Source organism: Streptomyces sp. NPDC033131, assembly GCF_055578365.1.
Genome location: NZ_JBVIPA010000005.1, coordinates 171,393 through 226,176 on the forward strand (window position 1 = coordinate 171,393; position 54,784 = coordinate 226,176).

56 protein-coding genes, 2 pseudogenes and 1 riboswitch (1 of these 59 running past the window's edge) are annotated in these 54,784 nt (G+C 72.4%); of the genes and pseudogenes, 34 read left to right on the plus strand and 24 right to left on the minus strand.

Translation table 11 applies throughout. The features are described 5' to 3' along the window. The first annotated feature begins 176 nt into the window (after positions 1 to 176). The 4 genes from ACZ5XS_RS09515 to ACZ5XS_RS09530 all read left to right on the plus strand — a co-directional run bounded on the left by ACZ5XS_RS09515 (position 177) and on the right by ACZ5XS_RS09530 (position 6,020). Positions 177 to 2,666 (plus strand): SpoIIE family protein phosphatase, encoded by a 2,490-nt coding sequence (locus ACZ5XS_RS09515; RefSeq protein ID WP_468649415.1) that lies wholly within the window; start codon positions 177 to 179, stop codon positions 2,664 to 2,666. Between the two features lie 78 nt (positions 2,667 to 2,744). Beyond that, on the plus strand, positions 2,745 to 3,974 hold the full coding sequence (locus ACZ5XS_RS09520; protein ID WP_468649417.1) for a PP2C family protein-serine/threonine phosphatase: 1,230 nt from the start codon (positions 2,745 to 2,747) through the stop codon (positions 3,972 to 3,974). A gap of 227 nt (positions 3,975 to 4,201) precedes the next feature. After that, on the plus strand, positions 4,202 to 4,927 hold the full coding sequence (locus tag ACZ5XS_RS09525; RefSeq protein WP_468649419.1) for a lysophospholipid acyltransferase family protein: 726 nt from the start codon (positions 4,202 to 4,204) through the stop codon (positions 4,925 to 4,927). Positions 4,928 to 4,985: 58 nt separating this feature from the next. Further along, positions 4,986 to 6,020 carry an NAD-dependent epimerase/dehydratase family protein gene (locus ACZ5XS_RS09530; RefSeq protein WP_468649421.1) on the plus strand — a complete coding sequence of 345 codons (1,035 nt, stop codon included), beginning with the start codon at positions 4,986 to 4,988 and terminating at the stop codon, positions 6,018 to 6,020. A 55-nt stretch (positions 6,021 to 6,075) separates the two neighbouring features. On the opposite strand, the gene ACZ5XS_RS09535 is transcribed toward ACZ5XS_RS09530, so the two are convergent. From ACZ5XS_RS09535 to ACZ5XS_RS09570, 8 genes are all read right to left on the minus strand, one after another. After that, entirely contained in the window at positions 6,076 to 7,671 is a 1,596-nt protein-coding gene (locus ACZ5XS_RS09535) for an alpha/beta hydrolase (protein WP_468649423.1), read from the minus strand. A gap of 142 nt (positions 7,672 to 7,813) precedes the next feature. Then, a complete protein-coding gene (locus tag ACZ5XS_RS09540) occupies positions 7,814 to 8,578 on the minus strand; it encodes an urease accessory protein UreD (RefSeq protein ID WP_468649425.1) in 765 nt (254 codons plus the stop codon). Continuing rightward, complete coding sequence (gene ureG, locus ACZ5XS_RS09545; protein ID WP_468649427.1) at positions 8,575 to 9,252, minus strand: urease accessory protein UreG; 678 nt, start codon at positions 9,250 to 9,252, stop codon at positions 8,575 to 8,577. The genes ACZ5XS_RS09540 and ureG overlap by 4 nt, the downstream gene beginning before the upstream one ends. A gap of 194 nt (positions 9,253 to 9,446) precedes the next feature. Continuing rightward, positions 9,447 to 10,121 carry an urease accessory protein UreF gene (locus ACZ5XS_RS09550; RefSeq protein ID WP_468649429.1) on the minus strand — a complete coding sequence of 225 codons (675 nt, stop codon included), beginning with the start codon at positions 10,119 to 10,121 and terminating at the stop codon, positions 9,447 to 9,449. 13 nt (positions 10,122 to 10,134) lie between these two features. Then, positions 10,135 to 11,856: an urease subunit alpha gene (locus tag ACZ5XS_RS09555; RefSeq protein WP_468649431.1), complete on the minus strand. Its 1,722-nt coding sequence runs from the start codon at positions 11,854 to 11,856 to the stop codon at positions 10,135 to 10,137. Continuing rightward, complete coding sequence (locus tag ACZ5XS_RS09560; protein ID WP_217242036.1) at positions 11,849 to 12,160, minus strand: urease subunit beta; 312 nt, start codon at positions 12,158 to 12,160, stop codon at positions 11,849 to 11,851. Before ACZ5XS_RS09560 ends, ACZ5XS_RS09555 begins: the two co-directional genes overlap by 8 nt. Before the next feature lie 15 nt (positions 12,161 to 12,175). Further along, positions 12,176 to 12,478 (minus strand): urease subunit gamma, encoded by a 303-nt coding sequence (locus tag ACZ5XS_RS09565; protein ID WP_010988499.1) that lies wholly within the window; start codon positions 12,476 to 12,478, stop codon positions 12,176 to 12,178. Positions 12,479 to 12,611: 133 nt separating this feature from the next. Next, on the minus strand, positions 12,612 to 13,241 hold the full coding sequence (locus ACZ5XS_RS09570) for a TetR/AcrR family transcriptional regulator (protein WP_468649434.1): 630 nt from the start codon (positions 13,239 to 13,241) through the stop codon (positions 12,612 to 12,614). Between the two features lie 116 nt (positions 13,242 to 13,357). On the opposite strand from ACZ5XS_RS09570, the gene ACZ5XS_RS09575 reads away from it, so the two are divergent. Further along, entirely contained in the window at positions 13,358 to 14,371 is a 1,014-nt protein-coding gene (locus ACZ5XS_RS09575) for an ABC transporter permease (RefSeq protein ID WP_468649436.1), read from the plus strand. Positions 14,372 to 14,471: 100 nt separating this feature from the next. Here the strand turns inward: ACZ5XS_RS09575 and ACZ5XS_RS09580 are convergent, their stop codons facing one another. Next, positions 14,472 to 14,750, minus strand: coding sequence for a type II toxin-antitoxin system Phd/YefM family antitoxin (locus ACZ5XS_RS09580; RefSeq protein ID WP_468649438.1), 279 nt, complete (start codon positions 14,748 to 14,750; stop codon positions 14,472 to 14,474). Between the two features lie 63 nt (positions 14,751 to 14,813). On the opposite strand from ACZ5XS_RS09580, the gene ACZ5XS_RS09585 reads away from it, so the two are divergent. The 4 genes from ACZ5XS_RS09585 (at position 14,814) to ACZ5XS_RS09600 (ending at position 17,453) form a co-directional block, all read left to right on the plus strand. After that, entirely contained in the window at positions 14,814 to 15,449 is a 636-nt protein-coding gene (locus ACZ5XS_RS09585) for an ATP-dependent Clp protease proteolytic subunit (RefSeq protein WP_468649440.1), read from the plus strand. A 7-nt stretch (positions 15,450 to 15,456) separates the two neighbouring features. Then, positions 15,457 to 15,762: a hypothetical protein gene (locus ACZ5XS_RS09590; RefSeq protein ID WP_468649442.1), complete on the plus strand. Its 306-nt coding sequence runs from the start codon at positions 15,457 to 15,459 to the stop codon at positions 15,760 to 15,762. Between the two features lie 416 nt (positions 15,763 to 16,178). Next, positions 16,179 to 16,312, plus strand: a riboswitch (cyclic di-AMP (ydaO/yuaA leader). Between the two features lie 3 nt (positions 16,313 to 16,315). Continuing rightward, entirely contained in the window at positions 16,316 to 16,789 is a 474-nt protein-coding gene (locus ACZ5XS_RS09595) for a C40 family peptidase (RefSeq protein ID WP_383867068.1), read from the plus strand. Between the two features lie 100 nt (positions 16,790 to 16,889). Next, positions 16,890 to 17,453, plus strand: coding sequence for a DUF6328 family protein (locus tag ACZ5XS_RS09600; RefSeq protein WP_468649444.1), 564 nt, complete (start codon positions 16,890 to 16,892; stop codon positions 17,451 to 17,453). Positions 17,454 to 17,492: 39 nt separating this feature from the next. Here ACZ5XS_RS09600 and ACZ5XS_RS09605 read toward each other — a convergent pair whose 3' ends face one another. Beyond that, positions 17,493 to 17,951, minus strand: coding sequence for an ATP-binding protein (locus tag ACZ5XS_RS09605; RefSeq protein ID WP_468649446.1), 459 nt, complete (start codon positions 17,949 to 17,951; stop codon positions 17,493 to 17,495). A 213-nt stretch (positions 17,952 to 18,164) separates the two neighbouring features. Here ACZ5XS_RS09605 and ACZ5XS_RS09610 point away from each other — a divergent pair, with 213 nt between their 5' ends. Further along, entirely contained in the window at positions 18,165 to 19,025 is an 861-nt protein-coding gene (locus ACZ5XS_RS09610; RefSeq protein ID WP_468649448.1) for a helix-turn-helix domain-containing protein, read from the plus strand. 9 nt (positions 19,026 to 19,034) lie between these two features. Continuing rightward, the gene (locus ACZ5XS_RS09615) at positions 19,035 to 19,265 is read left to right on the plus strand and encodes a DUF397 domain-containing protein (RefSeq protein WP_468649450.1); all 231 of its coding nucleotides are present in this window, start codon (positions 19,035 to 19,037) and stop codon (positions 19,263 to 19,265) included. Positions 19,266 to 19,307: 42 nt separating this feature from the next. On the opposite strand, the gene ACZ5XS_RS09620 is transcribed toward ACZ5XS_RS09615, so the two are convergent. Next, positions 19,308 to 20,435: an 8-amino-7-oxononanoate synthase gene (locus tag ACZ5XS_RS09620; RefSeq protein WP_468649452.1), complete on the minus strand. Its 1,128-nt coding sequence runs from the start codon at positions 20,433 to 20,435 to the stop codon at positions 19,308 to 19,310. A 167-nt stretch (positions 20,436 to 20,602) separates the two neighbouring features. Between ACZ5XS_RS09620 and bioB the strand changes: the two genes are divergently transcribed. Genes bioB through bioD form a run of 3 tightly spaced genes read left to right on the plus strand, consistent with a single transcriptional unit; the run spans position 20,603 to position 23,784 of the window. Continuing rightward, positions 20,603 to 21,769 (plus strand): biotin synthase BioB, encoded by a 1,167-nt coding sequence (gene bioB / locus ACZ5XS_RS09625; RefSeq protein ID WP_468649454.1) that lies wholly within the window; start codon positions 20,603 to 20,605, stop codon positions 21,767 to 21,769. Continuing rightward, a complete protein-coding gene (locus tag ACZ5XS_RS09630) occupies positions 21,762 to 23,051 on the plus strand; it encodes an adenosylmethionine--8-amino-7-oxononanoate transaminase (protein WP_468649456.1) in 1,290 nt (429 codons plus the stop codon). The genes bioB and ACZ5XS_RS09630 overlap by 8 nt, the downstream gene beginning before the upstream one ends. Positions 23,052 to 23,064: 13 nt before the next feature. Continuing rightward, positions 23,065 to 23,784, plus strand: a complete 720-nt coding sequence (gene bioD / locus ACZ5XS_RS09635; RefSeq protein ID WP_468649458.1) for a dethiobiotin synthase — start codon at positions 23,065 to 23,067, stop codon at positions 23,782 to 23,784. Here bioD and ACZ5XS_RS09640 read toward each other — a convergent pair. Then, the gene (locus ACZ5XS_RS09640; RefSeq protein ID WP_468649460.1) at positions 23,781 to 23,933 is read right to left on the minus strand and encodes a helix-turn-helix domain-containing protein; all 153 of its coding nucleotides are present in this window, start codon (positions 23,931 to 23,933) and stop codon (positions 23,781 to 23,783) included. The genes bioD and ACZ5XS_RS09640 overlap by 4 nt on opposite strands. Positions 23,934 to 23,965: 32 nt before the next feature. Then, a pseudogene (locus tag ACZ5XS_RS09645) lies at positions 23,966 to 24,343 on the minus strand (LuxR family transcriptional regulator); the annotation flags it as partial. Between the two features lie 709 nt (positions 24,344 to 25,052). Here ACZ5XS_RS09645 and ACZ5XS_RS09650 point away from each other — a divergent pair. Then, a pseudogene (locus tag ACZ5XS_RS09650) lies at positions 25,053 to 25,199 on the plus strand (lipase); the annotation flags it as partial. Positions 25,200 to 25,282: 83 nt separating this feature from the next. Beyond that, positions 25,283 to 25,972: a class I SAM-dependent methyltransferase gene (locus ACZ5XS_RS09655; protein WP_468649462.1), complete on the plus strand. Its 690-nt coding sequence runs from the start codon at positions 25,283 to 25,285 to the stop codon at positions 25,970 to 25,972. On the opposite strand, the gene ACZ5XS_RS09660 is transcribed toward ACZ5XS_RS09655, so the two are convergent. Continuing rightward, positions 25,973 to 26,347 carry a fic family toxin-antitoxin system, toxin component gene (locus tag ACZ5XS_RS09660; RefSeq protein WP_468649464.1) on the minus strand — a complete coding sequence of 125 codons (375 nt, stop codon included), beginning with the start codon at positions 26,345 to 26,347 and terminating at the stop codon, positions 25,973 to 25,975. 4 nt (positions 26,348 to 26,351) lie between these two features. Beyond that, complete coding sequence (locus ACZ5XS_RS09665; RefSeq protein ID WP_468649466.1) at positions 26,352 to 26,627, minus strand: toxin-antitoxin system HicB family antitoxin; 276 nt, start codon at positions 26,625 to 26,627, stop codon at positions 26,352 to 26,354. A 216-nt stretch (positions 26,628 to 26,843) separates the two neighbouring features. Between ACZ5XS_RS09665 and ACZ5XS_RS09670 the strand changes: the two genes are divergently transcribed. From ACZ5XS_RS09670 to mug, 9 genes are all read left to right on the plus strand, one after another. Then, entirely contained in the window at positions 26,844 to 27,677 is an 834-nt protein-coding gene (locus ACZ5XS_RS09670; protein ID WP_468649468.1) for an ABC transporter ATP-binding protein, read from the plus strand. A gap of 4 nt (positions 27,678 to 27,681) precedes the next feature. Beyond that, positions 27,682 to 30,249 carry an ABC transporter permease gene (locus ACZ5XS_RS09675; protein WP_468649470.1) on the plus strand — a complete coding sequence of 856 codons (2,568 nt, stop codon included), beginning with the start codon at positions 27,682 to 27,684 and terminating at the stop codon, positions 30,247 to 30,249. Positions 30,250 to 30,295: 46 nt separating this feature from the next. Then, entirely contained in the window at positions 30,296 to 31,219 is a 924-nt protein-coding gene (locus ACZ5XS_RS09680) for an LLM class F420-dependent oxidoreductase (RefSeq protein WP_468649472.1), read from the plus strand. Between the two features lie 56 nt (positions 31,220 to 31,275). Further along, a complete protein-coding gene (locus ACZ5XS_RS09685) occupies positions 31,276 to 31,701 on the plus strand; it encodes a GNAT family N-acetyltransferase (protein ID WP_468649474.1) in 426 nt (141 codons plus the stop codon). A gap of 159 nt (positions 31,702 to 31,860) precedes the next feature. Beyond that, positions 31,861 to 33,195, plus strand: a complete 1,335-nt coding sequence (locus ACZ5XS_RS09690; RefSeq protein ID WP_468649476.1) for a hemolysin family protein — start codon at positions 31,861 to 31,863, stop codon at positions 33,193 to 33,195. Beyond that, on the plus strand, positions 33,192 to 34,205 hold the full coding sequence (locus ACZ5XS_RS09695; RefSeq protein ID WP_468649478.1) for a hemolysin family protein: 1,014 nt from the start codon (positions 33,192 to 33,194) through the stop codon (positions 34,203 to 34,205). The genes ACZ5XS_RS09690 and ACZ5XS_RS09695 overlap by 4 nt, the downstream gene beginning before the upstream one ends. Positions 34,206 to 34,320: 115 nt before the next feature. Next, positions 34,321 to 35,103, plus strand: coding sequence for an SGNH/GDSL hydrolase family protein (locus ACZ5XS_RS09700; RefSeq protein WP_468649480.1), 783 nt, complete (start codon positions 34,321 to 34,323; stop codon positions 35,101 to 35,103). A gap of 242 nt (positions 35,104 to 35,345) precedes the next feature. After that, positions 35,346 to 36,788, plus strand: a complete 1,443-nt coding sequence (gene purB / locus ACZ5XS_RS09705) for an adenylosuccinate lyase (protein WP_468649482.1) — start codon at positions 35,346 to 35,348, stop codon at positions 36,786 to 36,788. Then, positions 36,785 to 37,333 (plus strand): G/U mismatch-specific DNA glycosylase, encoded by a 549-nt coding sequence (gene mug / locus ACZ5XS_RS09710; protein WP_468649676.1) that lies wholly within the window; start codon positions 36,785 to 36,787, stop codon positions 37,331 to 37,333. The genes purB and mug overlap by 4 nt, the downstream gene beginning before the upstream one ends. Before the next feature lie 4 nt (positions 37,334 to 37,337). Here mug and ACZ5XS_RS09715 read toward each other — a convergent pair whose 3' ends face one another. Genes ACZ5XS_RS09715 through ACZ5XS_RS09725 form a run of 3 tightly spaced genes read right to left on the minus strand, consistent with a single transcriptional unit; the run spans position 37,338 to position 39,504 of the window. Next, positions 37,338 to 37,784 (minus strand): hypothetical protein, encoded by a 447-nt coding sequence (locus tag ACZ5XS_RS09715; protein WP_468649484.1) that lies wholly within the window; start codon positions 37,782 to 37,784, stop codon positions 37,338 to 37,340. A 57-nt stretch (positions 37,785 to 37,841) separates the two neighbouring features. Then, the gene (locus ACZ5XS_RS09720; protein ID WP_468649486.1) at positions 37,842 to 38,567 is read right to left on the minus strand and encodes an ABC-2 transporter permease; all 726 of its coding nucleotides are present in this window, start codon (positions 38,565 to 38,567) and stop codon (positions 37,842 to 37,844) included. A 1-nt stretch (position 38,568) separates the two neighbouring features. Next, entirely contained in the window at positions 38,569 to 39,504 is a 936-nt protein-coding gene (locus ACZ5XS_RS09725; RefSeq protein ID WP_468649488.1) for an ABC transporter ATP-binding protein, read from the minus strand. A 108-nt stretch (positions 39,505 to 39,612) separates the two neighbouring features. On the opposite strand from ACZ5XS_RS09725, the gene ACZ5XS_RS09730 reads away from it, so the two are divergent. The 3 genes from ACZ5XS_RS09730 to ACZ5XS_RS09740 all read left to right on the plus strand — a co-directional run bounded on the left by ACZ5XS_RS09730 (position 39,613) and on the right by ACZ5XS_RS09740 (position 42,831). Continuing rightward, the gene (locus ACZ5XS_RS09730; protein WP_468649490.1) at positions 39,613 to 40,782 is read left to right on the plus strand and encodes a sensor histidine kinase; all 1,170 of its coding nucleotides are present in this window, start codon (positions 39,613 to 39,615) and stop codon (positions 40,780 to 40,782) included. 14 nt (positions 40,783 to 40,796) lie between these two features. Beyond that, complete coding sequence (locus ACZ5XS_RS09735) at positions 40,797 to 41,459, plus strand: response regulator (protein WP_468649492.1); 663 nt, start codon at positions 40,797 to 40,799, stop codon at positions 41,457 to 41,459. 214 nt (positions 41,460 to 41,673) lie between these two features. After that, positions 41,674 to 42,831 carry an ROK family protein gene (locus tag ACZ5XS_RS09740; RefSeq protein ID WP_468649494.1) on the plus strand — a complete coding sequence of 386 codons (1,158 nt, stop codon included), beginning with the start codon at positions 41,674 to 41,676 and terminating at the stop codon, positions 42,829 to 42,831. Between the two features lie 269 nt (positions 42,832 to 43,100). Here the strand turns inward: ACZ5XS_RS09740 and ACZ5XS_RS09745 are convergent, their stop codons facing one another. Continuing rightward, entirely contained in the window at positions 43,101 to 43,862 is a 762-nt protein-coding gene (locus ACZ5XS_RS09745) for a GntR family transcriptional regulator (RefSeq protein ID WP_468649496.1), read from the minus strand. A gap of 129 nt (positions 43,863 to 43,991) precedes the next feature. Then, on the minus strand, positions 43,992 to 44,876 hold the full coding sequence (locus ACZ5XS_RS09750; RefSeq protein ID WP_468649498.1) for an RNA polymerase sigma-70 factor: 885 nt from the start codon (positions 44,874 to 44,876) through the stop codon (positions 43,992 to 43,994). A gap of 151 nt (positions 44,877 to 45,027) precedes the next feature. On the opposite strand from ACZ5XS_RS09750, the gene ACZ5XS_RS09755 reads away from it, so the two are divergent. The 3 genes from ACZ5XS_RS09755 to ACZ5XS_RS09765 all read left to right on the plus strand — a co-directional run bounded on the left by ACZ5XS_RS09755 (position 45,028) and on the right by ACZ5XS_RS09765 (position 49,372). Beyond that, positions 45,028 to 45,858: an alpha/beta fold hydrolase gene (locus ACZ5XS_RS09755; RefSeq protein ID WP_468649500.1), complete on the plus strand. Its 831-nt coding sequence runs from the start codon at positions 45,028 to 45,030 to the stop codon at positions 45,856 to 45,858. A 355-nt stretch (positions 45,859 to 46,213) separates the two neighbouring features. Then, positions 46,214 to 47,788 carry an alkaline phosphatase D family protein gene (locus ACZ5XS_RS09760; protein WP_468649502.1) on the plus strand — a complete coding sequence of 525 codons (1,575 nt, stop codon included), beginning with the start codon at positions 46,214 to 46,216 and terminating at the stop codon, positions 47,786 to 47,788. Between the two features lie 129 nt (positions 47,789 to 47,917). Beyond that, entirely contained in the window at positions 47,918 to 49,372 is a 1,455-nt protein-coding gene (locus ACZ5XS_RS09765; protein ID WP_468649504.1) for a GNAT family N-acetyltransferase, read from the plus strand. Here ACZ5XS_RS09765 and ACZ5XS_RS09770 read toward each other — a convergent pair. After that, positions 49,347 to 50,588 carry a trans-sulfuration enzyme family protein gene (locus ACZ5XS_RS09770; RefSeq protein WP_468649506.1) on the minus strand — a complete coding sequence of 414 codons (1,242 nt, stop codon included), beginning with the start codon at positions 50,586 to 50,588 and terminating at the stop codon, positions 49,347 to 49,349. The genes ACZ5XS_RS09765 and ACZ5XS_RS09770 overlap by 26 nt on opposite strands. Before the next feature lie 58 nt (positions 50,589 to 50,646). Here ACZ5XS_RS09770 and ACZ5XS_RS09775 point away from each other — a divergent pair, with 58 nt between their 5' ends. Then, a complete protein-coding gene (locus tag ACZ5XS_RS09775; protein WP_468649508.1) occupies positions 50,647 to 51,141 on the plus strand; it encodes an Lrp/AsnC family transcriptional regulator in 495 nt (164 codons plus the stop codon). 33 nt (positions 51,142 to 51,174) lie between these two features. Next, the gene (locus tag ACZ5XS_RS09780; protein WP_468649510.1) at positions 51,175 to 52,866 is read left to right on the plus strand and encodes a DUF885 domain-containing protein; all 1,692 of its coding nucleotides are present in this window, start codon (positions 51,175 to 51,177) and stop codon (positions 52,864 to 52,866) included. Positions 52,867 to 53,006: 140 nt separating this feature from the next. Here ACZ5XS_RS09780 and ACZ5XS_RS09785 read toward each other — a convergent pair whose 3' ends face one another. Both ACZ5XS_RS09785 and ACZ5XS_RS09790 read right to left on the minus strand, forming a co-directional pair. After that, positions 53,007 to 53,522 carry an immunity 21 family protein gene (locus ACZ5XS_RS09785; protein ID WP_468649512.1) on the minus strand — a complete coding sequence of 172 codons (516 nt, stop codon included), beginning with the start codon at positions 53,520 to 53,522 and terminating at the stop codon, positions 53,007 to 53,009. A 43-nt stretch (positions 53,523 to 53,565) separates the two neighbouring features. After that, entirely contained in the window at positions 53,566 to 54,054 is a 489-nt protein-coding gene (locus tag ACZ5XS_RS09790) for a rhodanese-like domain-containing protein (RefSeq protein ID WP_468649514.1), read from the minus strand. A 123-nt stretch (positions 54,055 to 54,177) separates the two neighbouring features. Here ACZ5XS_RS09790 and ACZ5XS_RS09795 point away from each other — a divergent pair, with 123 nt between their 5' ends. Continuing rightward, the gene (locus ACZ5XS_RS09795; RefSeq protein WP_468649516.1) at positions 54,178 to 54,624 is read left to right on the plus strand and encodes an Lrp/AsnC family transcriptional regulator; all 447 of its coding nucleotides are present in this window, start codon (positions 54,178 to 54,180) and stop codon (positions 54,622 to 54,624) included. 13 nt (positions 54,625 to 54,637) lie between these two features. Here the strand turns inward: ACZ5XS_RS09795 and ACZ5XS_RS09800 are convergent, their stop codons facing one another. Then, positions 54,638 to 54,784, minus strand: partial view of an SbcC/MukB-like Walker B domain-containing protein gene (locus ACZ5XS_RS09800; RefSeq protein ID WP_468649518.1) — the end only. Its footprint extends 2,691 nt past the window's final position; 147 of the gene's 2,838 nt are visible here — the last part of the coding sequence; its start codon lies off the right edge, out of view; its stop codon occupies positions 54,638 to 54,640.

Below are 54,784 nucleotides of genomic sequence, written 5' to 3' on the forward strand. Positions count from 1 at the left end.
GGACGGGCATAGAGATAAGGACCCCTGAGCCGGGCGGGTGGGTGTCGGCCGCCGCGCGGGCGAAGGGCCGCGGCACCCACCCAACTCCCCGGCCTCGGCGCGGTGCGGTCCCGTCGTCGCGGGGCAAGATTGAGTCAGGAGGTGGTAGACCACTCTCAGCGACGGAGGGGTCGGCAGTGGGCACATTTGACGAGCACGAGGTGTCCCGCCGGCGGTTCGACGTGGCAGACGCGGCGTCACTGCTGCTCGACGCGGCGGGGGTGGTGACGAGCTGGAGCGCCGACGCGCAGCGGCTGCTGGGGTACCCGGCCGCCGAGGCGGTCGGCACGAGCCTGGCGGACCTGCTGACCGCCGAGGACGCCGGGCGGGTGCCGCACCTGGTCGAGCAGTGGCGCACGAACGGCGGCTGGGCGGGGCTGCTGTCGGTGCGCCGCGGCGACGGGCGGCCGGTCAGGATGATGGTCCGGATCGCCTCCGCCGAGGAGTCCCTGGGGCCGTCCCGGTGGCTCATGCTGATGTCGGAGATGGCCGAGGCCCCCGGCTGGGACATGCAGCGCACCGTGCTGGAGCAGATGGCCGCCCGGTCGCCCATCGGCATCGCCGTCGTGGACACCGACCTGCGGTACGTGTGGTCGAACGCGGCCCTGGCGCAGTTCGGCGGCGGACCGCCCGAGCGGCGGCTCGGGCTGCGGCTGGCGGACATACAGCCGGGCCTGGACTCCGCCGCCATCGAGGCGCAGATGCGGCACGCGCTGACGACCGGGGAGCCGGTCATCGGATACGAGCATGTCGGCAGCGTGCGCTCCGCGCCGCACCGGGAGACCGCGCACGTGATGTCGTTCACCCGGCTCGACGACGAGCAAGGTCACCCGATGGGCGTGTACTACACCGTCGTCGACATCACCGGCCACCACCGCGCCCGGCAGCGGCTGGCCCTCCTCGACCGGGCCGGCGAGTACATCGGCCGCAGCCTGGACATCGTGCGGACGGCACAGGAGCTGGCCGACGTGGCCGTACCGGCGCTCGCCGACCTGGTCGTCGTGGACCTGCTGGAGTCGGTGCTGCGGGGAGCGGAGCCGGCGCCCGGGCCGCTGGACGGGACGGATCCGGTACGGCTGCGACGGGCGGGGCGGACGTCGGCCGAAGAGGGCCCGGACGGCCAGGACGGTGCCGAGCGTGCCGCCGCCCCCGCCGTCGGTGTCGGCGACCCCGCCGCCTATCCGCCGGGCTCTCCGCAGATCCGGTGCCTCGCCACCGGCCTGTCCCGGCGCGAGGAACGGAGGGATCCGCTCGCCCAGGAGCGGGGTGCGGACAGCTTTGGCGGCCCCGGGGGCACGTTCCCGGATCCCGGGATGCACAGCGTGATGGTCGTGCCGGTCCGGGCGCGGGGTGTCACGCTCGGCGTCACCACCTTCTTCCGGCGTCACCGGCAGGAGCCCTTCGAGGAGGAGGACCTGAGCCTGGCCGAGGACCTGGTCTCGCGGGCCGCGGTGTGCGTGGACAACGCGCGGCGCTACACCCGCGAGCGGGACGCGGCACTGGCCCTGCAGCGCAACCTGCTCCCCCACCGGCTGCCCGACCAGGACGCGGTGGAGGTGGCCGCCTACTACCGCCCGGCGAACGAACTGACCGGCCTCGGCGGCGACTGGTACGACGTGATCCCGCTCTCCGGCGCCCGGGTGGCCCTCGTCGTGGGCGAGGTGCCCGGTCACGGCATCGCCGCCGCCGCGGCCATGGGCCGGCTGCGGACCGCCGTACGGACCCTCGCGGCGCTGGATCTGCCCCCGGACGAGGTGCTGGCGCACCTCGACGACGTGGTGGCGCGCACCGCGCAGGAGGAGAGCGGAGGACCGGACACCGAGGCGGGCGCCGGCGCGCAGGAGGTGGGCTCCGGGTGTCTGTACGTCGTGCACGACCCGGTCGACGGGCGGTGTTCGATGGCCGCCGCCGGGCATCCCGCGCCCGCGGTGGTCCGGCCGGACGGGACGATCATGTTCGTCGACCTGCCGCAGGGGCCGCCGCTGGGCGCGGGCGGCCGGCCGTTCGAGTCGGTCGAGGTGATCCTGCCGGAGGGCAGCACGCTCGCGCTGTACACCGACGGTCTGCTGGCCGGCACCGGCGAGGAGTGGGCCCTGGACACGGACCGGGAGCGGCTGCGGCGGGCGCTGGAGCGGTCGGCGTCCTCCCTCGACCAGCGCTGCCGAGCCGTTGTGAACGACCTTGTCCCGGCCCGCCCGCACGACGACGTGGCGCTGCTGATGGCCCGTACCCGGCGTCTGGGCGCCGATCGGGTCGCGTCCTGGGAGCTTCCGGCCGATCCGGCCGTCGTCGCCGACGCCCGCAAGGCGGCCAGCCGCCGGCTGACGGACTGGGGGCTGGACGAGCTGGCCTTCACCACGGAACTCGTCGTCAGCGAACTGGTCACCAACGCCATCCGGCATGCCACCGGTCCCATCCGGCTCCGGCTGATCAAGGACCGGACGTTGATCTGCGAGGCCTTCGACGGCGGCGCCACGGCCCCCCACCTGCGCCATCCGCGCACCCTGGACGAGGGCGGGCGCGGACTGCTGCTGGTCTCCCAGTTCACCCAGCGGTGGGGCACCCGTTTCCTTCCCGAGGGAAAGGTCATCTGGGCGGAGCAGTCGCTCACGGATCCTCCCGCGTGACCACGGACCGGCCGACACGGAACGAGACTGCGCATATCGTGGGAAACTGGGACGATCCCGGTGGCGAGAGCGGATGCGATGAACGATGCGGCGATCGACTACGCGGCGCTGTTCCAGTCCCTGCCCGGAATGGTGGCCGCACTGACGCCGGAACTGGTGTACGCGGACGCCAACGAGGAGTTCCTGCGGGTCACCGGCCGCAAGCGCGAGCAGATCGTGGGACGCCATCTGTTCGAGGTCTTCCCGGACAACCCCAACGACCCCGACGCGAGTGGCATGCGCAACCTGGAGGCCTCGCTGCGGCGCGTGCTGGCCACCGGCGAACGCGACGCGATGGCGTTGCAGCGGTACGACGTCGAGGACCCCGAGCGGCCCGGGCACTGGCAGGAGCGGTACTGGAGCCCGTGCAACGCGCCGGTGTTCGGCCCGGACGGAGAGGTCGTGCTGGTGGTGCACCGGGTGGAGGAGGTCACCGAGCTGATCCGGGCCCGCGGCGGCCGGGGCACCGGCCGGACCAGGGTGCTGGAGGCCGAGCTGTACACGCGCGCCCGCGAACTGCAGGACGTCAACGAGCGGCTGCGGCGGGCCCACGCCCGCGAGCGCGAGGTGGCCCTCGCCCTTCAGGAGGCGATGCTGCCCGCCCGCAGGCAGGTGGGCGACCACCGGGCCGCCGTCCGCTACCGGCCCGCGGTCGGCGCGCTGAACGTGTGCGGCGACTGGTACGACCTGGTCGACCTGGTCGGCGGCCACCGTCTCGGCGTGTCCGTGGGCGACGTGGTCGGTCACGGACTGAAGGCGGCCGGTGTCATGGGCCAGCTGCGCAGCGCGCTGAGCGCCACCTCCCGGGTCGCCGAGGGGCCCGCCCAGGCGCTGGACGTCCTCGGCCGGTACGCCAACGTGGTCGACGGCGCCGAATCGGCCACCGTGGTCACCACGTTCATCGACTTCGACCGGCACACGATCAGCTACAGCAGCGCCGGCCACCCGCCGCCCGTCCTGGTCCATCCCGACGGCCGGACGGAGTTCCTCGACCAGGCCACCGACCCCCCGCTGGACGCCCGCCCCGACCCGGTCCGCAGGCCGCAGGCCTTCACCACCTTCACGGACGGCGCCATCCTCGCCCTGTACACCGACGGTCTGGTGGAGCGGCGCCGCGAGGACATCGACACCGGTCTGGCCCGTCTGGCCGACTCCCTGCGCCGCCACCGGGCGGTGGATCCCGAGGCCCTCGCCGACGCCGTTCTGCTGGAGTTGCTGCCTCCCGGTGGCGCCACGGACGACACGGCCCTGATCATTGTCAGACTGTGAGTACGGCCATGAGCGCGGCCGTGCGTACGGCTGTGAGGACGGCCGTGCAGGCGACGCCGGCCCGACCGCCGCCGGCCCGTCGCTGATCGGCCAAACCCTGGCCCGAGCCCGTCCGCTCCGGTTCCGGCGGCCGCGGCCTGGGCCTACACTGGCATCCCCACGACGTGCCGGTTGACCTGCTTTAACGCGGCGGTTGAGCCGACCGCCGGAGTGAGGAGCGACCCCCCTTGTTCTACTACCTGCTCAAATACGTGTTCTTGGGGCCGTTGCTGAGAGTGGTCTTCCGCCCTCGAATAGAAGGCCTTGAACACGTTCCGGCATCGGGTGCGGCCATCGTCGCGGGCAACCACCTTTCCTTCTCGGACCACTTCCTGATGCCCGCGGTCCTGAAGCGGCGCATCACCTTCCTGGCGAAGGCCGAGTACTTCACGGGCCCCGGTATCAGGGGCCGGCTGGTCGCGTTCTTCTTCCGCAGCGCCGGGCAGATCCCGGTGGACCGTTCCGGCAAGGAGGCGGGCCAGGCCGCGATCCGCGAAGGGCTCGGCGTCCTGAGCAAGGACGAACTGCTCGGCATCTACCCGGAGGGCACCCGCTCCCACGACGGCCGTCTCTACAAGGGCAAGGTCGGCGTCGCCGTGATGGCGCTCAAGGCCCAGGTACCGGTCATCCCCTGCGCGATGATCGGCACCTTCGAGGCCCAGCCCCCCGGCAAGCTCGTCCCCAACATCCACCCCGTGGTGATCCGCTTCGGCAAGCCCCTCGACTTCTCCCGGTACGCCGGCATGGAGAACGAGAAGGCGATCCTGCGCGCGATCACCGACGAGATCATGTACGCGATCCTGACGCTCTCCGAGCAGGAGTACGTCGACCAGTACGCGGCCGTCGCCAAGGCGGAGGAGGTCGCGGCGCGCTCCGAGAAGGAGCGCAGGTTCCCCCGGCTGCCGCTGAGTTGACCTCTGCTGTCGGCAGAGCGGCTGGCAGCCGCGGCGGGCCGGATCGTACGGTCGCCGCATGAGACGTGCTGTGGTGGTCGGAGCGACAGGACAGATCGGGCGGGTGGCCGTGGGCGTGCTGGCCCGGGACGGCTGGGAGGTGACGGCCGTCTCGCGCGGCGGCGGTCACGACGAGGGCTGGCCCGACGGCGTGCGTGCGGTGCGGGCGGACCGGGAGGACGACGCGGCCCTGGCCGCGGCGGTCGGCGCCGGATGTGACGTCCTGGTCGACATGGTGGCCTACGGGCCCGAGCACGCACGCCAGTTGATCTCGCTGGGCGATCGTGTGGGATCGGCCGTGGTGATCTCCAGCGTGTCGGTGTACGAGGACGACAAGGGCCGGGGCTTCGACACCCAGAAGGAACCGGACGGCTTCCCCCACTACCCGGTGCCGGTCACCGAGGACCAGCGGACCGTCCGGCCCGGCGACACCTCCTACAGCACCCGAAAGGCGGGCCTGGAGCACGAGCTCCTCGCCGCCGGGGCGCGGTTGCCGGCCACACTGCTGCGCGCCGGCGCGGTCCACGGGCCGCACTGCCGGACCCCGCGCGAGCTCTACTTCGTCAAGCGCAACCTGGACGGCCGGCCCAGGCGCATCCTGTCCTACGGCGGCGGGAGCCGGTTCCATCCGGCGAGCGTCCACACCATCGCGGAGCTGATCCGGCTGGCCGCCGTGCGGCCGGGCACCCGGGTCCTCAACGCCGTGGACCCGGACGCTTTGACGGTGGCGGAGATCGCCCGGGAGATCGACGCCGTGATGGGGACCGAGAGCGAGAGCGTCCTGGTGGACGGACCGCCGCCGGAGCCCACGGTGGGTGACACGCCGTGGTCGGTGCCGGCGCCCGTGGTGTGCGACATGTCCGCGGCGGAACGGGAGTTGGGCTACCGCCCGGTCGTCCGGTACGCGCAGACGCTGCCGGACACCGTCGCGTGGATCGAGGGCCGACTCGCCGGGCGGGACTGGCGGGAGGCGTACCCGAAGATGGCCCAGGCGTACGGCGACCTCTTCGACTACGCGGCGGAGGACGCGTTTCTCGACGCGCTCGGCGCGTGAAAGAAAGGGGGGGCGGCCGTCTGTGACGACCGCCCCCCTCTCCACGGCGTGCGGGTTACGGCTTCGGCGTCGCGTGCGGTCCGCACGTCACGTCGGAGCCGTCCAGCTTGCCGGTGAGCAGGTAGGTGTCCACCCGCTGGTTGATGCAGGGGTTGACCAGGCTGGTCACGCCGTGGGAGCCCGCGTCCTTCTCGGTGATCAGGCGGGAGCCCTTGAAGCGCTTGTGCAGTTCGACGGCGCCGCCGTACGGGGTGGCGGCGTCATGCTCGGCCTGCACGATCAGCACGCCCGGCAGCCCCTTGCCCGTCTTGACGTCGACCGGCGTCTGCTGCTTGACCGGCCAGGTCGCGCACGGCAGGTTCATCCACGCGTTGGACCAGGTCAGGAAGGGGTAGTTCCGGTGCAGCCGCGTGTTGTCCCGGTCCCACTTCTTCCAGCTGGTGGGCCACTTGGCGTCGGTGCACTCCACGGCCGTGTAGACGGCGTTGCCGTTCTCCGAGGCGATGTTGCCCGCGGTGTCGGTCATGTCCGGGGCGGCCGCGTCGACGAGCGCCTGGGTGTCTCCGGCGAAGTACTTGCTGAACACAGTGGCGACCGGAATCCACGAGGAGTCGTAGTACGGGGCGCCCGTGAAGAAGCCCAGCAGCTCGGCCGGGCCGACGACCCCGCCGATCGGGCTCTTCTTCGCCGCGGCACGCAACTCCAGCCACTTCGCCTGGACTTCGGACCGCGTGGTGCCGAGGTGGAAGACGGCGTCGTTGGCGGCGACCCAGTTCTGCCAATCCTTCCAGCGGCCCTCGAAGGCGACGTCCTGGTCGAGGTTGGCCTCGTACCAGATCTTCTCCCGCGACGGGTTGACGACGCTGTCGACGACCATGCGCCGGACATGGCCCGGGAACAGGGTGCCGTAGACCGCGCCGAGGTAGGTGCCGTAGGAGACGCCGAGGAAGTTGAGCTTCTTCTCGCCGAGCGCGGCGCGGATGACGTCGAGGTCGCGCGCGGTGTTCGGCGTGGTCATGTGCGGCAGCATCTCGCCGCTGCGTTCGTAGCAGCCCTCGGCGTACTCGCGGGCGAGCTTGCGCTGGGCCAGCTTGTCGGCCTCGGAGTCCGGCACCGGGTCCATCTTGGGCGCCTTCACGAACTCCTGCGGGTCGGCGCAGGAGATGGGCGCCGACTTGCCGACGCCGCGCGGGTCGAAGCCCACGAAGTCGTACGCCTTGGCCGTGTTGGCCCAGACGGGCGCCTTGGTGGTGACCCGGCGCGGGAAGCGCAGGCCGGAACCGCCCGGTCCGCCCGGGTTGTAGACGAGGGCGCCCAGGCGCTCCTCCTTCGTGCCCGTGTTGCCGATCCGGTCGACGGCGAGCTTGATCTGCTTGCCGTACGGCTTGGCGTAGTCGAGCGGCACGGTGACGTAACCGCACTTGATCGGCTTCTCCAGGCCCCAGTCGGCCGGGCAGTCCTGCCAGTCGATCCCGGCCTTCTCGGCCTTGGCGGCGGCGATCGCGGCGCCGCGGGCCTCGCGGTCCTGGCCGTGCCGGGTGTCCGCGCTCGCGGCGGGCGCCGTCACGGCCCCGGCTATCAGGGTCGCTGTGACGAGCACTCCGGCCGTACCGAGCGCCGTCGCCCGCCTCGTCGCTCTCTTGTCCCTCAAGTGGGGCCTCCCCGTGCGTCGTTGCGAGTGGTACGGGGATCCTCGCGGCTGTGAGCTCCCTGAGAACAGGGGTTGTTGACCTTCTTTGCCAATCCGATAACCGGACTGGGGCGTTCGCTAGACGGTCTCGGCTCCCTCGCCCTCAACCGAGGGACGTCAGCGCCTCGTCCAGGACCCGCCGAAGCTTCAGCGCGTCCGGCGCCACCACGGTCACCAGCGCGGCGGGACCCGCGAGCGGCACGATCACGGCCCCCTCCCCCAGCACCCGCGCCGTCACCGGTTCCTCCGCGAACTCCGGTCGGACGACGACGACTTGCCCGACCGCCCGATGTCCCGCGAGCACGGCGGGCCCGTCCCAGCCGCCCGGCGCTCCGGGTCCGCAGGACAGCTCCTGGTCCAGCACGGTACGCCCCGCGACCCGGACGACCAGACGGCTGCCGAGCCGCCCCGGCTCCTCACCGGACCGCCCGAGCACCTGCTCCTCGCGCAGGACGAGCCGGGCCCTCGCACCGAGTTCGACGCGCGTCGTGACGTACAGGTCGCTGCCGTGGGCCGAGATCAACTGCTCGGGCAGCCAGTGCAGTTCGCCGCCGTCGGCGACGGTGAGCCGGACGTCGTAGCGGGACCCGCCCTTGGCCTGGCCCGGCAGTGCGATGGTGGCGGCGGCCGACCCGACGCGCAGCCGGGCCCCGGCCTCCACCCCGGCCTCCACCGTGAAGTGGTCGCCGCCGAGCGGCCCGCTCATCGCGCCGACGATCATGACGTGCGCCTGGCTGCCGATCCCCCGGGTCCGACGCAGCGCCAGCGGTCCCTCACCCTCCAGGACGGGCAGGGACGTACCCCCGCGGCCGTCGTCCCGCGCGAGCATCCGCGCGCCGGCCCGTACCCCTGTCACGGCCGCGGTCATGCCGTCCACGCGGCGAGCTGCGCCCGCACCCAGGCGGCGACGTCCCGCACGCCGGCCTGGGTCCTCAGCGACTGGAAGACGACCGGCAGTTCGGCCCGCTGCGCCTTGGCGTCGGCCGCCATCCGGGCCAGATCGGAGCCGACGTACGGGGCGAGGTCGGTCTTGTTGACGACGAGGAGGTCGGCGGTGGTGACGCCCGGGCCGCCCTTGCGCGGAATGTCGTCCCCGCCGGCGACGTCGATCACGAAGATCTGCGCGTCGACGAGCCCGCGGGAGAAGGTGGCGGTGAGGTTGTCGCCGCCGGACTCGACGAGGATCAGGTCCAGTGGGCCGACCTCGTCCTCCAGGTCCTCGACCGCTTCGAGGTTGGCGGAGATGTCGTCCCGGATCGCGGTGTGCGGGCAGGCCCCCGTCTCCACTGCGGTGATCCGCTCGGGCGGCAGCACGGCCTCCCTGAGCAGGAACTCGGCGTCCTCACGCGTGTAGATGTCGTTGGTGACGACAGCGAGGGACAACTCGTCGCGCAACGCCCGGCAGAGCGCGGCGACGGTGGCGGTCTTCCCGGACCCGACAGGCCCGCCGAGCCCGATCCGCAGCGCGCGGTGCGAGCCGTCGGGGCGGTGGGCGTCGGCGCTGACGGCGGCGGGGCCGTCGTGGGAGTGGTCGAGGTGCATGGGGCGGCTCCAGAATTTCAGGTCGAGCGGTGCCTTTTCAGCTCAGTCCGGCACTGTTCAGCCCGTCCGGCGTTTGAGGACGAGGCCCTTTCGGGGCCGATGGGGGTCAAGGGGGCGAAGCCCCCTGGCGGGGTCGAAGGGGCGGAGCCCCTGGAGGATGGGACGGGTAGGGGCGGCGGGGGCGAGACAACCTCCTACGACGCGAAGAGCCGCACGGGCCAGGCGGCATGCACCTCGGCGGAGATCTCCAGCAGCGGAGCGGAAGCCGCGGGCAAGGCATCCACGCCCTCGTCGACAGCCCTCCGAGCCGCCTCCACCGCCTGATCCGCGACGCGGTCCAGCTCCGGCGCCAGCCGAGCCAGCGCCCGGGTCGCGTCGAAGGGGTCCAGACTCAGCAACCGCACCGTGGCCGACGCCGGCCCGCTGACGCTCTCGTACGCCGCGCAGTAGGCGGCGTCCAGAGCCCCCAGCCCCGCCGCCCGAGCGGCGAGCCCGAGCACCACCGGCTGGTGCGCCCCTTTGGGGAACTGCCGTGCCAGGTCGTCCAGTTCCTCCGACGGCCAGGTCGCCCGGGCGGCCCGCATCAGCTGGCGGCCCAGCTTCCGCGCGGCGACCCGCAGTGCGGGCGATGGCGTCCGCGCGTCGGCCGCCGTGTCCAACTCCGCGGGATCGGCACCGAGTACGGCCGCCGCGGCCAGCGACGCGGAGACCCGCCCGGCCGTGTGCAGCCGCCCCCGGCAGAAGTCCTCCAGGCTCGCGGCGCCGGTGACGCGCCCGGCCTGGACGGCCGCCTCGGCGCCGCCGGAGTGGGCGTGCCCTCCGGCGGGGAAGCGGCCGTCGGCCAGGACGAGTAGTGCTGCTCGTGACATGGGATCCGCGCCGTCAGAAGAGGAAGTAGCGCTGGGCCATGGGCAGTTCGGCGGCCGGAGTCGCCTCGACGAGCTCCCCGTCGATGTGCACGGCGAAGCTGTCGGGATCGACCTGGACGCGGGGCCGCGCGTCGTTCTCCCGCATGTCGGCCTTGGTCACTCCACGCGTCGACTCGATGGCGACGAAGCGCTTGCCCAACTGCAGCCGCTCCGGCAGCCCGTCCTCGATGGCGAGCGGCGCCACGAAGTTGAAGGAGTTCGACGCGGGCGCCCGCCCGATCGCACCGAACATCGGACGCGGCAGGATCGGCTGCGGGGTCGGGATGGAGGCGTTGGCGTCGCCCATCTGCGCGTACGCGATCTGCCCGCCCTTGACGACGAGGTGCGGCTTGACCCCGAAGAACGCGGGCTCCCACAGCACGAGGTCGGCGAGCTTGCCGGTCTCGACCGAGCCGACCTGGTGGGCGACGCCCTGCGCGACGGCCGGGTTGATCGTGTACTTGGCGACATAGCGACGTACCCGATGGTTGTCCGCGCGTCCGTCACCCGGCAGCGCGCCCCGCCGCCGCTTCATCACGTGGGCCGTCTGCCAGGTCCGCATGATGACCTCGCCGACCCGGCCCATGGCCTGCGCGTCGGAGGAGATGATCGAGATGGCGCCCAGGTCGTGGAGGATGTCCTCCGCGCCGATCGTGGAGGGCCGGATCCGGGACTCGGCGAAGGCGAGGTCCTCCGGGACGGCCGGGTTGAGGTGGTGGCACACCATCAGCATGTCGAGGTGTTCCTCGGCGGTGTTGACGGTGAAGGGGCGGGTCGGGTTCGTCGAGCTCGGCAGCACGTGCGGCTCGGACACCACGGTCATGATGTCCGGTGCGTGCCCGCCGCCCGCACCCTCGGTGTGGTAGGCGTGGATGCCGCGTCCGGCGATCGCGGCGAGGGTGTCGCCGACGAATCCGGCCTCGTTCAGCGTGTCGGTGTGGATGGCGACCTGGATGCCGGTGCGGTCGGCGACGGTCAGCGAGGCGTCGATGACGGCCGGGGTCGACCCCCAGTCCTCGTGCAGCTTCAGGCCCAGGGCGCCGCCGCGGATCTGGGACAGCATCGCCTCGTGGGAGACGGTGTTGCCCTTGCCGAGGAGGCCGAAGTTGACGGGGAACTCCTCCATCGCCTCCAGCATCCGGGCCAGGTGCCAGGGACCGGGCGTCACGGTCGTCGCCTTCGAGCCCTCGGCGGGGCCGGTGCCGCCGCCGATCAGTGTCGTGATGCCGGAGGACAGCGCCTCGTCGGCGATCTGCGGGCAGATGAAGTGGACGTGCGCGTCGATGGCGCCGGCGGTCAGGATCCGTCCGTTGCCGGCGATGATCTCGGTCTCGGGGCCGATGACCAGGTCGGGGTGGATGCCGTCCATGGTGTCGGGGTTGCCGGCCTTGCCGATGCCGGTGATCCGGCCGTCGCGGATGCCGACGTCGGCCTTGATGATCCCCCAGTGGTCGATGATCACGACACCGGTGATCACCGTGTCCGGGGTGCCCTCCGCGCGGGTGGCACGCGACTGGCCCATGGACTCGCGGATGACCTTGCCGCCGCCGAAGACGGCCTCGTCACCGGCGAGTCCCGGACCGCCGGAACGATCCTCCTCGATCTCGACGAGCAGGTCGGTGTCGGCGAGCCGGATGCGGTCGCCGGTGGTGGGGCCGAAGAGGTCGGCGTACGCGGCACGCGAGATCTCAGGCATCGAGGGCACCTCCGGTCTCCCCGCGCAGTCCGGGCACCACACGGGCGCCGGTGAGCGGGACGAGTTCGACGTCGACGGGGATCCCGGGCTCGAAGCGCACGGCGGTGCCGGCGGCGATGTTGAGCCGCTTGCCGTGTGCCGCGGCGCGGTCGAAGTCCAGACCGGGGTTGGCCTCGGCGAAGTGGTAGTGGGAACCGACCTGGACGGGCCGGTCGGCCGCGTTGAGGACCGTCAGCGAGGTGACCTCGCGGCCCTCGTTGTAGACGATCGGGCCTGAGGCGAACAGGATCTCTCCGGGAATCACGGCTGCTCCTTCCCGTCAGACGATCGGGTCGTGGACGGTGACGAGCTTGGTGCCGTCCGGGAAGGTCGCCTCGACCTGGACGTCGTGGATCATCTCGGGGATGCCCTCCATGACGTCGTCCCGGGTGAGCAGCTTGCGCCCGGAGGACATCAGCTCGGCGACCGTACGGCCGTCACGGGCGCCCTCGAGGATGTGCGACGTGATGAGCGCGACCGCCTCGGGGTGGTTGAGCTTCAGCCCGCGGGCCCTGCGCTTCTCGGCCACGTCGGCCGCCACGTGGATCAGCAGCCTCTCTTGCTCGTGCGGGGTCAGTTGCACGTCCCACCTCACAGTCCTCGCTCCGGACCGTGCGGGGTCCGGCTGCCGCGGCCCCGGGGCAAAGTCCCTGGTGGCGTCGATCGGCAGGCTAGTTGGACCGGGTTTCAGGCAAGTTAACCGAGCTGTGATCCATTCAGGCCTCGTCCCGTGGGGCCGACATGCTCATCAACGCGCGTAGGCCGTTCTGGAGGACCTCGACCGGGGCCGGCCCCAGCAGCGGCTGCTGGGCGACGAACCCCTGGACGGCCGCGATCATGGTGCGCGCGACATGCTCCGGGGGCAGGTCCGCCCGCATCATCCCGGCCGCCTGGTACGCCTCGACGACCCGCACCCAGGCCTCGGCCACCGCGGCGTACCCGTCCCGCAGGGTGATCGCCAGCTCCGGGCTGCGCAGAGTCTCCGCCCACACCTGCACGATCAGTCGCGGGAAGGCCGGCTCCCCGTCGACGGTCAACGACGCCCGCGCGGCCAGCGTCCGGCTCAGGACCGATCCGACCAGGAGGTCCGGCGGCTGCGGCGGGCTCTGCTGCGCGGCCTCCTCGAAGGCCTCACGGACCTCTCCGAGCACTTCACCGACGATCGCGGCGATCAGCTCCTCCTTGCCGGCGAAGTAGCGGTACACCGCCCCGGCCGAGAGGTCGGCCTCCTTGAGCACGTCCTGCATGGACGTGGCGTGGAAGCCGTTGCGGGCGAAGCAGAGCGCGGCGCCGTCGAGGATCTGTCGGCGGCGGGCGTCGAGGTGTGCCTGGGATACGCGAGCCATGGCCACAACGTAGAACGAACATTCCTTCTTGACAAGGCGCGGTCTCGGCGGGACCGTGGGAGCGCAGCCAAAACGAACGATCCTTCTTTTTACTGACGCGCCCGAAGGGGATTTCCATGTCCGCCACAGCCGCCGGCCCCGGCAGGGCCCCCGCGCACCGCGTGATCGCGGTCGTCGTCCTCGTCCCCCTGCTCGCGGCCCTCGCCCTGTGGGCCTTCGCCTGGCCCGCGGCCCGCACCGCACCCCGCGACCTGCCGCTCGGAGTCGCCGGGACGGCCGCCGCGACGGCCCAGACGCAGCAGCGACTCGCGCAGCGGGAAGGCGCGTTCGAGATCCACCGCTACGCCGACGAGGCCGCCGCCAGGGACGCCATCGAGGACCGGACCGTATACGGCGCGGTCGTGGTCACCGCCCAGGGGACCACACTGCTGACGGCGTCCGCGGCGAGCCCGTTCGTGGCCCAGATGCTCCAGCAGACGATGGCCGAGCAGGCCGCCGCCTCGGGCGCGCGGGTCGAGACGGTCGACGTGGTGGCCGCCCCGCAGACGGATCCGCGGGGCTCGGCGCTCAACGCGAGCGTGCTGCCGCTCGCCCTGGCCGGCATCGCGGCGGGGTCGGCGGTCACCCTGCTGGGACTGCGCGGCGTCCGTGCCGTCGGCACACTCGTCGGCGCCACGGCCCTGATCGGTGTGGTCGCGGCCGCCGTCGCGCACAGCTGGCTCCATGTCGTCACCGGCGACTGGTGGGCGGAGGCGGGGACCTTCGCCCTGGCGGCCCTGGCCGTGAGCGCCGCGGTGGCCGGTCTGGCCGCTCTCGCGGGTCCTGCCGGCATCGCGATCGCCGCGAGCGTCGTGATGCTGTTCGGCAACCCGTTCTCCGGGGCGGCCACCGCGCCGCAGCTGCTGCCCGAGCCGGCCGGCACGATCGGCCAGTGGCTGCCACCGGGCGCGGGGACGAGCCTGCTGCGCTCGGTGTCGTTCTTCGACGGGGCGGCAGCGACCGGTCCCGCCCTCACGCTGGCCTGGTGGGCCGCGCTGGGCCTGGGCGCCGTTCTCCTCGGCGGTGCGCTCAGGACGCGTGCGCAGCGGGCCGAGCCCGTATCCCGGCCAGAGCCGGTGGCCGTCGGCTGACCGGCCGGCCGCGCCGGTCCGGCCCGGCCGTGCACCCTCGTCATGGCGGGCGGGGGTGCACGGTCTTGTCGTGTGCCGTGCGGTGCGCCCCGGGGAGCGCTCAGGAGGCGCCGGGCCCCCGGTGGTGTGCCGCGATACCGAAGCGCTGCTGTTCGCGGGCGGCGGACGCCACCTCGCGGACCGAGGAGACCGCGCTGACCACCTGTTCCTCAGCGGGCTCCCGGAGTTCCTCCAGCCGTTCGAGGTCGGCGGCGGACACCAGGGCGACGAGGGGTTTGCCGTGCCGTGTCACGACCACCCGCTCACCGCCGTACACCACCCGATTGATCAGGTCGGCGAGTTCAGCTCTGGCTTGCGTCACCGGAATCTCGTAGGCCATACCCCCATCATAACGTCACGTACATCCTGTACATTTTTTACAGACGCCGAAGGAGGGGCTCTCATGACCCGACCGTCCGCCCGCCACGCCCTGCCCGAGTTCACCGAACGCACGAGTTCCGGCATGAGGACGATGGACCCGTACGCGAAGCTGCTGGAGGAACGGATCGTCTTCCTCGGGACTCCGATCGACGACATCTCGGCGAACGACGTGATGGCCCAGTTCATGCACCTGGAGTACCAGGACCCCGACCGCGACATCGTGCTGTACATCAACTCCCCCGGCGGTTCGTTCAGTTCGATGTCGGCGATCTACGACACGATGCAGTACGTCAGGTGTGACGTGGAGACGACGTGCCTGGGGGAGGCCGGTTCGTCGGCCGCCGTCCTGCTGGCCGCCGGGACGCCCGGGAAGCGGAGCCTGCTGCCGGGCGCCCACGTGGTGATCCACCAGCCCGCGGTCTCGGAGCCGATGCGTGGGCAGGCGAGCGACCTGGCCATCCACGCCGCCGAGTTGACGCGCGTGCGGTCCCGCCTGGAGGAGATGCTCGTACGGCACACCGGGCGCAGTGCGGAGCAGGTGAACGCCGACATCGAGCGGGACAAGATCTTCACCGCGCAGGAGGCGCTGGAGTACGGGCTGGCGGACCGGATCATCCCGAGCCGCAAGGGCTCGCACCCCGCTCCCGGCCAGGGGTGAGCCACCGATGCTGCCCGATCTGCCGCCACTGCCCGCCCTGACCCGCGCCGAGGGCGAGCTGATCGACCGTTACCTCGACGTGGTCGACCTGCTCGGCAGGATCAATCCGGCCCGCCCCGGAGACACGTACAGCGGGCTGCGGGCCGCGCAGGCGCTGGTCACCAAGGCGGCCGCGCTGCGGGACGCGCTGGCGCTGATGCACCGTCGGGGCGAGAGCGAGGTGCACGCCGACACGCTGGCGCGTGCGCTGCGCGTGCTGGACGGGGAGCGCCGCGCGGCTCGCGTCACACTGCCCCCGGTCACCGAGAGTTGACGCACCCACAGCCGTCCCGGGCGCCCCGCCCTTCTGACGGAGCGTCCGGGCCCGTGTCGGAAGAGACCAAACGGCGTACCACCATTTGGAGTACTTCCGCGTCCATTTACAGGCCCTGTGAGGTTGCGCAACACGCGTAGCCCCAGGGCGGAATGAGCTGTCCCGGTGCTGGTCCGAGGGCCCGCGGATCCCTCGACACCCCTTCGAACACTGGGGTGTCCACCCGAACGGGTGAGTGGTGAGTAACAACACAAACCATCGGTTCCGTTGGGATTTTCGGACATCAGTGAGCCAAGATCCCTGTCTGACGACAAGCCCCCGCCGAAGCGGCGGGGCGATCCGGGCGGACGCCGAGTCCTGCCGCTGCCCGGATGACCGGTCGACAGGAGTGGATCGGCAGGAGTGGAGGACCCAGGCAATACGGGTCGCCGGAACGGTCACGCCATGACCGGGCCGAGCAGCCCTTGGGGTGAAGCCGCAGCAGCGGCCGGGCAACTTCGCCAGCCCGAATCCGACAGGTCATCCTTCACAGGCGGCTGACGAAGGGTTGCGCATGACTGCGCTCAATCGTGTCCCGTCGCTCATGGTCCGGGCCGGTACGGCCTCGGCCCTCACCATCGCCGCGGTGAGCGGCTCCGTCGTGGTACCGGGCGTCGCCTCCGACGCCGCGGCCGCCACGCCGGCGACGAAGGCACTTCAGATCGCCGCGTCCAAGAAGGGCTCCCCGTACAAGTACGGCGCCACCGGGCCACGCCGCTTCGACTGCTCCGGGCTCACGCTGTACTCGTTCAAGAAGGCGGGCAAGAAACTTCCCCGCACGGCGGCCCAGCAGTACAACAAGACGCACCACATCTCCTCGAAGAGCCGCAAGGCCGGGGACCTGGTGTTCTTCCACTCGGGTTCGAGCGTCTACCACGTCGGCATCTATGCCGGGAAGGGGAAGATCTGGCACGCCCCGAAGACCGGGGACGTGGTGCGACTGCAGAAGATCTGGACGAAGAGCGTCTGGTACGGCCGGGTCAAGTAGACCCACCCGCGAGGGAGCGGCGGCGGCCTGACCCGCCGCCGCCCCCCTCCGGGGCTCTCCGGAGCGCGTGACACGGGCCGAAGTGGTTACTCGTTCATCCATGGCCGACCACAGTCCCTGCACCGCACGCAACGAGACCCCGCTGGAGCGCGCCGACCGCAATTTCGGCGAGCTGCTCCAAGAACTGCGCGTGACCCAGACCGGGGTGCAGATCCTCTTCGCCTTCCTGCTGACCCTGGCCTTCACGCCGCGCTTCCCGTCCCTCGACACGGTCCAGCGCACCACATACGTCGTCACGCTCCTGCTGGCGGTCCTCGCGGCGGCACTGTTCACCGCACCCGCCGCCCTGCACCGCTCGCTCTTCCAGAGGGGCGCCAAGGCCCGCATAGTCCAGGTCTCCTCCCGGCTGGCCACCCTCGGCATGGGGGTGCTGGTGCTCGCGTTCACCGGGTCGGTGCTGCTCGTGGTGGACGTGACGACCGGCCAGGCCGGCGGGCTGGCCGCGGGCGGGGCGACCCTGCTCGTGTGCCTGGGCCTGTGGTGGCTGCTCCCACGGCTGGTGCAGCGGGCCGTGCGGACCGACGCCGAGCGGTCAGCCGTCGCGCCGGCCACAGTGGTGCGCGCAGGAGCACCGCACCGCGAGCTGTCGGTGCGCCGCCGGTGACCCGCTCGAGGCACCGGGCGCGGTCGTGGACGAGGCGGGCTACGGCTCCTGCTGCCCCGCCGCCGGAACCGGCTCGGCCGGTACGGTCCACGGCACTTCGATGGACACGGTCTTGCCCCCCTCGCGGGTCGGCCGCACTCTGAGCTTGCCGCCGCACTCCGCGGTCAGCCAGCGGATGATCACCATGCCGCGGCCGTTGTCCTGCTGAACGGCGGCGGGCAGCCGCTTCGGAAAGCGCGGGTGGCTGTCGGTTACGCCGATGCGCAGGTGTTCGTCACGGTCGAGCGCGATGTCCACCGTGAAGGTGGGTGACTGCCCGAAGGTGTGCTGTACGGCGTTGGTGGCCAGTTCGGAGACGATGAGGCGGATGGTGTCGGCCGCCTCCGTGCCCGCTGGCAGACCCCACTCCGCCAGGGTGGTGAGCACGTAGGAGCGGGCAACGGAGACCGAGGCGGGATCGCTCGGCAGAGTGACGGATGATTCCAGGTGGTCTGCCATGACGACGTCGTCCCTTTCCCACGGGACCGCAGTCCGACGCGAAAGCGGAGGTTCGAGTACGGTCCCGGACTGGTGCTTCGCCGCCAGAGTGCCATTACCGGGGCGGTCACGGGTGGCGATCCACCAAGATATGCATATATCTGTCGCTCGAAGCGGTGAACTCTGCGACGACAGACCGTATTTGGGTGCCTCGGTTGGAGTAAGGAGTAGCCCATGCAGCACGGTCCCGCGGTGCGCCGCCGGAAGCTGGGCGCCGAACTGCGTGCGCTGCGCACCGGTGCGGGGCTCACGAGTGGTGAGGCGGCCCGGCTGGTGGGCTGGCACCAGTCGAAGGTGAGCCGGATCGAGACCGGCGCGAGCGGGGTGAAACCGGCCGATGTGCGGTTACTCCTCGACGCCTACGGCGTGCACGACTCCCCACCGCGCGAGTTACTGCTGGCCTTGGCGGGCTCCGACGAGAGCGGCGGCCGGCACCACTGGTGGCACGCGTACCGAGGTGTCCTGCCGCCGACCTACCGGGACTTCATCAGCCTGGAGTCGCAGGCCAGCGCGATGCGCACGCTGGAGACCACGGTGGTGCCCGGCCTGTTGCAGACACCGGAGTACGCACGCGCGGTGACGAAGGCCGCGGTGGACGGGCTGGACGACGAGAAGCTGGACGCCCTGGTCAGGGTGCGCCTGGCCCGGCAGGACGTGCTGCGTTCGCATCCGCCGCTGGAGTTGAGCGCCGTCCTGGACGAGGCGGTGCTGCGGCGGGAGGTCGGCGGCCCCGGCATCATGGCACGGCAGCTGGCGCGGCTGGTCGAGGCCGCGCGGCTCCCCCAAGTGCGGCTGCAGGTACTGCCGTTCGCGGCCGGCGCGCACATCGGTGTCACCGGGCCTTTCGTTATCTTCTCATTTTCGCGCACATCTGATCTGGATGTGGTTGTTCTCGACCACTTGACGAGTAGCCTCTACCTCGAACGGAAAGAAGACCTCCAGGCCTACACGGAGGCCTTCAACGCCCTTCAGTTCCACGCCCTTTCGCCCAAGGACTCGTTGGACTACATCGCCGCGACAGGTGACGGCGTGTAAGGAGGCACCATGTCCGTACTGCCTCGGGACGTACCCTCGGCCACCGACCTGCACGGCCTGCGGTGGCTGCGCAGCAGTTACAGCACGGGAGCGAACAACTGCGTCGAGACCGCCCGGCTCGTGGCCGGGCGCTCGGCCGGACTGCTCGCCGTGCGCGACTCGAAGAACCCGGCCGGACCCGCGCTGCTCTTCTCCCCCGAGAGCTGGGCGGGCTTCACGGCCGCGGTGCACCACATCTGACCGTTTCCGCCCGGGCGCGACGCGCGGCCGTGCCACGCCGACTCACGGTCGCGTTTCGCCGATCACCCGTACAGCGCGTTCGATCTGCCCGTCGGTGAGATCCGCGCGGGCGGTCAGCCTCAGCCGGGAGATGCCGTCGGGCACGGAAGGAGGACGGAAGCAGCCCACGGCCAGCCCCTGCGCACGACAGTCGGCCGCCCAGCGCACGGCCCCCTCCGGGGACGGTGCGCGCACGGAGACGACCGCGGCGTCCGGACGTACCGCCTCCAGACCCGCGGCGCTCAGGCGTGCGTGCAGGTCGGCGGCGACCTCGCGGGCCCGCGCCGCCCGCTCCGGCTCGCGGCGCAGCAGGCGCAGGGCCGCGAGGGCCGCGCCCGCCGCCGCGGGGGCGAGGCCGGTGTCGAAGATGAAGGTCCGGGCCGCGTTGACCAGGTGGTCGATCACCCGGGCCGGGCCGAGGACGGCACCGCCCTGGCTGCCGAGCGACTTGGACAGCGTGACCGTCACGACGACGTCGTCGGCGCCCGCGAGCCCCGCCCCGTGCGGGGCGCCGCGCCCGCCGTCGCCGAGAACGCCGAGACCGTGGGCGTCGTCGACCACCAGTCCCGCGCCGCGCTCCCGGCAGGCCTCGGCGAGCCCGGCCAGCGGGGCAGCGTCGCCGTCGACGGAGAAGACCGTGTCGGACACGACGACGGCGGGGCCCTCGTGCGTCCTCAGGGCCTTGCGTACGCCGTCCGGGTCGGCGTGCGCGACGACCTGCGTGGTCCCGCGGGCCAGGCGGCAGCCGTCGATCAGCGAGGCGTGGTTGCCGGCGTCGGAGACGAGCAGCGAGCCGTGCGGGGCCAGCGCCGTGACCGCGGCGAGGTTGGCCGCGTACCCGGAGGAGAACACCAGGGCCGCCTCGAAGCCGCAGAAGTCGGCCAGCTCGTGTTCGAGCTCCTGGTGGAGTTCCGTGGTGCCGGTGACGAGCCGGGAGCCGGTCGAGCCGCCGCCCCAGGTCCGCGCGGCGCGCGCCGCGCCCTCGGTGACCTCCCGGTGCCGCGCCAGGCCCAGGTAGTCGTTGCTCGCCAGGTCCAGGAGCGGTGAGTCGGAGGGGCGGGGGCGCAGCGTCCTTACGAGTCCGGCGCGGCGGCGCAGCTCGGCCTGCTCGTCGATCCAGGCGAACGCCATCGGCCCTCCAGGGACTGGGCCGGCGGCGCCGGCGATTTGTAGGCAGTTCACAGACCCTAGCGGGACGGCCGGGCACCCATGATGTGGCGATACCCACACGTCGAAGAACCTTCGTTGTCCGAACTCTCCTTGGCCGAAAGCGCCTGCGTAGGACAGGATCGGCTCTCATGGACCTGCTGAACACGCTGGTGGACAAGGGGCTTCGGCGCGAGCTGCCGACCCGCGAGGAGGCGCTGGCCGTCCTCGCCACTTCCGACGACGACCTGCTCGATGTGGTGGCCGCGGCCGGCAAGGTACGCCGGCACTGGTTCGGCCGACGGGTGAAACTCAACTACCTCGTCAACCTCAAGTCGGGCCTGTGCCCGGAGGACTGTTCCTACTGCTCGCAGCGGCTCGGCTCCACCGCCGGGATCCTCAAGTACACCTGGCTCAAGCCCGACGACGCCTCGAAGGCCGCGGCGGCCGGGTTGGCCGGAGGCGCCAAACGGGTGTGCCTGGTGGCGAGCGGACGCGGGCCCACCGACCGGGACGTGGACCGGGTCTCCGACACGATCAAGACGATCAAGGACCAGAACGAGGGCGTCGAGGTGTGCGCCTGCCTCGGTCTGCTCTCCGACGGCCAGGCCGAGCGGCTGCGCGAGGCGGGCGCGGACGCGTACAACCACAACCTGAACACGTCCGAGGAGACGTACGGGGACATCACGACCACGCACACGTACGCCGACCGGGTGGACACCGTGCAGAAGGCGCACGCCGCCGGCCTGTCCGCCTGCTCCGGGCTGATCGCCGGCATGGGCGAGCGCGACGAGGACCTGATCGACGTCGTCTTCTCGCTGCGTGAGCTGGACGCGGACTCGGTGCCGGTCAACTTCCTGATCCCGTTCGAGGGCACGCCGCTGGCCAAGGAGTGGAACCTCACTCCGCAGCGGTGCCTGCGGATCCTGGCGATGGTCCGGTTCGTCTGCCCGGACGTCGAGGTACGCATCGCGGGCGGGCGCGAGGTCCATCTGCGGTCGATGCAGCCGCTCGCCCTGCACCTGGCCAACTCGGTCTTCCTGGGCGACTACCTCACCAGTGAGGGCCAGGCCGGCAAGGCCGACCTGGACATGATCGCGGACGCCGGGTTCGAGGTGGAGGGCACCGACCAGGTGACGCTGCCGGAGCACCGCAGGGGTGGATGCGGCTCCGAGGAGGCCGTCGGGTGCGGGTCCTCCCAGGAGGGCGGCGGTGCCTGCGGTTCCGCTCCGGCCGCCGCGCCGGCGGGCGAGGCCCGTACGGACCTGGTCGCCGTACGCCGTCGAGGCGCCGGAACGGACCTCGCGCCCAATGCCTGACCTGACCGGCCTGCCCGTCGCCGAGCTGCTGGAGCTGGACCGGCGCCACGTCTGGCATCCGTACGGTCCGATGCCCGGCCGGCAGGAACCGCTCGTCGTGGAGTCGGCGAGCGGGGTGCGCCTGACGATGGCGGACGGCTCGGGCGAGCTCGTCGACGGCATGTCGTCGTGGTGGTCGGCGATCCACGGATACAACCACCCGGTGCTCAACGAGGCCGCCCGCGAGCAGTTGGGGCGGATGAGCCATGTGATGTTCGGCGGGCTCACCCACGAGCCCGCCGTACGGCTCGCGAAGCTCCTTGTCGACATGTCGCCCGACGGTCTGGAGCATGTCTTCCTCGCGGATTCCGGGTCGGTGTCGGTCGAGGTCGCGGTCAAGATGTGCCTGCAGTACTGGCGCTCGCTCGGCCGCCCGGCGAAGCAGCGCCTGCTGACCTGGCGCGGCGGCTACCACGGCGACACCTGGCAGCCGATGTCGGTGTGCGACCCCGAGGGCGGGATGCACGAGCTGTGGTCCGGGATGCTCCAGCGCCAGGTGTTCGCGGACCCGCCCCCGGTGGAGTTCGAGGAGTCGTACGCCGACCGGCTGCGCGCGCTGATCGAGGAGCACGCCGACGAGCTGGCCGCGGTGATCGTCGAGCCGGTGGTGCAGGGGGCGGGCGGGATGCGGTTCCACTCCCCCGCCTATCTGCGGGTGCTCCGCGAGGCGTGCGACGCGCACGGCGTGCTACTGGTGTTCGACGAGATCGCCACGGGGTTCGGCCGCACGGGCGCACTGTTCGCGGCCGGACATGCGGCGGTGACGCCGGACGTGATGTGCGTGGGCAAGGCTCTGACCGGCGGATACCTGACGATGGCGGCGACGCTGTGCACGTCACGGGTGGCCGACGGCATCTCGCGGGGCGAGGTCCCGGTGCTCGCCCACGGCCCGACCTTCATGGGCAACCCGCTCGCCGCCTCGGTCGCCTGCGCCTCGATCGAGCTGCTGCTGGGCCAGGACTGGCTCGCGGAGGTCAAGCGGATCGAGGCGGGGCTGCGGGAGGGGCTGGCGCCCGCACGTGGGATGCCGGGAGTGCAGGACGTACGGGTCCTCGGTGCCATCGGGGTGATCCAGCTGGACCACCCGGTCGACATGGCGGCGGCGACCCGGGCGGCCGTCCGCGAGGGCGTGTGGCTGCGGCCGTTCCGCGACCTCGTCTACACGATGCCGCCGTACGTCACGGGCGACACGGACGTGGCAAGGATCGCGCGGGCGGTGTGCGCGGCGGCGCGCGAGGGATGAGCGGGAGTGTGACATGCCGGTACTGGTGATCACGGGCACGGGCACGGAGGTCGGCAAGACGGTGGCGACCGCCGCCGTCGCCGCCGCGGCGCTGGCGGCCGGACGGTCGGTGGCCGTGCTCAAGGCCGCGCAGACGGGCGTACGGCCGGGCGAGCCCGGCGACGCCGCCGAGGTGGCGCGGCTCGCGGGGACCGTGCGGGCCGAGGAAGTCGCCCGGTATCCCGAGCCGTTGGCGCCGGCCACCGCGGCGCGGCGGGCCGGGCGGGCGCCGGTGCGTCCGCACGAGGTCGCCGAGGCCGCCGCCAAGCTGGCCGCCGAGCACGACCTGGTGCTGGTCGAGGGGGCGGGCGGACTGCTCGTCCGGTTCGACGCGACGGGCGGGACGCTGGCGGACGCGGCCGGGCTGCTGGCCGCTCCGGTGCTGGTGGTGGCGTCGGCCGGTCTGGGCACGCTGAACACCACGGAGCTGACGGCCCGTGAACTGCGCAGCCGCGGGCTCGACCTGGTGGGCGTCGTGATCGGCAGCTGGCCCGACGCACCGGATCTCGCCTCGCGCTGCAACCTGGCCGACCTGCCCGACGTGTCCGGCGCGCCGCTGCTCGGGGCCCTGCCCGCCGGGGCCGGGTCCCTCGCGCCCGCCGACTTCCGCACCGCGGCGCCGACTTGGCTGGCGCCGCGGCTGGACGGGACGTGGGACGCGGAGGCGTTCCGCGGACGGCAGCCCGCCGGCTAGTCGCCGGCTTCGCCCAAAAGCCGCACCAGTTCGATGCGGGAGCGGATGTCCAGTCGGGTGAACACTCCTCGCAAGTGGTGGTCGATCGTGCGCGGGCTGAGCGCGAGGCGGTCGGCGATCTCACGGTTGGTGGCGCCCTCGGCGGCCATCCGGGCGACCAGCAGCTGCTGGGCGGTCAGACGGGTGGTGAGGTCCAGAAGTCGGCGTACGCCCGGAACTCCATCGCCTGCACGACGGTGGCCGTCGCGCCCCGCACCCGGGCCGAGGCGGCCGCCCGCAGGGTGGCGGCTGCGGTGTGGTCGCCGAGCAGCAGTGCGGCGATACCGGCGTGAATCAGCACGGTGGGATCCCCGCCGGGACCGCACCGCCCGGCCGCCGCCATCAGCAGGTCCCGCGCATCCTCGTACCGCCCGTCGAAGGCGGCGGCGAGCACTCCGAGCGTGCCCGGGGCCACGATCCCCCACCGATCGGCGGCCCGAGCCGCCTCCCGGCACCGGCGCAGGTCGCCGGTGTAGACGGCGGCTTCGGTGGCGCGGGCGAGAAGACGGGCGGCCGCGTCGGGGGCGAAGGGGTACGCGGTGACGAGGGTGCCGTCCGCGGCGTCGTCTCCGCCCGGAACTGGCGGGGCCGCGGTGCCCACGCCGGCTCCCTGAGGGACGGGCAGCGTTGCGGACCCCGCACCGGCTCCGTGAGGGCCGCGCGGAGTTGCGGACCCCGCGCCCGCTCCGTGAGGGCCGCGCGGAATTGCGGACCCCGCACCGGCTCGTCCCTGAACAGGCGGAGCTTCCCCTCCCACACCGGCCCCGCCCGAGACTCGCGGAACCACATCGCCCGCACGCGCCCCGCCCGGGCCGGGCAGAACTGCGGCGCCCGCACCCGCTCCGTCCGGGACAGGCGGACCTGCGGAGCCCGCACCCGCGCCGCCCAAGACGTGCGGATCTGCGGATCCCGCCCCCGCTCCGTCGGGAACGCGCGGAGCCACAGAGCCCGCACGCGCCCCGCCCGGCACGGGCACAGCTGCGGCGCCCGCACCCGCGCCGCCCAAGACGTGCGGATCTGCGGATCCCGCCCCCGCTCCGTCGGGAACGCGCGGAGCCACAGAGCCCGCACGCGCCCCGCCCGGCACGGGCACAGCTGCGGCGCCCGCACCCGCTCCGTCCGGGACAGGCGGACCTGCGGAGCCCGCACCCGCGCCGCCCAAGACGTGCGGATCTGCGGATCCCGCCCCCGCTCCGTCGGGAACGCGCGGAGCCACAGAGCCCGCACGCGCCCGGTCGAACTGCGACGACGCGCTCACTCCGGACACCAGCGCGCTCCTCAGCGGCGCGACGAACGTCGAGGTCGGCTGCGTCTCCCACAACGAGATGAACAACGACTACGGCGTCCACCAGCAGGTGCGGAACTTCGGCGGGTGAGACGGACGCCGTGAGCTCGCGGGGGTGCGGCGGGCCCGTACGGGGGACAATCCTGGTGAGGCCCGCCTGCCAGGGAGGTTGCCATGCCGCTGCGATCCGCACGATCCGGCAAGGTGTCCCGTGACCCCGTCCACCACCCGCTGTTCGCCCGGTGCTACGCCCGGATCAGTGTGAGCGCCGAGACCAGGATGGGCATGGCCGGCGTGCGCGAGCGGCTGCTGTCCGGGCTGTCCGGACGGGTCATCGAGATCGGCGCGGGCAACGGCCTGAACTTCGCGCACTACCCGAGCGCCGTCTCGGAGGTCGTGGCCGTCGAACCGGAGCGGGTGCTGCGGCAGTTGGCCGTGGAGTCCGCGCTGCGCTCGGAGGTGCCGGTCGACGTGGTGCCGGGCGCGGCGGAGGCGCTGCCGGTCAAGAGCGAGGCCTTCGACGCGGCGGTGGTCTCGCTGGTGCTGTGCAGTGTGCGGGACGTGCCGCGGGCCCTCGGTGAGATACGGCGGGTGCTGCGGCCCGGCGGCGAGGTGCGGTTCTTCGAGCACGGCAGGGGCGGCGGCCGGGCGATGACCCTCACCCAGCGCGCGCTGGACCGCACGCTGTGGCCACCGCTGATGGGCGGCTGCCACGTCGCCCGGGACCCGGTCGGCGCACTGCGGGACGCCGGGTTCGAGCTCGGCCCCTACCGGCGGGTGTTGATGCCCGAGACGGGCCCGAGGCTGCCCACCTCGTACTGCGTGCTCGGTACCGCGTGGCGCCCCGCGCCCGAGGAGCCGTGATCACAGGCTCCACCGGCGCAGTTCCTGGGCGATGTCGTACACGGACGCCTCGCCGCTCTTGACCAGGCGGGCCAGTTCCCGCACCTGCTCGGGCGAAGTGACGACCTTGAGGCCGCTGGCGACGAGATAGGCGTACGCGACGGCGCAGGCGAACAGGGCGTTGGAGCGCTCCAGGGCCGGCACGTGGAGGAGGAGTTGGAGCAGCGCGGCGGCCCGCGCGTGCGGGCTGTCGTAGACGGCGACGTCGAATATCTGTGCCTCATGGCGGGCGACGGCGGCGACGAGCGCACCCCAGTCGGTGACCTGGGGGTCGCCCGGGGTCTTGTGTTCGGCGACCATGAGGAGCCAGGCGAGGTCGATCCGGAGGGTGCTCAAGGGATCAGCGGCGACCTTCGCGGGAGCTCTCGTGCTCGTCCCTGGCCGTCGACTCCACTCGGACGGGCGTACCCCCGTCGAACTCGTCGGCGAACACGGACTCGTACTGCTTCATGAAGTCGGCGGCGGCCTCCACGAAGGTGTGGCCGACCTCGCCGGCGTCCTGCCTGACCAGTTCCTCTATGTAGCGGTTGACGCTCATGCCGCGGGCCTGGGCGCGTTCGCGGGCGGCGCGGGCGGTGCCCTCGTCGACACGCACGTTCAGCTGGGTCTTGGCCATGGTTCGAAGCTAGCGTCCGGACGCTAGCAGCCGCAAGAGGCCCCGTGCGGCACCGCGGGTGGAAAGGTGCCCCTTACACCGGTATCAGGGACCCGGCCTGCGGCGGAGGGCGACTCGGCCCCACGAGGGATACCGAGTGTGGGCCGGATCACACTACTCTCGGCCAGGACGACCAGTGTGTGACAGCCAGGAGCGACCAGAAGCGAGGAGACAGCCTTGTCCACACCCGCTGCTCAGCACGCGCCGGGCCAGGCCCCGGCCGACGGGATCGCCGCCCGCGCCCGCGGCCTGACCAAGGCCTACGGCTCGGGCGAGACGACCGTGCTGGCCCTGGACTCGGTGGACGTGGACATCGCGCGCGGCCGGTTCACCGCGGTCATGGGGCCGTCCGGCTCCGGGAAGTCCACGATGATGCACTGCCTGGCCGGCCTCGACACCGTCTCGGCCGGACAGGTGTGGCTCGGCGACACCGAGATCACCGGCTTGAAGGACCGCGAGCTGACGCGGCTGCGCCGGGACCGGATCGGATTCATGTTCCAGTCGTTCAACCTCATTCCGACGCTCAACGCGGCCGAGAACATCACCCTGCCCATGGACATCGCGGGCAAGAAGCCCGACGAGAAGTGGCTGGACCAGGTCATCGACACGCTCGGGCTGCGGGACCGGCTGGGGCACCGGCCGTCCCAGCTCTCGGGCGGCCAGCAGCAGCGCGTCGCCTGTGCGCGGGCGCTCGCCTCCCGGCCCGAGCTGATCTTCGCGGACGAGCCGACCGGCAACCTCGACTCGCGGGCGGGCCTGGAAGTCCTCGGATTCCTGCGGGAGGCCGTCGACCAGCTCGGGCAGACCGTCGTCATGGTGACCCACGACCCGGGCGCGGCCGCCCACTCCGACCTGGTGCTCTTCCTCGGGGACGGGCGGATCGTGGACGAGATGGAGCGGCCGACGGCGGAGGGGGTCCTGGAGCGCATGAAACGCTTCGACGTGAGCCGGGCCCCGTTCAGCGCCGAGGACGGGGACACCACGTCCGACGTCACCCTCGACAAGGACTGATCGCGTGCTGAAGGCGACGCTCCGCAGCTTCCTCGCCCACAAGGGGCGGCTGATGCTCTCCGCTCTGGCCGTCGTCCTGTCCGTGGCGTTCGTCGCGGGCAGCCTGATCTTCTCCGACACGCTCAGCCGGACCTTCGACCGGCTGTTCGCCACGACCGCGCCCGACGTCACCGTCAGCCCGAAGGAGAACCTCGACGAGGCGGTGCCGTCCGGCACGACGGCCACCCTGCCCGCCGAGCTCGCGGCCCGCGTGGCCCGGGTCGACGGGGTCGCCGCCGCGCGTTCGGACGCCGAGGTCGAGAACATCACCGTCGTCGACGACGAGAACGAGTCCGTCGGCCCGACCACCGGCGCCCCCACCATCGGCACCGACTGGAACCCGGACGAGCGCAGCCCGGTGGAGCTCACCTCCGGCCACGCCCCGCGCGGACCGGCCGAGGCGATGCTCGACTCGGAGACCGCCGACCGCAAGGACGTGCGGATCGGCGACACGCTCACCGTGATCGCGGGCCCGGGCTCCTTCAAGGTCGAGGTCGTCGGCATCGCCACCTTCACCACCACCAACCCCGGCGCCGCACTGCTCTTCCTCGACCCGGAGACCGCGCAGGAGAAGCTGCTGGGCGACGCCAAGGCCGCCACCAGCATCTCGGTCGACGCCGACGAGGGCGTCAGGGACGACCAGCTGAAGCAGCGCGTGGCCGCCGCGCTCGGCGCCGACACCTACGACTACCGGACCGCCGACGAGCAGGCCGAGTCGGACGTCGAACAGCTCGGCGGATTCCTCGACATCATCAAGTACGTCATGCTCGGCTTCGCCGGCATCGCCACGCTGGTGGGCGTCTTCCTCATCGTCAACACCTTCTCGATGCTGATCGCCCAGCGGACCCGCGAGCTGGGCCTGCTGCGCGCGCTGGGCGCCGACCGGCGCCAGGTGCGCCGCTCGGTCCTCATCGAGGCGATGCTGCTCGGCCTGGTCGGCTCCACGCTGGGCCTGGCCACCGGCATCGGGCTCGCCGCCGGGCTGATCCAGCTGATGAACGCGCTCGGCATGAACATCAAGGCCAGCGAGATGGTCATCGGCTGGAGCACGCCGGTCGCGGCGTACGTCGTCGGCGTCGGCGTCACCTTCGTCGCGGCCTACCTCCCGGCCCGGCGCGCGGCGGGCGTCTCGCCGATGGCGGCCCTCTCGGACGCCGAGATCGCCGGGATCGGCAAGCCCCTCAGGACGCGGGCGATCGTCGGCGGCGGCGTCGGAGTGCTCGGCGCGGCCGCGCTCGTCGGCTGCGTCACCGCGTCGGAGACAGGTTCGGCGGCCTCCCTGCTGGGCCTCGGCATCATCCTGACCCTCCTCGCCACCGTGATCGCGGGCCCGCTGCTGGTGCGGCCGGTGATCCGGGTGCTCGGCGGCGCCTTCCCGGCGCTGTTCGGGCCCGTCGGCCGGATGAGCCAGCGCAACGCCCTGCGCAACCCCCGCCGCACCGGAGCCACCGCGGCCGCACTGATGGTGGGCCTGGCCCTGGTCGGCGGGATGTCGGTGGCGAGCGCCTCCATGAGCGAGTCCTTCGACCAGCAGATCGACGAGACGCTGGGCGCCGACTTCGTCGTACAGAACGGCAACTTCCTGCCCTTCCCGCAGGAGGTCACCGACGCGGTGCGGGACACGGAAGGCGTGGGGCTCGTCGTACGGTCGCGGTTCACTCCGATCGCCGTACGGCTGCCGGACGGCGACCGGGTCGAGACGACCGCGGCGGCCTACGACCCGCAGCTCGACGAGGTCGCCAACATCACCTACGCGCAGGGCGACACCGCGACGGCGCTCGCGGACGGCCGGATCGCCATGGACCAGGACTTCGCGCGCGACCACGGCGTGCGGGTCGGCAGCGCGATCCCCGTCGAGTTCCAGGGCGGACGCACCACGGAACTGACCGTGGGCGCCCTCACCGACCAGGACGCCGCCGAGGGGTTCGGCACGCAGGGCGGCCTGTACTTCGGCCTGGCCACCCTGGAGAGGTTCGCGCCGGGCGCGCAGGACTCCACGCTGTACGTGAACGCGGCCTCCGGGACGAGCGCCGACGACCTGCGTGCGGGCCTGGAGCGGACACTCGACCCGTATCCGCAGGTGCAGGTGCGCGACCTGGCCGACTACAAGGAACTCGTCCACGACCAGATCGCCGTGCTGCTCTACCTCGTGTACGCGCTGCTGGGGCTCGCGATCGTCATCGCGGTCCTCGGCGTGGTCAACACCCTTGCCCTGTCGGTCGTGGAGCGGACCCGGGAGATCGGGCTGCTGCGGGCCATCGGGCTCGCCCGGCGACAGCTGCGCCGCATGATCCGGCTGGAGTCGGTGGTGATCGCGGTGTTCGGCGCTGTACTGGGGCTCGCCCTGGGGCTGGTGTGGGGGGTGTGCACCCAGCAGGTCCTGGCGTTGCAGGGCATGAACGCGCTCGCCATTCCGTGGGGCACGATCGTCGCGGTCGTGGTCGGCTCGGCGATGGTGGGGGTCGTGGCGGCGCTGCTGCCCGCGCTTCGTGCCTCCCGCATGAACGTGCTGGCGGCCATCGCGCACGAGTGATGGAATCACGGCGGGTGCTCAAGTCGCTTGCCGCTGAGGAGAGTTCATGTCGCGTCCGTTCCGCTTCGGTGCCAGTATGATCGTCCCCGCGCCCGCCGAGGACTGGCGGGCCAAGTGCCGGCGGGCCGAGCAGCTCGGTTACGACGTGATCCTGGTCCCCGACCATCTCGGTATGGTCGCGCCCTTCCCGGCCCTGGTCGCGGCGGCGGAGGCGACCCAGCGGCCCAGGCTGGGCACGTTCGTGCTCAACGCCGGTTTCTGGAACCCCGCGCTGCTGGCCCGGGAGGTCGCCACGACCGACGCGCTGACCGGCGGGCGGCTGGAGCTCGGCCTCGGCACGGGATACGTCCAGGCCGAGCACGAGACGGCCGGGCTGCCGTACGGCTCGCCGGGCGAGCGGGTCGACCGTCTCCAGCGCACGATCGAGGAGTTGGAGCGCCTCCTCGGCTCCTCGGAACTCCCGCACGCTCGGCTTCGCCCGAGCGAGGAGAACCCCGTGCCGCGGCCTGCGCAGCCCCGGGTGCCGCTCATGGTCGGCGGCAACGGCGACCGCATGCTGCGGCTCACCGCCGAGCACGCCGACATCGCGGCCTTCACCGGTGCGCGCCCGGTGCCCGGGGACACGGCGGGCAGGCTGGTGCCGATCACACCCGAGGAACTCGACGAGCGCGTGGCCCGGTACCAGGACCTGGCGAAGGGGCGCGCGGAGCCGGCCGAGCGCAACCTCCTCATCCAGCTGGTGGTGATCACCGACGACCCGGAGGCCGCCGTGCGGCCCCTCGTGGAGCGGGTGCCGGACCTGACCGTGGCGCAGGCCCTGGAACTGCCCCTCGTGCTGGCCGGCTCCCTGGAGGAGATCACCGCGAAGGTGCTGGCGCAGCGCGAGCGGTACGGGTTCTCCTATCTGACCGTGCTGGAGCCGTACATGGAGGCGTTCGCGCCGGTGGTCGCCCGGCTGCGGGGCCGATAGCCGTCCGGATCATGGAATTCCGCGTCCCGGTCCGGCGGGCGTGATGGGATCGCCGTATGACCGACCTGCGGATACGGGCCGCGACGCCCGACGACCTGGACACCGTGCTGGCCTTCTGGAAGGTGGCCGCCGAGGGGACGAGCATCAGCGACGACCGGGGCGGTGTGGAGCGGCTGGTCGCCCGCGACCCCGAGGCGCTGATCCTGGCCGAGCTCGACGGGGAGCTGGTCGGCACGGTGATCGCCGGCTTCGACGGCTGGCGCTGCCATCTGTACCGGCTCGCGGTGCACCCGGACCGCCGCCGCCGGGGCATCGGCGGCGCCCTGCTCACGGCCGCCGAGGAGCGTTTCGTACGGCTCGGCGGGCGCCGCGGGGACGCGATGGTGCTCACCCGCAACGAGACCGCGCACCACGCGTGGCGGGCCGCCGGGTACACGCCCGAGGAGAAGTGGCGGCGCTGGGTGAAGCCCCTCACGGACTAGCTCCGGACCTCAATCGCACTCTTTTGCCCATCCTTTACCCTTGCTGGGCCACTCGGTCCTCCATGAAAGGTGTGAGCGTCCGCCCATGGGCGAGCCTCCCAGTACGCGACATCGCGCGATCCTCCCTGCCCTGTCCGACCATGGGACGGAGGTGACCCGATGACAGAAGTGCTCCTGCTGCTGGTGGCGATCCTGCTCTCACTGGCCTGTGGCGCCTTCGTCGCCGCCGAGTTCTCGCTGACCACCGTCGAGCGCGGCGAACTGGAGCGCGCCGCCGAGCGCGGCGAGCGCGGCGCGGCCGGGGCCCTCAAGGCCGTACGGAGCCTGACCTTCCAGCTCTCCGGCGCGCAGCTCGGCATCACGGTCACCAACCTGGTGGTCGGCATGCTCGCCGAGCCGTCGATCGCCGCGCTGATCGCGGGCCCGCTGGAATCCATGGGCATCTCGCGCTCCACGGCGAGCTCGCTCGCCCTGGTGCTCGGCACGGCCCTGTCGACGGTCTTCCTGATGGTCGTCGGCGAGCTGGTGCCGAAGAACTGGGCGATCTCCTCGCCGCTGGCCGTGGCCAAGCGGGTGGGCAACGCGCAGCGCTGGTTCAGCGCGGCGTTCCGCCCCTTCATCACCCACCTCAACAACACCGCCAACCGCGCGGTGCGGCTCTTCGGCCTGGACCCCGCCGAGGAACTGGCCTCCGCGCGCGGGCCGCAGGAGCTGGCGGCGCTGGCCCGGTACTCCGCCCGGGAGGGCGCCCTGGAGGCGGACACCGCCGAGCTGTTCGTCAGGACGCTGAACCTGGCCGACCTGACCGCGGAGAACGTGATGACACCGCGCGTGCAGGTCATCGCCCTGGACGCGCAGGCGACCTGCGAGGACGTGGCGAACGCCACCAGGGCTACGGGACTGTCCCGCTTCCCCGTCTACCGCGGCAGCCTCGACTCGGTCGTGGGCACCGCGCACATCAAGGACGTCCTGGCGATTCCCGCCGACCGCCGCCTCCGCGTCCCCGTCTCCGAACTCATGCGTGAGCCGCTGCTGGTCCCGGAGTCCCTCACCGTCGACCGGCTCCTGGACCGGCTGGCCGGCAAACGGACGATGGCCGTGGTCATCGACGAGTACGGCGGTACGGCGGGCGTGGCCACGCTGGAGGACATCGTCGAGGAGGTCGTCGGCGAGGTACGGGACGAGCACGACCCGCACGAGACGCCCGACCTGGCCCTCGCCGGCACCGACGACGACGGCCGCACCCTGTACTCCGCGGACGGCTCCGCCCGCACCGACCAGCTCGCCCGCGTCGGCCTGAGGACGCCCGAGGGGCCGTACGAGACCCTGGCCGGACTCGTCGCGACGGAGCTCGGCCGCATCCCCGCCGTCGGTGACCGCATCGAGGTCACGGGCTGGCGGCTGGACGTGGTGGACGCCTCGGGCCGCCGGGCCGCCCGGCTGCTGCTGCACGCACCGCTGAACGACGAGATGACGGAGGTGGAAGGCACGTGACCGCCGTCCAGTTGCTGATCGGTCTGGCGACCCTCGTCGTCAACGCCTTCTTCGTGGGCGCCGAGTTCGCCCTGATCTCCGTGCGCCGCAGCCAGATCGAGCCCCACGCCGACCAGGGCGACCGGCGCGCGAAGAGCGTGCTGTGGGGGCTGCGGCACGTGTCCGCGCTGATGGCGGCCGCACAGCTCGGCATCACCCTGTGCACCCTGGTGCTGGGTGTGGTCGCCGAGCCGGCCATCGCGCATCTTCTGGAGCCGGCGTTCCACGCCATGGGCATGCCCACGAGTGCCGGACACGCGGTCTCCTTCGTGATCGCGCTGACCCTGGCGACGTATCTGCACATGCTGCTCGGCGAGATGGTGCCGAAGAACATCGCGCTCGCCGAGCCGGTGCGCACCGCGCTGCTGCTCGGCCCGCCGCTGGTCGCCCTGTCCCGGGCGCTGCGCCCGGTGATCTTCACGGTCAACGCCTTCGCCAACGCCCTGCTGAAGCTGCTCAAGGTGGAGGTCAAGGACGAGGTCACGGCCACCTTCTCGGACGCCGAGCTGGCCCGGATCGTCCGGGACTCCGGCGAGGCGGGGCTGATCGACGACCGTGCCCGGGAGCGGCTGCACGACGCGCTGGAGCTGGGGCGCAGGCCCGTGCGGGACGTCGTACTCCCGCTGGACCGCGTCGCCTACGTGTACCTGGGCGTGACACCCGAGCGGCTGGAGATGCTGTCGGCCGAGACCGGCTACTCCCGCTTCCCCGTGGTGGACGAGGGGCGCCGGATCACCGGCTACCTGCATGTGAAGGACGCGCTCGACAAGCTGCCGCGCGACCTGCCGTTCCAGCAGAGGGACATGCGGCCCATCGCCCGGATCCGGGAGAGCACGCCGCTGGACGACGTGCTCACGGCGATGCGGGGCAGTCGTACGCACCTGGCGGCGGTGCTGGGCGCGGACGGGCGGCTGACCGGTCTGGTGACCATGGAGGACGTGCTGCGGGAGCTGTTCGGGCAGCGGGCGTGAGCGGTTGAGCGCGGCAGCGGGCGGGTGCTGATCCGTCGGTGGGCGTGTCCGGTGAAGCGGGGAGCCCGGGCCGACCGACCGGCGGGTATGGCCCCGGGTTACCATCGCTGACGCCATGCAGACGAACCCCACACACACCAGCCTGGTCGCGGTCGGCGACTCCTTCACCGAGGGCATGTCGGACCTGCTGCCGGACGGCACCTACCGAGGCTGGGCCGACCTGCTCGCCGGGCGGATGGCCGCCCACTCCCCCGGCTTCCGGTACGCGAACCTCGCGGTGCGCGGCAAGCTGATCGGACAGATCGTCGCCGAGCAGATCGACGTGGCGGCGGCCATGCAGGCCGATGTGGTCACGCTGGTCGGCGGGCTCAACGACACGCTCCGCCCCAAGTGCGACATGGGGCGGGTGCGCGCCCTGCTGACGGAGGCCGTGGAGCGGCTCGCCCCGTCCTGCAAGCAACTGGTGCTGATGCGCAGCCCGGGGCGCCAGGGCCCGGTCCTGGAGCGTTTCCGGCCGCGCATGGAGGAGCTGTTCGAGTGTGTCGACACTCTCGCCGCCCAGCACGGCGCCCTGGTCGTCGACCTGTACGGGGCGCCCTCGCTCGGCGACCCGCGGATGTGGGACGTGGACCGGCTGCACCTGACGGCGGAGGGCCACCGCCGGGTCGCCGAGGCGGTCTGGCAGTCGCTCGGTTACGAACCCGAGGACACCGAGTGGCACACGCCGCTGCCGCTCACCCTGCCGCCGGGCTGGGCCGCCCGCCGGACCGCGGACGTCCGGTTCGCCCGGCAGTACCTGCTGCCGTGGATCGCCCGCCGGCTGACGGGCCGCTCCTCGGGCGACGGACTGCCGCCGAAACGTCCGGACCTGCGGCCCTACGAGCGGCCGACGGAGTAGCCCGGCCTGCCCTGCGGGTGGCACGCGGGCGAAGGCCGTGGCGAAGTGCCGGGTCGTGTCAGCCGGAGCGGCCGGACCTCCTGGACACGGTGGCGTGATCGCGCGGAAGGGCGCCCACCTGCGCGTGGGCCGGAGCTGTGGGCCGCGAAGGTGCCGGCCGGCCTCGCCGCGGCGCTCTCGTAGGTTCCGACGAACACACCCGCGGCGCTGGCCTGCAGGAATCGCCAGTAGAATCCGTACACGTGACTTCCGCTCCCGCCAAGCCCCGCATCCCGAACGTCCTCGCCGGACGCTACGCCTCGACCGAGCTCGCCACGCTCTGGTCGCCCGAGCAGAAGGTGAGGCTGGAGCGTCAGCTCTGGCTCGCCGTGCTGCGGGCCCAGAAGGACCTCGGGATCGAGGTGCCGGACGCGGCGATCGCCGACTACGAGCGTGTCCTCGACCAGGTCGACCTGGCCTCGATCGCCGAGCGCGAGAAGGTCACGCGGCACGACGTGAAGGCGCGGATCGAGGAGTTCAACGACCTCGCCGGGCACGAGCAGGTGCACAAGGGCATGACCTCGCGCGACCTGACCGAGAACGTGGAGCAGCTGCAGATCCGGCTGTCGCTGGAGCTGGTGCGCGACCGTACGGTGGCCGTGCTGGCACGGCTCGGGAAGCTGGCGGGCGAGTACGGCGAGCTGGTCATGGCCGGCCGCTCGCACAACGTCGCCGCGCAGGCGACCACGCTCGGCAAGCGGTTCGCGACCGCGGCCGACGAGCTGCTCGTGGCGTACGGCCGGGTCGAGGAGCTCCTCGGCCGCTATCCGCTGCGCGGCATCAAGGGCCCGGTCGGTACCGCGCAGGACATGCTGGACCTGCTGGGCGGGGACGCGGCCAAGCTCTCGGAGCTGGAGCAGCGGATCGCCGGGCACCTGGGCTTCTCGCAGGCGTTCACCTCGGTGGGCCAGGTCTACCCGCGTTCGCTGGACTATGAGGTCGTGACCTCGCTGGTGCAGCTGGCGGCGGCGCCGTCGTCGCTGGCGAAGACGATCCGCCTGATGGCCGGGCACGAGCTGGTCACCGAGGGCTTCAAGCCGGGCCAGGTCGGCTCGTCCGCGATGCCGCACAAGATGAACACCCGTTCCTGCGAGCGCGTCAACGGCCTGATGGTCATCCTGCGCGGCTACGCGTCGATGACCGGCGAACTGGCCGGCGACCAGTGGAACGAGGGCGACGTGTCCTGCTCGGTGGTGCGCCGGGTGGCCCTCCCGGACGCGTTCTTCGCGCTCGACGGCCTGCTGGAGACGTTCCTGACGGTGCTCGACGAGTTCGGCGCCTTCCCGGCGGTCGTCGCGCGTGAACTCGACCGCTACCTGCCGTTCCTGGCCACCACCAAGGTGCTGATGGGCGCGGTGCGCGCGGGCGTCGGCCGTGAGCTCGCGCACGAGGCGATCAAGGAGAACGCGGTGGCCTCCGCGCTGGCGATGCGCGAGCAGGGCGCCGAGCGCAACGAACTGCTCGACAAGCTGGCCGCCGACGAGCGCATCCCGCTCGACCGTGCCCAGCTGGACGCGCTGATGGCGGACAAGCTGTCCTTCACGGGCGCCGCGGCCGACCAGGTCGCGACGGTGGTCGGCCGCATCGAGGAGATCGTGAAGCAGCGTCCCGAGGCCGCGGGCTACACCCCCGGAGCGATCCTCTGACGCGCTTCACCCCCGAGGAGTTGGAGGCCGCCCGCGACCGTCTGGTGCCGGATGTCGTCGCGGACGGTCTGCGCGTGCTGTTCTGCGGTATCAACCCCGGTCTGATGACGGCCGCGACGGGCCACCACTTCGCCCGGCCCGGCAACCGGTTCTGGCCGGTGCTGCATCTGTCCGGGTTCACGCCGAGGCTTCTGAAGCCGTCGGAACAGCAGGAGCTGCTGTCGTACGGGCTCGGCATCACGAACGTCGTGGCCCGGGCGAGCGCGCGGGCCGACGAGCTGAGCGCACAGGAGTACCAGGAGGGCGGCCGGCTTCTGGCGCTCAAGGTGACACGCCTGCGCCCGCGTTGGCTGGCCGTGGTCGGCGTCACCGCCTACCGGGCCGCCTTCGACGACCGCAAGGCCACAGTGGGGCCGCAGGAGCGGACGATCGGGGACACGCGCGTGTGGGTGCTGCCGAATCCGAGCGGGCTGAACGCGCACTGGACGGCGGCGACGATGGCGGAGGAGTTCGCGCGGTTGCGGACCGCGGCGGAAGGCACCTAGCGGGTCAGGGCGGGTCCGTGTCGGAGGCGACTGCGAGGACGTGGACCTCGTCGGCGTCGTCCTTGTCCGCGACGCCCAGGGCGATCCAGCGTCCCGTGCCGGCCGGCTGCCACAGGTCCAGCTCGTCCACCAGGATGCTCATCGTGGCCCACGGCTCCGGTATCTCCTCTCCGCGCTCGAGGCGCACCCTGATCGTGACCATCCCCCAGCTGGGCCGCTGTTCGCCCCAACGGCCGTTCATCTGCTGTGCGAGGTGGTCCTTGAGAGCCTGGACGTCGTCCGCCGTCTCCACCCGCTGCGACGCGTCGCCCGTTCGCAGGCCGTGGCTCACCGCTAACGACACGATGCGGTAACCGGGTCCCGCCATGAAGAGGTCCGACCCGCCGCGCGCCTCGGACAGGTCCTCGGCGCACAGCGAGTCGAGCTTGGCGACGTACTTCGCACTGTCCATGTGATCCAGTAAACCGGCCGCCACTGACAATTGGCATGGCGTCAGACGGCCCCGGCGTCAGGCATCCCGCCGGCGTACGCTCCACGCCCCCGCCACCAGAGCCGCCGCGGTCCACAGCGTGGTCACGGCAAGTCCTGACCACGGCCCCAAGGTGCCGTCGTACGTCTGGTGAAGCACCACCTGGCCCGCCTTGTCCGGCAGGAAGTCGGCGACCGTGCCCGCCGCGTCCCCGACGACGAACGAGACGACGAGGACGAACGGGATCAGCAGGGACAGCGTGGCCACCCCGCTGCGCAGCAGGGCCGTGAGTCCGGCAGCGAGCAGCGCCATCAGCATCAGGTAGATCCCGCAGCCCGCGACCCCGCGCGCCTGCTCCCCGACGCCGAGCCCACTCGCCGCGTCGCCGAGTCCGGCCCTCGCCACGACCAGCGCGGCGAACGCGGTGAGCAGCCCCACGAGGAGGGCGGGTACGGCGACCGCGGTCACCTTGGCCGCGAACCACCGCCCGCGCCGCGGCACCGCGGTGAGGGCCGACCGCAGCCCGCCGCCGTGGAACTCGGACGACACGGCCAGCGCGCCGAAGGAGATGGCCGCGATCTGACCGGGGACGACCCCGGACAGCGCCATGAACAGCGGGTCGAACTCGGGGTCGGACGTCTCGGACACCCCGGCGACGGCGGAGAACACGGTGGTCGCGGCGAACACCGCCAGCAGCGCTCCCCACAGCGAACGCAGGGTGCGGATCTTCAGCCACTCGGCGCGGAGGACGGGTGCGAACGGCATGTCAGGCCTCCTGCGGCTGCGTAGCGGACGAGGGGGCGGCGAACTCGGTTTCCGAGGCCGTGAGGTCGAGGTAGGCCTGTTCCAACGTGGCTTCCTCCGCCGCGAGTTCGAGGACCGGCACGCCCGCGGCGGACACCAGGCGGCCGATGTCGTCCACGCGCGCGTGGTGCACGGTCCAGTACCCGTCCCCGTGCTGCTCGGCGTCGTGACCGTGCTGTGCCAGCACGCTCTTGAGCCCGGTGGGGTCCGAGGTGCGGATGCGTACGCGGGGCCGCACGCGGGCGTGGATGAACTCCCGCATCGGCGTGTCGGCGAGCAGACGGCCGCGGCCGAGGACGACGAGATGGTCGGCGAAGGACGCGGTCTCGTTCATCAGATGGCTGGACACCAGGACCGTGCGCCCCTCGGCCGCGAGCCGGCGCAGCAACTCGCGGATCCAGATGATGCCTTCGGGGTCGAGGCCGTTCGAGGGCTCGTCGAGCATGACCACCTCGGGGTCGCCGAGCAGGGCGGCCGCGATGCCCAGCCGCTGGCGCATGCCCAGGGAGTACGTCTTCACCCGGCGGCGGGCCACCGTGGCGAGCCCGGTCTCCTCCAGCACGTCGTCGACCCGGCGGTCCGGGATGCGGTTGCCGGCCGCGAGGGTGCGCAGGTGGTCGCGGCCGGTGCGGGAGCCGTGCGCGGCCTGCGCGTCGAGCAGGGCGCCCACGTGGTGCAGGGGTTCACGGAGCGTGGCGTAGGCCCGGCCGCCGAGCGTGGCGGAGCCGGAGGCCGGCCGGTCGAGGCCGAGCACCAGCCGCATGGTGGTGGATTTTCCGGCGCCGTTGGGGCCGAGGAAGCCGGTGACCCGGCCGGGGAGGACACGGAAGGTGAGGTGGTCCACGGCACGCCGGGTGCCGTACTCCTTGCTGAGGTCCTGGACGTCGATGCTGGTCATGGCAGCAGCCTGGCCGCGCGGGAGGAACCGGCACCTCCCCCGCGCGTGGAGATCGTCTCCCCCGTGCGGGGGAGGTCCGGTGTCGGTGGCGGCTGGCACGATGACGAAATGGCCCGCATCCTGCGCCCGTTCGGCCGGGCGGTGACGTACACACGATTGCTGCATCTGTACATCGCCATCGTGTGGCCGAGCATGTGGCTGTTCATCGAGGAAGCGTGGTGGACCTGGGTGGTGGCGGCCGCGGTGCTCGTCCCGGCCGGGCTGGTGCCCGCGATGCGCACCGTGGAAGGGCTGCAGGCCAGGCTGCTGCTGACCGGTCACCGGCACGACAGTGAGAACACCGACATCGTCGTCGCGCCGTCCGCCTCCTGGGGCGACCGGGGGCGGCTCGTCGTGTGGCTGGAGCTGCGGCTGCTGCTCGGCTGCGCGACCTCGATGCTCACCTTCAACCTGCTCCTGACCGTGGTGGACCTGGTGTCGGTGGCGCTCGGCGGCGGCATCGACGAGGGCCTGCTGTTCCCCGTCGACGGCCACCGCTGGTGGCACATCCTGCTCGTGCCCCCGGCACTGGTCGCGCTGGCGGTGACCGTGCTCGCTTCCGGTCACCTCGTCACCGCACTCGCCCACCGCCTGCTGGGCCCCTCCCCCGCTGAGCGGCTCGCCGCCCTGGAGGAGCGGACCGAACAACTCCTGGAGCGCACCCGTATCGCCCGCGAACTGCACGACTCCATCGGCCATGCGCTGACCGTGGCCGTGGTGCAGGCCGGTGCCGCGCGCGCGGCCGGCGATCCCGCGTTCACGGACCGCGCCCTGGTCGCGATCGAGGAGACCGGCCGGGCGGCCCTGGAGGATCTGGAGCGTGTGCTCGGGATCCTGCGGGAGTCGGAGCGTCCGGTCAGCAGCCGTCCGACGCTCACCGACGCCGACCGGCTCCTGGAGTCGGCCCGCGCCTCGGGGGCGAAGGTCGACGTCGACATGACCGGGCCGCTGGACACCGTGCCGGGACCGGTCTCCCGCGAGGGCTACCGCATCCTCCAGGAGTCGCTGACCAACGTGTTGCGGCACGCGGGGGCCGTCCCCGTCCGGGTCCGCATCGAGGTCGACGACGGCAGTCTCGGCCTGGAGGTCCGTAACCCGCTCACGGCCGGCATACCCGGCCCCGGGCGGGGCAGCGGCCTGCGCGGCATCCGCGAGCGCGCGGCCCTGCTCGGCGGCCGTGCGCGCACCGGCCCGGACCTGGGCGACTGGCAGGTGCGGGTCGAGCTGCCGTTGCGCTGATCTACGCTGACCGGATGCCGGTCACCGTTCTCCTCGTCGACGACGAGCCCCTCGTACGTGCCGGTCTGCGGGCCGTGCTGGAGGCGCAGCCCGACATCGAGGTGGTCGGGGAGGCGGCCGACGGGGCGGCGGTGATCCCGCTGGTGCGGCAGCTGCGGCCCGACGTGGTCGCCATGGACGTACGGATGCCGCTCCTGGACGGCATCGAGGCCACCCGCGCGGTGCTGCGGACGGTGGCCGAGCCGCCGAAGATCCTCGTGGTGACGACGTTCGAGAACGACGAGTACGTGTACGAGGCGCTGCGGGCCGGTGCCGACGGGTTCCTGCTGAAGCGGGCGCGGCCGGCCGAGATCGTGCACGCGGTGCGGCTGGTCGCCGAGGGCGAGTCGCTGCTGTTCCCGGCCTCGGTGCGGCAGCTCGCCGCCGAGTACGGCGACGACGGCGGCAACCGCGCGGCCCGAGCGGTGATGGAGCGCGCCCAGCTGACCGAGCGGGAGGCCGAGGTGCTGCGGCTGATGGCCCGCGGGTTGTCGAACGCGGAGATCGCCGCCCGGCTGGTCGTGGGGACGGAGACGGTGAAGTCGCACGTCAGCGCCGTACTGGCGAAGCTGGGAGCGCGGGATCGTACGCAGGCCGTGATCGCGGCGTACGAGTCGGGGTTCGTGGCGCCCGGCTGACCGGAACCGCCGAAGGGGGGAGGCGGACGGTCGCTGTGAGCCCGTCGGTGGGCCGGAGCTGCCCACCGGCCTGAGCCTGTCGGCGGCCCGAGCGCCCCGCCGACCTGAACCCGTCGGTGGAGCGGGCGGGCGGCTCGCGCGTCCCGGCACTCGCCGGGGTCCGCCGCGCCGAGTACGATCCGGCCAACACGCGCACGAGCTGGGAGGACGGACGTTGGGGCGGCTGACCGGCGGGGATCCCTCGCTGCTGCGGAGGATCAATTCCGCGGTGGTGCTGCACGCGCTGCGTGCCACGGACTGCGCGACGCTGACCGAGATCACCCGGGTGACCGGACTGTCCCGGCCGACCGTCGAGGGTGTCGTCGAGGGGCTCATCGAGGCGGGGTACGTCGTCGAGAAGGCGGCCGACGAGAGCGTCGTCAGGCGGCAGGGGCGGCCCGCGCGCCGGTTCCGGTTCCGCGCCGAGGCCGGTCATCTGCTGGGCCTGGAGATCGGCGCGCACCGCGTCGCCGTGCTCCTGTCCGACCTGGACGGCCGGATCATCGGCGCGCAGGCCAAGGACGTCGACGAGACGGCCTCGGCGGACGAGCGCCTGGAACGCGTGCGCACCGCGGTGGCCGAACTGCTGCGTCGGGCCGGGATCTCGCGCGGCTCCCTGCGGGCCGTGGGGGTCGCCACGCCGGGGATCGTCGAGGCGGACGGAACGGTTCGGCTGGGGACCGCGCTGCCCGAGTGGACGGGGCTGCGGCTGGGCGAGCGGCTGAGCCGTTCCTTCAAGTGCCCGGTCCTGGTCGAGAACGACGCCAACGCCGCGGCGGTCGCCGAGCACTGGAAGGGCTCCGCCATCGAGTCCGACGACGTCGTGTTCGTTCTGGCCGGGCTGAGCCCGGGCGCCGGCGCCCTGATCGGCGGGCAGCTGCACCGGGGCTACGGCGGAGCGGCGGGCGAGATCGGCGCCCTGCACCTGCTCGGGCGCGAGGTCACCCCGGAGACGCTGCTGTCCACCACGGACACGCCCCTGCACCCCCTGGACGAGCAGGCCGTCGCCAAGGTCTTCGCGCAGGCCCGCGAGGGCGACCAGCGGGCCCGCGCGGCCGTCGACCGCTTCATCCAGCGGCTCGTCCACGACGTGGCGGCGCTGGTCCTGGCCCTCGACCCGGAACTCGTCGTCGTCGGCGGCTGGGCCGCGGGCCTCGACGGTGTACTGGAGCCCCTGCGACGCGAGTTGGCACGCTACTGTCTGCGGCCCCCGAAGGTGGCCCTGTCGCTCCTCGGCGAGGCCGCGGTGGCGACGGGCGCGCTACGGCTGGCGCTCGACCATGTGGAGGAGCAGCTGTTCGCGGTGGAGGGCACGGTGACGGCGCGCCGCTGAGGGGTCCTTTCACTTTGAGCGTCCGATCAGGTCGCGTGGTCCGGTGCCGTGCATCGCAAGGCGCCGGAGCGGCCGCGATGGGGTCCCCCCGCGCGAGGTTGTTCGAGCGTGGGGGAGGAGCCACGTGGGCGTTTCGGCAACGCGGCGAGGTGCGGTGCCAGGCCGCGCGACCCGGACGGGCATAGGGAAAGAACCCCTGAGGGCGTCGGACAGGGAACAGCGCCCCGGAAACGGCTCCGGGGCGCTCGACGCGGGGCACTGCGACGGGGTCAGGACGCCCGGCGCTCCGGGCCCTGGTGGACCTCCACACCGCCGGAGTCCCCGAAGGTCAGCCGGCAGGTGTCCGCGCGGTACGTGGCGACGGAGACCGCGGCCGTCCGGCCCTCGGCGAGGTAACGGGTGGTGACCACGAGGACGGGCGCCCCGGGGAGCCGGTCCAGTTCCCGGGCGTCGTCCGCGCGGGCGGAGCCCAGCTCGACGGCGCTCTCCCGGCCGTCCAGTTCCAGGCGCTGGAGCTCGCGCAGCACGGCACGCGCGCGTGCCGCTCCGGCGGGCGCGTCTATGGCGGAGAGGTCGGGCACCGCCGACTGGGCGACGTAGAGCAGTTCGGCGGCCACGGGCTGGCCGTGGGTGGTACGGGAGCGGCGCACCACGTGGACCGGCTGGTCGGCCGCGGTCTCCAGCGCGGCGGCCACGGCCGCGGGCGGCACCTGGGGCGTGGAGTCGACGGGCTGCCAGTCGTCGCCGGCCGCGCCCGGCCAGGCGTGCTGTTCCGTGCCGACGGCCACGCCCACGCGGGGCGGGGCGACCGTCGTACCGACTCCGCGGCGGCGCTGGAGGCGGCCTTCCAGTTCGAGCTGTTCCAGGGCCTGACGGAGTGTGGCGCGGGCGACGCCGAAGCGGGCGGCGAGGTCGCGCTCGTTGGGCAGGATCTCGCCCACCGTGAACTCGGTGTCCAATGCCTCACTGAGCACGGTCTTGAGATGCCAGTACTTCGGTTCCGGCACCGTTTCCAGCTGCGTGGTCCCCACCCTGTCCTCCGCAATCGCCGTAATCCGGCGGCGTTTTAACGCCCTTGTTTATTAAAGGTTGTTGCACTTCTCTGCGACCATAGGACGGCCCCCACCCTTGGTCAAGACCAATGCCCAGGGCACCGAGTGTCAGCAGGCGGCCAGGGACCGCAGCTTGTCGGGGTTGCGGATGACGTAGACGGACTGGATGCGACCGTCCAGGACGTCCAGCTGGAAGACGGAGTCGGGGCTGCCGCCCGACAGGACCAGGAGCGCGGGGCCCGCGTTGAGCTCCAGGAAGCGGAAGGACACGTCGGGAAGGCCCTTCTGGGCGGCGCCGATGATGAAGCGGCCCACCTTGTCGGCGGTCTCCACGACCCGCAGCGGCGCCTTCGCCTTGCCACCGCTGTCGCCGACGAGGCGGACGTCCGGGGCGAGCAGGGACATCAGCCCCTCCAGATCCCCCTCCCCGGCGGCGGCGAGGAAACGCTCGGTGAGATCACGGCGCTGGACGGGGTCGACCTGGTAGCGCGGCCGGCGCTCCTCGACGTGTTTGCGCGCCCTCCCCGCGAGCTGCCGCACGGCCGGTTCGCCGCGCTCCAGCATGGCGGCGATGTCGGCGTACGGGTAACCGAATGCCTCGCGGAGGACGAACACCGCGCGCTCCAGCGGCGACAGCGACTCCAGGACGACGAGGACGGCCAGGGAGACGGAGTCGGCGAGCACCGCCCGCTCCGCGGTGTCGGGCACGGTGTCCCCGAAGTCGGTGACGTACGGCTCCGGCAGCCACGGGCCGACGTACGTCTCGCCCCGAGCCTTGACCTGGCGCAGCCGGTCGATGGCGAGGCGGGTGGTGACGCGCACCAGATAGGCCCGCGGTTCCCGCACCTCGGTGCGGTCGGCTCCCGACCAGCGCAGCCAGGCCTCCTGCACCACGTCCTCCGCGTCGGCCACCCGCCCGAGCATGCGGTAGGCGACACCCAGGAGGACGGGGCGGTGCTCTTCGAAGACGTCGGTCACGGTGTCGGCGGTCACGGCTCCATCCCAGCGGACGCCCGGGGCCGTGTCCAGGCGGCCTCGGTGGCGCGCCGCCCCAGGGGCCCAAGGGGCTACCCGCCGGTAGCAATTGCTGACAACATGTCTACGCCGCGGTCGTCCACGAGCCCCACCGTCGAGGAGCAGCCCCATGTCCACCACGATCTCCTTCGAAGTGCCCTCCCCGCGAGGGCCCCGGCCCGTCACCGTCTCCTACACGCGCGCGGGCCGTGGTGAACCGCTGCTCCTGCTGCACGGCATAGGTCACCACCGGCAGGCGTGGGACCCGATCGTGGACATCCTCGCGACCGAGCGCGACGTGATCGCCGTGGACCTGCCCGGGTTCGGGGTGTCCCCCGGTCTGCCCGAGGGCCTGTCGTACGACCTGTCCACGACCACCTCGGTGTTCGGCGCCTTCTGCGAGGCCATGGAGCTCGACCGGCCGCACGTGGCGGGCAACTCGCTCGGCGGCCTGCTCGCCCTGGAGCTCGGCCGCGACCGGCTCGTGAGGTCGGTCACCGCCCTGTCCCCGGCCGGGTTCTGGTCGCAGGCCGAGCGGCGCTACGCCTTCGGCGTACTCCTCGCGATGCGGCGGATCGCCGAACGGATGCCGCTCCCGATGGTCGAGCGGCTGGCGCGCACGGCCGCCGGCCGCGCGGCCCTGACGAGCACCATCTACGCCCGACCGACCCGCCGTTCGCCGGAGGCCGTCGTGGCCGAGACGCTGGCGCTGGCGCGGGCGACGGGGTTCGCCGAGACTCTCCGGTCCGGCACGAGCGTCCAGTTCACCGACGACGTGCCCGGCGTTCCCGTCACCCTCGCCTGGGGCACGAAGGACCGCCTGCTCATCCGGCGCCAGGGCGTACGCGCCAAGCAGATCATCCCCCGGGCGCGGCTGGTGCGGCTGCCCGGCTGCGGCCACTGCCCGATGAACGACGACCCCGCGCTGGTCGCTCGCGTCATCCTCGACGGCAGCCGCTGACACCCCCCTGACAGCCGCTGACGGGCCCGGCCTCGTCCGGTAGCCGGGAGACGACTCGGCTTCCCTCCGCCGAAGCCGGACCGCGCCGACGCGCGTGTCCGGCACGGGCGGGGTACGGCCGGCGCACCACGGCGGCGGGGCGAGCCGGCGCGGCGGCTGGCCGCCTGGCGCCGCGGAGCCCCGCCGGCACGCGAGGACCTTGACGTGCGTCCGCGTCCGGACGGGGGCTCTGCGCCGGATTCCCCGTCCCGCGGTCCGTTGTCCACGTGTTCACTCGTGGTTTCCGTGCGGGCTGAGCCGTACCAGTAATTGTGTCACTGCACACTGGCCGGAACCCGTCCCCGGAGGCGCATCCATGACACACCGTCCGTTCCCGGGCCGCCGCAGCGTCCTGCGCGGCTCCCTGGCCGCCTCGGCGACCCTGACCCTGTCCCCCGCCGTCGGTGCGGCGCCCGCCTTCGCGCTGTCCGGGCGCCCCCGGGCGGGCTGGGGCGTGCAGACGGGAGACGTCACCAGCGACTCGGGGCTCGTGTGGGTGCGTTCCGACCGTCCGGCGCGGATGGTCGTGGAGACGTCCGCCACCGAGTCGTTCCGCAACGCCCGCCGATGGCACGGGCCGCTGCTCGGCGCGGACACGGACTTCGCCGGCACGACCCGGCTGCGCGGGCTGCCGGCCGGCGAACAGATCCACTATCGCGTGCTGCTCGCCGACCCGGACGACCCGCGCCGCACCGGCGAGCCGGTGACCGGCACCTTCCGTACGGCGTCCGACCGGCGACGCGACGGCGTGCGGTTCGTCTGGTCGGGCGATCTGGCCGGGCAGGGCTGGGGCATCAACCCGGAGCTCGGCGGCTACCGCATCTACGAGGCGATGGGCGCCCTCGACCCGGACTTCTTCCTCTGCAGCGGCGACAACATCTACGCCGACGGCCCGCTCACCGAGACCGTGGCCCTGCCGGACGGGCGGACCTGGCGGAACATCACCACCGCGGAGAAGTCGAAGGTCGCCGAGACGCTGGCGGAGTTCCGCGGCAACTTCCGCTACAACCTGCTCGACGAGAACCTCAGGCGCTTCAACGCCCGGGTCCCCTCCATCATCCAGTGGGACGACCACGAGGTCACCAACAACTGGTTCCCGGGGGAAATCCTCGCCGACACCCGGTACACGGAGAAGAACGTCGACGTCCTCGCCGCCCGCGCCCGGCAGGCCTTCTCGGAGTACTTCCCGATCTCGACCCTGCGCCGCCCCGACGGCCGGGTCCACCGGGTGCAGCACCACGGCCCGCTCCTCGACGTCTTCGTCCTGGACATGCGCACGTACCGCAACGCGAACTCGCCGGACAACCAGACCACCGACCCGCAGGGCATCCTCGGCCGCGAGCAGCTGGAATGGCTCAAGCGCGAGCTGGCCCGCTCCCGGGCGGTGTGGAAGGTGATCGCCTCCGACATGCCGCTGGGCCTGGTCGTCCCGGACACCGGCGACGGCAAGCCCCACATCGAGGCGGTCGCGCAGGGCGATCCCGGCGCGCCGCTCGGCCGGGAGCTGCAGATCGCCGAACTGCTGCGGTTCGTCAAGCACCGGCGGATCACCGGCACGGTGTGGCTCACGGCCGACGTCCACTACACCTCGGCCCAGCACTACGACCCGTCGCGGGCCGCGTTCAAGGACTTCGCGCCGTTCTGGGAGTTCGTCTCCGGACCGCTCAACGCGGGCGCCTTCCCGGCGAACGCGCTGGACGGCACCTTCGGCCCGGACCGCGTCTTCGTGAAGGCGCCCACCACGGCCAACGTCTCCCCGGCAGGCGGATACCAGTTCTTCGGCGAGGTCGACATCGACGGGGACAGCGGAGAGATGACGGTACGGCTGCGGGAACAGGACGGCACCGTGCTGTTCACACAGGTGCTCCAGCCGGGCCGGGTCGGCCAGTAACGGGCAGCAGGAGGCCGCAACGGCCACATCAGAATCGTATAAAGAAAAACAAAAGGTACGGAACTATCTTTTACCGATCAGTCACAAAGCGTTCGTGATCACGCAACACCGTTCCTCCACAGTGGCTGCATGACTCGAAAAATGTCCGATGTGACGCGCGCCAAGAACGGTCGGCCCGTCCACCACTGGCGGCGCGACGTGGTCGAACTCGCCGCCCTGTTCACGGCCGTGGCGGTGGCGGACGCCGTGGCGAACCTGGTCGGGCACGGCCCCGACGGCCCCGCGCTGCTGACGATCTCCGCGATCGTCCTGGTCGCCACGGCGGGGTTCCACACATGGTGGTCACGCCGCCACGGTCACGCACCCCCGACGGGCGATACCGGTGCCCGGCCGCTGTCCACCGGGCAGCAGGCCGGGCCGTCCGACCAGGCGTCGGCGACGGAGGACCCGGTGGCCGGGGAGAGCACGCTGTGGCGGATGCGGACCACGGTGAAGGACGCGCCGGGCTCGCTGGCCGCCCTGTGCACGGCCCTCGCCGGGCAGCGCGTCGACATCCTCAGCCTGCAGACGCACCCGCTGGCCGACGGCACCGTCGACGAGTTCCTGCTGCGCGCCCCCGGCGACCTCGCGGGCAGCGAGATCACCCACGCGGTCGCGCTGGCCGGCGGCAGCGACACCTGGATCGAGCGGGCGGACGCCCACGACCTGGTGGACGCGCCGACCCGCGTCCTGGGCCTCGCCGCCCGCACGGCCCTGGACGCGGCGGAACTGCCGCTCGCACTGCGGCAGTTGCTGGGCCGTTGCACCATCCGCTCGCAGCCCGCGAAGCCGGTGGCCGGACGCGGCGAAGGGCCGGAGGCGGTACCCGCGGAAGGGGTCCTGGAGGACACCGTGATGCGGCTGCGGGCGCCGGAGGGCGGAGTGATCACCGTGGAGCGGCCGTACCTGCCGTTCACGCCGACCGAGTTCGCGCGGGTGCGGGCCCTGATGGAGCTGGACGCGCAGCTCGGTCCGCGGGTGCCGCGCAGCCACGACGTGCTGACGCTCCCCGAGGGCAGCGACATCACCGTGCGCCGGGCCGACACGGGCGACCTGGAAGCCGCGAAGGCGATGCACGAGCGGTGCTCGCAGCGCACTCTCGGCATGCGGTACCACGGCCCGGTCGGCGACGCCGACCGCTACCTCAACCACCTGCTCAGCCCCCGCTTCGGCCGGACCCTCACCGTGCGGACCGCCTCCGGACGCGTCGTCGGGCTCGGCCACCTGCTGTGGGACGGGGACGAGACGGAGGTCGCCCTGCTCATCGAGGACGCCTGGCAGCGGCGCGGCATCGGCGGCGAACTCCTCGGCCGGCTGGTGGCGATGGCCGTCGAGGCCGGCTGCGCGAGCGTGTACGCGGTGACGCAGGCGTCCAACACCGGCATGGTCGCCGCGATGCGCGGCCTGGGCCTCCCCCTCGACTACCAGATCGAGGAGGGCACCCTGGTGATCACCGCCCGCCTGGACGCGGCTTCGGCCGCGGCCCGGCCGCCGTACGAGCAGGAGCGGGAGCGGGAGTTCAGCGAGGAGACCGTGCGGGACTAGGCTCCGCGGGCTCTTTGGCCCGGTGAACGGTCCGACAGACCCTGTCGGACCGTTCACCCAGTGCCCGGTCCAGGTCCTCCCACAGGTCCTCGACGTCCTCCAGACCCACCGACAGCCGCAGCAGGCGGTCGCTCACACCGGCGCCACGCCGGTCCTCGACGGCCACGATGCGGTGGCTGATGGACGCCGGGTGCTGGATGAGGGTGTCGACGCTGCCGAGGCTCACGGCCGGGGTGATCAGGCGGACGCCGCCGATGACCTCGTGCGGGTCCCCCTCCGCCTCGAAGGCGATCATCGCGCCGCCGATGCGCGGATAGTGGACGCGGCCGACACGCGGATCGGCCGCGAGGCGCCGGGCGAGTTCGGCGGCGTTCGCGGACGCGGCCCCAACCCGCACCGGCAGGGTCGCGAGACCGCGCAGCAGCAGATAGCCGGCCAGCGGATGCAGCACACCGCCCGTGGCGAACCGGACCTGCCGCAGCCGCCCGGCGAACTCCTCGTCGCAGGCCACGACCCCGGCCATGACGTCCCCGTGCCCGCCGAGGTACTTCGTCGCGCTGTGCAGCACCAGCCTCGCGCCCTGCTCGGCGGGACGCTGGAGGACGGGTGTGGCGAACGTGTTGTCCGCGAGCAGCGGCACCGAGCCGCAGGCGTGGGCGACGGCCCTCAGGTCCACCTCGGCGAGCGTGGGATTGGCCGGGGACTCCACCATCACCAGGCCGGTGTCCGGCCGCAGCGCGTCCGCGATCCCCGCCGGGTCGGTCCAGGTCACCTCGGAGCCGAGCAGCCCGGCGGTGAGCAGGTGGTCACTGCAGCCGTACAGCGGGCGTACGGCCACGACGTGCCGCAGGCCCAGGGAGGACCGCACGAGAAGGACGGCACTCAGCGCGGCCATCCCACTGGCGAACGCGACCGCGGCCCCGGTGCCCTCCAGACGGGCCAGGGCGGTCTCGAAGCGGGCGACGGTCGGGTTGCCGAGCCTCCCGTACACGGGCGGGCCCTCGGGCTCGGCGCCCGTGGTCGCGAAGGCGTCGATCCGGGCGGCCTCGCCGCGGCTGTCGTACGAGGGATAGGTGGTGGACAGGTCGATCGGCGGGGCGTGCAGTCCCTGCCGGGCGAGGTCGTCGCGGCCGGCGTGGACGGCCTCGGTGGCCAGGGCTCTCCTGGCGGTGCGTACGGCGTCGTACGACGACGCCTCCCTGCTCGCTGTGTCCATGACGCAAGGGTGAACACCGGACGGGGCACGGGGTGGATGCCCGTGCTACGTTCGGCCGATGTCCGAATCTGTCGTACTGGATCCGGTGGACCTGCATCTGCTGCGGCTGTTGCAGAACGACGCCCGGACCACCTACCGGGACCTCGCCGCGCAGGTCGGCGTCGCCCCGTCGACCTGTCTGGACCGGGTGACCCGGCTGCGCCGCGCGGGCGTCATCCTCGGCCATCAGCTGCGGCTCGACCCCGCCAAGCTGGGCCGTGGCCTTCAGGCGCTGCTGTCCGTGCAGGTCAGGCCGCACCGGCGGGAGTTGGTGGGTCCCTTCGTGGAGCGGATCCGGGCGCTCGCGGAGTCCCTGACCGTCTTCCACCTCACCGGCCCGGACGACTACCTCGTCCATGTGGCCGTCGCGGACATGACCGACCTGCAACGCCTGGTCATCGACGAGTTCACGTCCCGTCGCGAAGTGGCCCGCGTGGAGACCCGGTTGATCTTCCAGCAGTGGGACTGCGGACCCCTCCTCCCACCCGCTACGCCGTCGGCTCAATCCGGGTGACGTGCGGCGACCCGTCGTACGAGGATGGTCCCCATGTCTGAGACCAAGAGCCCGCTGCCCCGTGAGGTCGCCGACGCCTACGTCGACGAGCTCATCGCCCTCGACCCGGTCACCGGTACGTATCTCGGCGTGAAGGAGAGTTCCAGCAGGCTGCCCGACCTCTCGCCCGCGGGCCAGGAGGCGCTCGCGGAACTCCAGCGGACGACACTCGCGAGGCTCGACGAGGCCGAGCGACAGCCCGGCGCGGACAGTGACATCGAGCGCCGGTGCGCGCGGCTGCTGCGTGAACGGCTCGGTGCGGAGCTCGCCGTGCACGAGGCGGACGAGGGCCTGCGCTCGGTCGGCAACATGGCCACGCCCGCGCACTCCGTACGCGAGGTCTTCACGGTCACGCCGACGGAGACCGACGAGGACTGGACGGCCGTCGCCGAACGGCTGCGCGCGGTGCCCACCGCCCTGGCCGGCTACCGCGAATCCCTCACCCTGGGCCTGGAGCGCAAGCTGTACGCGAGCCCACGCCCGACGGCCACCTTCGTCGAGCAGCTCGCCGAGTGGTCCGACACGGACGGCAAGGGCCGCGGCTGGTTCGAGGACTTCGCGGCGGCCGGCCCCGACGCGCTGCGCACCGAGCTCGACGAGGCCGCCCGCACGGCGACCGCGGCCGTGGCCGGGCTCCGCGACTGGATGCGCGAGGTCTACGCGCCGGCCGTCGAGGGCGCCCCGAACACGGTGGGCCGGGAGCGATACGCCCGCTGGTCCCGCTACTTCAACGGCACCGACCTCGACCTCGACGAGGCGTACGCGTACGGCTGGGCCGAGTACCACCGGCTGCTCGCCGAGATGAAGCAGGAGGCCGAGAAGATCCTGCCCGGCGCCGAGACGCCGTGGGTGGCGCTCGCCCACCTCGACGAGCACGGCAAGCACATCGAGGGCGTAGACGAGGTCCGCGACTGGTTGCAGGGCCTGATGGACCAGGCCATCGAGACGCTCGACGGCACGCACTTCGAACTGGCCGAGCGGGTCCGGAAGGTGGAGTCCCGGATCGCCCCGCCCGGCGGCGCGGCGGCCCCCTACTACACGCCCCCGTCGGAGGACTTCTCACGCCCCGGGCGCACCTGGCTGCCGACGATGGGCCTGACCCGCTTCCCGGTCTACGACCTCGTGTCGACCTGGTACCACGAGGGCGTCCCCGGCCATCACCTCCAGCTCGCCCAGTGGGCGCACGTGGCGAAGGACCTCTCCCGCTACCAGGCCTCCATCGGCATGGTCAGCGCCAACGCGGAGGGCTGGGCGCTGTACGCGGAGCGCCTGATGGACGAGCTCGGCTTCCTCACGGACGCGGAGCAGCGGCTCGGCTACCTCGACGCGCAGATGATGCGGGCCGCCCGGGTCATCGTCGACATCGGCATGCACCTGGAACTGGAGATCCCCGCTGAGTCCCCCTTCCACCCGGGCGAGCGCTGGACGCCCGAGCTGGCGCAGGAGTTCTTCGGTGCGCACAGCAGCCGTCCGGCGGACTTCGTGGAGAGCGAGCTGACCCGCTATCTGACGATCCCGGGACAGGCCATCGGCTACAAGCTCGGCGAGCGGGCCTGGCTGCTCGGCCGGGAGAACGCCCGCGCGCGGCACGGCGACGCCTTCGACCTCAAGGCCTGGCACATGGCGGCTCTTTCGCAGGGCTCGCTGGGACTTGACGACCTGGTGGACGAGCTGTCGCAGCTGTAGCCCTTCCACGCGTCGGCGCCGCTGTCCACCCGCCGAGCCGATCATGTCACCGGTGCCCCGGCCCGCCTCGTCCGTCGCAAGCCGCGCGATGGGACGGGGCGGGACGGGGTGAGCGCCGAGGGGCCGGACCGCACCCGCGGTCAGTCCGGCAGCCGCCGCAGCTGGACAAGTCCCAGCCACGTCTCGGGGCCGGGCCTCACCTGCGCCGCGCGGACGGCGTAGCGGCCGGGATCGAGGACGACCCGCACGTGGTCGGTGCGTGCGGAGGCGGCGCCGGGCCAGGCCGCGTCGAACAGCAGGACCGCGCCGGGCACTTTCCAGTACACCTCCGGCTCCCAGGCCGCCGCGTCGAGCGCCGTCGGCACCTCCGCGAGGAGCGCGGCCTCGGAGTCGGCCGCGGACCACCGTACGAAGGTCTGGTGGTCCGGCAGGTAGGCGGTGGAGGCGGGATCGTCGCCGAACACCAGCGCGGCGCTGTCCCCGACGGGCAGCAGGCCGATGAAGCCGTCCACCTCGCACGCCCGGTCGTAGTCGGACGCCGTCTCGTCCCCGTCGGCTCCCGCCCAGAACGGCAGGACCGTCTCCGGCACCGCTATGAGCGGACCGCCGCCCGACTCCACCCAGTCCACCGTGCCCGGCTCCGCGTATCGCACCATGCGCCAGAACCTACACTCCCGCAAAGTCCACCGGACCGCGGCCTCAGCAGCCGCAGTTCTCCGCGTCCGCCGGCGCGGTCAGCGGATCGGCCGCGCGCCGCCCGCGGCCCTGCCAGGTCTCGAACTCGAAGCCCTCACGCGCCCAGTACTCGAAGCCGCCGAGCATCTCCTTGACCCGGTAGCCGAGTTCGGCGAGGGCGAGGGCGGCCCGGGCGGCGCCGTTGCAGCCGGGACCCCAGCAATACGTCACCACCGGCACGGACTTGTCGAGAAGCTGCTCGGCCTGCTCGGGGATGAGCGCGGTCGGCAGATGGACCGCGCCCGGCACGTGGCCCCGGTCCCAGGACTCGGTGGAGCGGGAGTCGAGGACGACGAAGCCGGGTTCGCCGTCGGCCGCGAGCGCGGCGGCGACGTCGGACACGTCGGCGTGGAAGACGAGGCTCGCCCGGAAGTAGGCGGCGGCCTCGGCCGGAGCGGCGGGGGCGACGCGCAGGACGGCGTCGGCGGTGGTCGTCTCGGGGGTGATGGTCATGTCGAGGCCCTTCCGTGGTCGTTCTCCGTGATCGGAAATCTACGGCCGGTGACCGGGAACCTGAAGTGGCATTCCTCGGCGTAGGCCTTGTCAGGCCGGGGATTCCCCTGCTATTCCTCGGACATGACCGTGTATTCCCCGGACGCCACCGACTGGCGCATCCTCGAGGTCCTCCAGCGGGAGGGCCGGGCGAGTTTCGCCGAGCTGGCCCGTGCCGTGTCCATGTCGCCGAGCGCGGTGACGGAGCGGGTACGGCGGCTGGAGGAGGCCGGCGTCATCAAGGGGTACGCGGCCGTCGTGGACCCCGAGCGGCTCGGCCTGCCGATCCTGGCCTTCGTCCGGCTGCGCTACCCGAACGGCAACTACAAGCCCTTCCACGACCTGGTCGAGGTGACGCCGGAGATCCTGGAGGCGCACCACGTGACGGGCGACGACTGCTTCGTCATCAAGGTCACGGCGAGTTCGATGCGCCATCTGGAAGAGGTGGCGGGCAAGATCGGCGCGCTGGGCTCGGTGACCACGAGCGTCGTCTACTCCTCGCCGCTGCCCCGGCGGCCTGTGGGCCGCTGACGCGGGCGCGGCGCTATCCGGCGCCCCGCTGCCGCAGCACCGACCCCGAGCGCCCCTTCACGACCTCCAGCTGCGCGTGGATGCGCCGTCGCAGGTCGGCGACATGGCTGACGATGCCGACGCTGCGGTCGCGTTCGCGCAGCGAGTCGAGGACGTCGAG

Coding starts and splice junctions, on each gene's coding strand:
- ACZ5XS_RS09520 (WP_468649417.1), top strand. CDS start 2,745: ATGAACGATGCGGCGATCGACTACGCGGCGCTGTTCCAGTCCCTGCCC.
- ACZ5XS_RS09530 (WP_468649421.1), top strand. CDS start 4,986: ATGAGACGTGCTGTGGTGGTCGGAGCGACAGGACAGATCGGGCGGGTG.
- ACZ5XS_RS09540 (WP_468649425.1), bottom strand. CDS start 8,578: ATGACCGCGGCCGTGACAGGGGTACGGGCCGGCGCGCGGATGCTCGCG.
- ureG (WP_468649427.1), bottom strand. CDS start 9,252: ATGCACCTCGACCACTCCCACGACGGCCCCGCCGCCGTCAGCGCCGAC.
- ACZ5XS_RS09550 (WP_468649429.1), bottom strand. CDS start 10,121: ATGTCACGAGCAGCACTACTCGTCCTGGCCGACGGCCGCTTCCCCGCC.
- ACZ5XS_RS09555 (WP_468649431.1), bottom strand. CDS start 11,856: ATGCCTGAGATCTCGCGTGCCGCGTACGCCGACCTCTTCGGCCCCACC.
- ACZ5XS_RS09570 (WP_468649434.1), bottom strand. CDS start 13,241: ATGGCTCGCGTATCCCAGGCACACCTCGACGCCCGCCGCCGACAGATC.
- ACZ5XS_RS09575 (WP_468649436.1), top strand. CDS start 13,358: ATGTCCGCCACAGCCGCCGGCCCCGGCAGGGCCCCCGCGCACCGCGTG.
- ACZ5XS_RS09580 (WP_468649438.1), bottom strand. CDS start 14,750: ATGGCCTACGAGATTCCGGTGACGCAAGCCAGAGCTGAACTCGCCGAC.
- ACZ5XS_RS09585 (WP_468649440.1), top strand. CDS start 14,814: ATGACCCGACCGTCCGCCCGCCACGCCCTGCCCGAGTTCACCGAACGC.
- ACZ5XS_RS09590 (WP_468649442.1), top strand. CDS start 15,457: ATGCTGCCCGATCTGCCGCCACTGCCCGCCCTGACCCGCGCCGAGGGC.
- ACZ5XS_RS09595 (WP_383867068.1), top strand. CDS start 16,316: ATGACTGCGCTCAATCGTGTCCCGTCGCTCATGGTCCGGGCCGGTACG.
- ACZ5XS_RS09600 (WP_468649444.1), top strand. CDS start 16,890: ATGGCCGACCACAGTCCCTGCACCGCACGCAACGAGACCCCGCTGGAG.
- ACZ5XS_RS09605 (WP_468649446.1), bottom strand. CDS start 17,951: ATGGCAGACCACCTGGAATCATCCGTCACTCTGCCGAGCGATCCCGCC.
- ACZ5XS_RS09610 (WP_468649448.1), top strand. CDS start 18,165: ATGCAGCACGGTCCCGCGGTGCGCCGCCGGAAGCTGGGCGCCGAACTG.
- ACZ5XS_RS09615 (WP_468649450.1), top strand. CDS start 19,035: ATGTCCGTACTGCCTCGGGACGTACCCTCGGCCACCGACCTGCACGGC.
- ACZ5XS_RS09620 (WP_468649452.1), bottom strand. CDS start 20,435: ATGGCGTTCGCCTGGATCGACGAGCAGGCCGAGCTGCGCCGCCGCGCC.
- bioB (WP_468649454.1), top strand. CDS start 20,603: ATGGACCTGCTGAACACGCTGGTGGACAAGGGGCTTCGGCGCGAGCTG.
- ACZ5XS_RS09630 (WP_468649456.1), top strand. CDS start 21,762: ATGCCTGACCTGACCGGCCTGCCCGTCGCCGAGCTGCTGGAGCTGGAC.
- bioD (WP_468649458.1), top strand. CDS start 23,065: ATGCCGGTACTGGTGATCACGGGCACGGGCACGGAGGTCGGCAAGACG.
- ACZ5XS_RS09640 (WP_468649460.1), bottom strand. CDS start 23,933: ATGGCCGCCGAGGGCGCCACCAACCGTGAGATCGCCGACCGCCTCGCG.
- ACZ5XS_RS09655 (WP_468649462.1), top strand. CDS start 25,283: ATGCCGCTGCGATCCGCACGATCCGGCAAGGTGTCCCGTGACCCCGTC.
- ACZ5XS_RS09665 (WP_468649466.1), bottom strand. CDS start 26,627: ATGGCCAAGACCCAGCTGAACGTGCGTGTCGACGAGGGCACCGCCCGC.
- ACZ5XS_RS09680 (WP_468649472.1), top strand. CDS start 30,296: ATGTCGCGTCCGTTCCGCTTCGGTGCCAGTATGATCGTCCCCGCGCCC.
- ACZ5XS_RS09685 (WP_468649474.1), top strand. CDS start 31,276: ATGACCGACCTGCGGATACGGGCCGCGACGCCCGACGACCTGGACACC.
- ACZ5XS_RS09690 (WP_468649476.1), top strand. CDS start 31,861: ATGACAGAAGTGCTCCTGCTGCTGGTGGCGATCCTGCTCTCACTGGCC.
- ACZ5XS_RS09700 (WP_468649480.1), top strand. CDS start 34,321: ATGCAGACGAACCCCACACACACCAGCCTGGTCGCGGTCGGCGACTCC.
- ACZ5XS_RS09715 (WP_468649484.1), bottom strand. CDS start 37,784: ATGGACAGTGCGAAGTACGTCGCCAAGCTCGACTCGCTGTGCGCCGAG.
- ACZ5XS_RS09720 (WP_468649486.1), bottom strand. CDS start 38,567: ATGCCGTTCGCACCCGTCCTCCGCGCCGAGTGGCTGAAGATCCGCACC.
- ACZ5XS_RS09725 (WP_468649488.1), bottom strand. CDS start 39,504: ATGACCAGCATCGACGTCCAGGACCTCAGCAAGGAGTACGGCACCCGG.
- ACZ5XS_RS09730 (WP_468649490.1), top strand. CDS start 39,613: ATGGCCCGCATCCTGCGCCCGTTCGGCCGGGCGGTGACGTACACACGA.
- ACZ5XS_RS09735 (WP_468649492.1), top strand. CDS start 40,797: ATGCCGGTCACCGTTCTCCTCGTCGACGACGAGCCCCTCGTACGTGCC.
- ACZ5XS_RS09755 (WP_468649500.1), top strand. CDS start 45,028: ATGTCCACCACGATCTCCTTCGAAGTGCCCTCCCCGCGAGGGCCCCGG.
- ACZ5XS_RS09760 (WP_468649502.1), top strand. CDS start 46,214: ATGACACACCGTCCGTTCCCGGGCCGCCGCAGCGTCCTGCGCGGCTCC.
- ACZ5XS_RS09765 (WP_468649504.1), top strand. CDS start 47,918: ATGACTCGAAAAATGTCCGATGTGACGCGCGCCAAGAACGGTCGGCCC.
- ACZ5XS_RS09770 (WP_468649506.1), bottom strand. CDS start 50,588: ATGGACACAGCGAGCAGGGAGGCGTCGTCGTACGACGCCGTACGCACC.
- ACZ5XS_RS09775 (WP_468649508.1), top strand. CDS start 50,647: ATGTCCGAATCTGTCGTACTGGATCCGGTGGACCTGCATCTGCTGCGG.
- ACZ5XS_RS09780 (WP_468649510.1), top strand. CDS start 51,175: ATGTCTGAGACCAAGAGCCCGCTGCCCCGTGAGGTCGCCGACGCCTAC.
- ACZ5XS_RS09785 (WP_468649512.1), bottom strand. CDS start 53,522: ATGGTGCGATACGCGGAGCCGGGCACGGTGGACTGGGTGGAGTCGGGC.
- ACZ5XS_RS09790 (WP_468649514.1), bottom strand. CDS start 54,054: ATGACCATCACCCCCGAGACGACCACCGCCGACGCCGTCCTGCGCGTC.
- ACZ5XS_RS09795 (WP_468649516.1), top strand. CDS start 54,178: ATGACCGTGTATTCCCCGGACGCCACCGACTGGCGCATCCTCGAGGTC.